This window comes from Mycobacterium sp. DHQP2018-32-09 (genome assembly GCF_058148405.1).
On sequence record NZ_JBYVYK010000032.1, the window covers coordinates 1 to 57,671 of the forward strand.

Genomic DNA, 57,671 nt, shown 5'->3' on the forward strand with positions numbered 1-57,671 from the left:
GCAGGGGCTGCCGCGGGTGTGGCCGCGGCTGCCGGGGCGGCCCCGCTCGGCGCGGCTGCGACGTCGTCGGCCTCCGGCTCCGGGTCGGTGTCGGTGGCGAACAGCACCGCCGCGTCGCGCTCGGAGTTGAGCACCTCGACGGTGCTATGCGAGTACTCCGGCAGCTTGAGCGTGTTGGTCGCCAGGCCCGCGACGGTCGGCGCCGACTTCACGCCGATCTCGACGAAGCGCTCGATGCCCAGACCGCCTGCGGCCTCCTCGATGAAGAGCAGGTCCTGCGTCTCGATCCAGCGCACCGGACTGGCGAACTGCCATGCCAGCAACTCGATCACGACCTTGCGCATCAGCTCCGACGGACGCTCGTTGCGCCAGGTGTCGTAGTCGGCCAGGATCTCGTCGAGCGGCTCGGCCGGGACCAGGTCGCGGATCTCCTGGATGAAGTCACGGTCGAGCGTGAACGGCCGTGGCACCAGGTTGGGGATGTAGCGCCCCACGATCAGCTCCGGATCCTGGTCGCGCGGCATGACGCGCTCCAGCGAGCGGCGGAAGTCGGCGACGCCGACGCGCAGCACCTCGGAGTGGAACGGCACGTCGATGCCGGGCACCAGGATGAACGACCGCTTGCCGCCGCTGATCTCGCGGCGCCGCTCGATCTCCTCCTCGAGGGCCTCCAGACCGCGCACGGTGCCGGCGATGGCGTATTGCGAGCCGCGCAGGTTGAAGTTCACGATCTGCAGGAATTCGCCGGTGCGCTCGGAGATCTCGGCGACGAAGTCGGTGACGTCGTCGTCGTCGAGGTCGATCTGCGAGGGCCGGATGGCGGCCAGCCGGTAGTTGGACCGGCCGTTCTCGTCGCGCGGCACGATGTCGTGCATCTTGGAGCCGCGGTGGAACACGACCTCCAGGAGCGCCTCGAGCTGGTACACGCCCGACACGCACGCCAGTGCCGTGTACTCGCCGACGGAGTGGCCACACGCGATGGCGCCCTCGACGAACGCCCCCTGCTCGCGCATCTCGGCAACCTGAGCCGCCGCCACCGTCGCCATGGCGACCTGGGTGAACTGCGTCAGGTACAGCACGCCCTCGGGGTGGTGGTAGTGCACGCCCGACGCGATCAGGCTGGTCGGGTTGTCGCGCACGACGTGCAGCACGGAGAAGCCCAGCGTCTCCCGCGTGAACTTGTCGGCGGTGTCCCAGATCTTGCGGGCGGCCTTGCTGCGGGCGCGGACCTCCATGCCCATGCCCTTGTGCTGGATGCCCTGACCGGGGAACGCGTAGACGGTCTTGGGCGCGGCCAGCTGCGCGGTGGCAGCCATCACCAGTTCACCGTCGACCTTGGCGCTGACCTCGATGATCTCGGCGCCGCGGTCGATGCCGACGCGGTCGACGCGGAAGTCGATCTCGTCGCCGGGCAGCACCATGCCCAGGAAGCGTGACGTCCAGCCGACCAGGCGGGCGGGCGGGGTGGCCCGGCCGTCGGTGGCCGTGACGACGTGCTGCGCCGCGGCCGAGAGCCACATGCCGTGCACGATGGGCGTCTTGAGACCCGCCAGCAGCGCGGCGGCGCGGTCGGTGTGGATCGGGTTGTGGTCACCGGAGACCACCGCGAACGCACTCATGTCGGTGGGCGCGGTGACGGTGACGTCACGGCGCCGCCGGCGCGGAGTCTCGGTGGCGTTGTCGGTGATGGCACCGCCGGCGCGCGGCGGATCGGCCAGTTCGGCGCTGCCGCTGCGGCCGCGGATCGCGAACCGCTCGTGCAACTCGGCGACCACCTGACCCGTGGGGTCGGCGATGGTCACCGCGACCGGGATGACGCGGCCGTATTCGGTGTCGGTCGCCGCGGAAGCCGTTGCGGTGACCGTCAATTCGGCCTTGTCCTTGGGCAGCGGCGCCAGCAGGTGCGCGGCGTGGTCCAGGTGGACCAGGCTCAGCAGGCCCTCGACGACGGGGAAGCCCGCCTCCGTGGTGGCCGACCCGATGACGGAGAACACGGCGGGCCAGCAGCTGCCGACCAGCGCGTCGGGCACCAGCGTCAGGCCGGGCGCCAGCGGGGCGCCGAACGTCGCGGTGACGCCGGTGTGATCGGCGACCTCTTCCGGATCCCACGCCACGGTGACCGTGGTCGAGTCATTCTCCACACGCGGAAGCGCTTCCGGCCCTTCGACGTTCGCGGCGATCGCGAGCACCGACCGCATGGCCTCCGAGGCGTCCTCGGTGGTCACCACGGGCATGCCACCGTCGACGGTCGCCGTCGGCAGCGTGAACTTGATGGTGATCCAGATGTCCGACAGCGGCACGCTCAGCGTCACCGCCGCAGCGCCTTCCCCGGGTCGCTCCGCTCCTGCCTGCCGAGCCTCCCCGGTCAGCTCCAACCTCGCACCCGTCGACGGGTGGGTCGCGCTGCGGTTCTGGTTGACCTGCCATTCGCTGGGCGCGCCGATGCGGTGCACGGGGTTGATCGCGGTGCGCCCCGCCCACAGCACGTCGGGCGAGTCGAGCACGACCGCGAGGGGGCCGGTGACGTCGGCGCGCGCCTGCCGGCGCGAGACCACTGGTACGGGCTGGCCGCCCGCGGCCACGACGTCGTCGATGGCCGCCTTCTCGAAGCGGTCCAGCAGCTCACCGACGGGCTCGTCGACGCGGGTGATGCCCGCGACGGCCTGGGTGCCCGGGATGATGCACACCTGGTCGGCGGTGTAGCGGGCGTCGTGGGCCTGCCACAGGGAGTCGCTGCGCCACCAGCGACGCACGTCCTTGTCGATGACGGGGACGAAGTTGACGGGCTTGCCGAGCGTCTTGCACAGCGTGATGAAGAACGGGACGTCGGCGGGGTGCAGCTTGACGGTCGCGGCGTCGGGATAGCGCTCGAGCAGGGCGCCGATGGCCCGCTGCGGGTCCTCCAGCAGCGCCTCGCCCTCGGCGTCGGCGCCGAACAGCGTGGGGATGGGACCCGAGTCGGCGGGGTGCAGGCGCGCCTCGGTGCGCTTGAGCATCTCCTCGAACCGGTCACGCCAGCTGACGTCGAGCCAGGGCGAGCCCGTCTTCTTGGTGTCGGCGGTGCTGGAGCCGTCGCCGATGGCCAGTTCCACGTAGCGGTTCAGCCATTCCAGGAACGTCATCTCGGCGACGTCGCCGAAGTACGGCTTGGCGGTGACGGCCATGGCGGCGATGATCTCGTCGCGGCGCGCGGCGACGGCGTCCCCGTCGCCGGCGACCTCGTCGAGCAGGCGGCCGCAGCGCGATGCCGCGTTGTCGATCTCGTGGATGTCGGCACCGAGCTGGCTGCGCCCGGAGGCCATGCCACCCTGGGCCCGTCCTGCGCCCACCCAGGTGTCGGTGCCGGTGGTCTCGACCAGCATCTGCTTGACCGCGGGCGAGGTGGTGGCCTCGAGCGTCGCCATGGCGGCGGTACCCACCAGGATGCCGTCGACCGGCATGAGCGGGAAGCCGTACTCCGTGGCCCAGCGCCCCGACAGGTACTCGGCGGCCCGCTCGGGCGTGCCGATGCCACCGCCGACGCAGATGGTCAGGTTGGGCGTGCGGCGCAGGTCGCCGTAGGTGCTGACGAGGAGGTCGTCGAGGTCTTCCCAGGAGTGGTGACCGCCGGCGCGGCCGCCCTCGATGTGCACGATGATCTCGCGGTCGGGCACCTCGGCGGCGATCTTGATGACCGACTTGATCTGATCGACCGTGCCGGGCTTGAAGCACACGTGTGTGATGCCGATGCCGTTGAGTTCCTCGATGAGGGCGACGGCCTCCTCGAGTTCGGGGATGCCCGCGGTGACGACGACGCCGTCGATGGGGGCACCGGACTGGCGGGCGCGCTGCACCAGGCGCTTGCCGCCCAGCTGCAGCTTCCACAGGTAGGGATCGAGGAACAGCGAGTTGAACTGGATGGCGCGGCCGGGTTCGAGCAGCTGGGTCAGCTCCTCGATGCGGGCGTCGAAGATCGGCTCGGTGACCTGGCCGCCACCGGCGAGCTCGGCCCAGTGACCGGCGTTGGCGGCCGCAGCGACGATCTTGGCGTCGACGGTGGTGGGCGTCATGCCGGCCAGCAGGATCGGCGAGCGCCCGGTGAGGCGGGTGAACTTGGTGGACAGCTTCACCGAACCGTCGGGCAGGGTGACGGTGGACGGGGCGTAGCTCGACCACGCGGGCGGCACCTCGGGGGCGGCGCCGACGGTGAACAGGTTGCGCTGGCCCGCGCGGGTGGCGGCGGGCACGATGCCGACGCCGAGGCCGCGGATCACGGGCGCCGTGAGACGCGTGAGGGTGTCGCTGGGGCCCAGGTCGATGATCCACTTGGCGCCGGCGTCGTGCAGGCGCTCGACCTCGGCCACCCAGTCGATGGGCTTGACGAAGATCGACTCGGTGAAGTGGTGGGCCAGCTCGGGGTCGATGCCGGTGCGGGCGGCCCAGCGGTCGACGACCTCGACGCCGTCGGCCAGGCGCGGGGTGTGGAAGCCGACCTCGACCTGGATGCCGTTGAAGACCGGCGCGAAGACGGCGCCACCGCGGGTCTTGTTCTTGCGCTCGGCCTCTTCCTTCTCGGTGATCTTGCTGCAGTACAGCTCGAAGCGGGCCAGCTGCTCGGGCGTGCCGGTGATGACCACCGAACGCCGTCCGTTGCGGATGGACAGCACGGGCGGGAGCACCGTGCGGACGTCCTTCGAGAAGTCCTCGAGGAGTTCGGCGATGCGGTCGGGCTCGGCGTTGGTGACCGACACCATCGGCGACTTGTCGCCGCGGCCCACCATGCCGCGTCGTCGGGAGACCAGCGAGCCGGCCGCCCCGATCAGCTGCAGCAGGGCCAGCAGTTCGGCGTCGCGGGCGCCGGCCGCTTTGAGCGATTCGACCGCGACGATGCCCTGCGAGTGGCCGGCCATGGCCACCGGCGGCGTGCCCTGCAGATCGAGACCCTGGCGCGACACGGCGCGGATGGCGGCCATCTGTGCCAGCAGGATGCCCGGGCCGGAGATGGCGGCCGTGGTGAGTTGCTTGGCGGTGGGCAGCGGCTCCTCGGCGGCCAGCGCGCGCACCCACTGCATGGGTTCGAAGCCGACGGGGCGCACGACGACGAGTTCGCGGGCGACGGGCTCCAGCAGCAGTGCGGCCTCGCCGACGACCTCGCTGAGTTCGGACTCGATGCCCGCCGAGCTGATCAGCTCCTCGAGGTTCTCGAGCCAGTTGCCACCCTGTCCACCGAAGGCGACGGCGTAGGGCTCACCGGCGTTGAGGAGGTCGACCAAGGCGTGGGCGCCGTGGGTGGCGGCCGACCGCGTGTCGGCGTCGCGGCCTGCGGTGATCCGGTCGTGTTCGTTGATCGTCACGTCTTGCCATCTCCTCTTGCGCTGGTGCGCGTGTCGCTGATCTGCGGCATTCGTCTCGGCTGTGGGCCTCGCTGCTCCGCGAGGTGGGCGATTCGGCGTCGAATCTGGCTGACTCCGCCGGTCTGCGAACGTCGCGGATCGGCGTTGGGGACGCGCTCCGGGCTCGCGCGCGGCGAGTCTGGCGTACGGGTCAGCCCCAGTAAGAGTGTCATAAGAGACGGACTCAGTTTCGGGCCCTAAATGGTTACTGGCGAGTTCTACGCTCGGGTAACCGGGAATTGGGTAACGCGCCGTTCAGAACCGTCGCGAAACTTCCGGGACAAATGTCCTGTTGGCGGATGGTTACGGTCGAGTAGCCCTAACGACGCAGATCACGGCAGTTCCGTTATCGAATCGTTATGTTCAATTTTCGAGTCCGTCATGAACGCCAAAGCGTCGCGACGGACGCGACAGTGCTGCCGCCGGTGTCTACCCGCTCACCCCCTACGGCCACGAAAGTTTGCTGAGCGTACTTACTGATCGGTAAGTTTCGGCGCCCTGAACGGGTCCCGGGCCGCCGGAGGTGCGGCGCGTCCACACCGTCCCCACCGTCCAGACCGTGCACACCGTCCGTCCGCACCGTCCGCACCGTCCGCACCCGCACCACCCCGTCTTGCCGCCGTCGGTCCCCAGCGGGTGCGCGGGTCGGCGGCGGGACCCGGCCGAGGAGCCCCGGCTGAGGAGACCCGGCTGAGGAGACCCAGCTGAGGAGACACTGTGACGCGATCTGCGGAAACCCGCGCCCGATTACGAAGGCGTTGCGGAATCCGCGACTTCGCTGCACTCCGGCGGATGAATTCATAGGATCAGCCATGCCTTCCGGACGGGCCGCAGCGCCACGGAATCCCGCGACCGCGCCCGTCGCCCCACCGCAGATCGAGTTGCGCGGGGTGCGCAAGGTGTTCAAGGACCGCGGCGCCGGCTCGGCCGGGTCCGAGACCGTCGCGGTCCACGGCGCCGATCTGACCGTGTACGACGGCGAGCTGTTCGCGATCCTCGGCCCCTCCGGATCGGGCAAGACGACGGTGCTGCGGATGATCGCGGGGTTCGAGGAACCCACCGCGGGCACGATCCTGCTGGGCGGCCGGGACGTGACCGGCGTGGGTGCCCGGGATCGCGACGTCAACACCGTCTTCCAGGACTACGCCCTGTTCCCGCACATGACCGTCGCCCAGAACGTCGAGTACGGCCTGAAGGTGAAGGGCGTCGGACGGTCGGAGCGGCGTGCCCGCACGTCCGAGGCACTCGACATGGTGCGGCTCGCAGACTTCGGTCCGCGCAAGCCCGCGCAGCTCTCCGGAGGGCAGCGCCAGCGCGTCGCCCTGGCCCGCGCACTGGTCGGGCGCCCCAAGGTGCTGTTGCTCGACGAGCCGCTCGGCGCGCTCGACCTCAAACTGCGCGAGCAGATGCAGGTCGAACTGAAGGCGATCCAGCGCGAGGTCGGCATCACGTTCGTGATCGTCACGCACGACCAGGACGAGGCGTTGACGCTGTGCGACCGTCTCGCGGTGTTCAACGACGGCCGCATCGAGCAGGTCGGCGGCGCCCACGACGTCTACGAGCGGCCCGTCAACCGGTTCGTCGCCGACTTCGTCGGCACGTCGAACGTGTTCGACGGCGCCGCCGCGCACACGCTGCTGGGTCGCGACGGGGCCTACGCCATCCGACCCGAACGCATCTCGGTGCTGACGGCCGGTGAGGCGCCCGCGCCCGGCACCCGCACCGCCCAGGCGACCGTCGCGGAGGTCATCTACTCCGGTGCCACCACCCGCGTCGCCGCCGTCACCGCACCCGGCATGACGATCACCGCGACGGTCCTGAGCGCGGCGTCGGCACTGCCCACCGAACTCGCACACGGCATGCCCGTGACGCTCGCCTGGCGCGACGACGCCGTGCACGACCTGTCCATCGATCCCAAGGAGAGTTCATGAAGACCCGAGCCATCCGGACGTGCTTCGCGTTGACGGCCTGCGCGGCGGTCGTGGCCGCCTGTTCGGGGTCCTCCGACGGCGGGGGCGGCGGGGGCGGCGAGAAGCCGCCCGAGGTGCCGCAGGCACAGTCGGTGGGGCAGACCGAGGGTGAGCTGAACCTCATCGCGTGGGCCGGCTACGCCGAGAACGGGTCCAACGACGCCAACGTGAACTGGGTGACGCCGTTCGAACAGCAGACGGGCTGCAAGGTCAACGTCAAGATCGGCAATACGTCCGACGAGATGGTGCAGTTGATGAGAACCGGCCAGTACGACGGGGTCTCGGCGTCGGGTGACGCCACGCTGCGGCTGATCTACGGCGGCGACGTCGCGCCGGTCAACACGTCGCTGGTGCCGAACTACGAGACCATTGCACCGTTCCTGAAGGACCGGTCGTGGAATTCGGTCGGCGGCCAGATGTACGGCATCCCCCACGGGTGGGGCGCGAACCTGCTGATGTACAACACCCAGGTCGTCACCGACGCCCCGAACTCGTGGAGTGCGGTGTTCACCGACGCGGGCAAGTACAAGGGCAAGGTGACCGCCTACGACTCCCCGATCTACATCGCCGATGCCGCCCTCTTCCTGTCGAAGACCAAGCCGGAGTTGAAGATCGAGGATCCGTATTCGCTGAACTCCGAGCAGTTGGACGCCGCCGTCGACCTGCTCAAGGCGCAGCGCGAGAACATCGGTGAGTACTGGTCGGACTACACCAAGGAGGTGCAGGCCTTCGAGTCGGGGACGTCGGTCATCGGAACCTCGTGGCAGGTCATCGCGAACACCATCGGTTCGGACAACAAGGTGCAGGTGAACACCGTGCTGCCCAAGGAGGGTTCGACGGGATGGTCGGACACCTGGATGGTGGCGGCCAAGGCGGCTCACCCCAACTGCATGTACAAGTGGATGGACTGGATCACCTCCCCCAAGGTCAACGCCCAGGTCGCCGAGTACTTCGGCGAGGCGCCGGCGCAGACCAAGGCGTGTGAGTTCACCGCGCAGAAGGACTTCTGCGACATCTTCCATGCCACCGACTCGCAGTACGCGGATCAGATTCACTACTGGACGACGCCGCAGCAGCAATGCGTCGACGGCAAGGGCGACGACTGCACGACCTACGACGAGTGGGTCGACAAGTGGCAGCAGATCAAGGGGTGACGACGGCCGCACCCGCAGCCGCGTCACGCCCGGTGCGGCTGGGCCGCAGGGTGGCCTTGGCCGTCCTGTTGGCCCCGCCGCTCGCCTGGTTGGGTGTGGCCTATCTGGGTTCGATTGCCGTCCTTCTGGTCTCGGCGTTCTGGACACGCAGTTCGTTCACCGGCGCGGTGATCCACGAGGTGACCACCGCCAACGTGGTGCGCGCGTTCACCGACGCGTTGTTCCGCGCCGTCACGCTGCGCACCATCGGCGTGGCGCTGCTGGTGACCGTGCTGTGCGCCGTGCTGGCGGTGCCGTTGGCGCTGTTCATGGCCAAGGTGGCCAGACCGCGGATGCGGTTGGTGCTCGTGGTGGCGGTGACCACCCCGCTGTGGGCCAGCTATCTGGTCAAGGCCTACGCGTGGCGCATGCTGCTGTCCCCCGAGGGACCGCTGCACTGGGCCACCGGATACTCCCCCGGTTACGGGTTGGTCGCCACCGTCGTCACGCTGACCTACCTCTGGCTGCCCTACATGATCATCCCGGTGTTCGCCGCCTTCGACCGGTTGCCCGACGCGCTGTTGGACGCCAGTGCCGACCTCGGCGCCTCGGACTGGTCGACCATGCGGATGGTGATGGCCCCCATGGTGTTTCCCGGAATCGCGGCCGGTTCGATCTTCACGTTCTCACTGTCGCTCGGCGACTACATCGCCGTGACCATCGTCGGCGGCAAGAGCCAGCTGCTGGGCAACGTGATCTACGGCCAGCTGGTGACGGCGAACAACCAACCGCTGGCGGCCGCGCTGTCGATGATCCCGCTGTTGGCCATCGTCGTCTACCTGTTCGCCATGCGCAGGACCGGCGCCTTGGAGAACGTCTGATGCTCGGTCGCCCCGCCCGGCGTGCCCTGCGCGCCTGGACCCTGTTGGTGCTGGCGTTCCTGTACGCGCCGCTCATCCTCGTCGTGATCAACGCGTTCAACGCCTCCAAGACGTTCGCGTTCCCCCCGGACGGATTCACGCTGCAGTGGTGGCGGGCGGCGATGAACAGCGAGGGCATGTGGACGTCGCTGGGCAACTCCGTTCTCGTCGGGCTGGCCGCGACGGCGCTGGCCCTGGTGCTGGGCACCATGGCCGCGTTCGCCGTGCAGCGCTTCGAGTTCTTCGGGCGCAACACCGTCAGCTTCCTCGTCGTCCTGCCGATCACGCTGCCCGGCATCGTGACCGGCATCGCGCTCAATGCCACGTTCACCTCGGCGCTGGGTCTCACGCTCGGCCTCGCCACGGTCATCGTCGGGCACGCGACGTTCTGCATCGTCATCGTGTTCAACAACACCCAGGCCCGGCTGCGGCGACTCGGGACGAACCTGGAGGACGCATCCGCCGATCTGGGGGCGTCGACGTGGCAGACGTTTCGCTACGTCACCTTCCCGATGATGCGGGGCTCGCTCGTCGCCGGCGCGATCTTGGCCTTCGCGCTGAGCTTCGACGAGGTGGTGGTGACGACGTTCACGGCCGGGGCCTCCGTGCAGACCCTGCCGATCTGGATCTTCGGAAACCTGTTCCGGCCCAACCAGGCTCCGGTGATCAACGTGGTGGCCGCCGCGTTGACGCTGGTGGCGGTGGTACCGGTGTGGTTGGCACAGCGCTTCGGCGGGGATCCCGCGGGCACCAGGGTCTAGGGTGCCGGGGCCTGGGCGTGCGCGGACTTGCTGCGGTCGGCCACCACGTCGGCGACCTCGAGCACGGCCCGCACGGCGGCCACCGGATCACGGGCCGCGGCCACGACGTCGGCGAGCGCCCGGTTGCTGAACACCACCGCGCCGTCGACGACGTCGGCCAACCCCAGTTGCCGGAGCCGCCGCACCTCCGCGCCTGCGGGATCCAGGCCGCTGGGCTCGGGTGCGCCCCGGGGGGCGACGGCGAACACCCCATCGGCCAGCCCCAGCACGACGCTCAGATCGTGGCCACCGCGTACACCGGCGATGAACTCCGCGATGTGGGCGGTGCTGAACCCGCGGCCGAGCAGCCGCGTGATGGCGTGCAGCTGTCCCAGGTGGTGGTCGCCGTAGAACGCCGAACGTCCTTCGCGGCGCGGCGGGTCGAGCAGACCGCGTTCGCGATAGGCGCGGATGTTGCGCGCGCTGACGCCGGAGAGGGCGGCCAGGTCGTCCAGCCGGTAGTCCGTCATCCCGTCACCTCCGCGTCCGGCTCGATTTCCCGACGTGCCCGTCGGCAACCATTGCTGCACACAGTGTAGACGCCGACTACTGCCCCGCGACCAGTCGCGCATCGTCGTCGCTCGACGTCGGATCGAGATTTCAGCGAACTCGCCGCGAGTGACGTCGTCGCGGTGATTCGCGCACCGGGGCCGCGGTGCGCGACGATCCATCCGTGCGTCCGTGGATCATCTGGGTGACGGGCCTGCTCGCCTACGTCATCGCCGTGCTCGATCGCACGACGCTGGGGGTGTCCGGCCTGGCTGCCGCCGACCGGTTCGCGGCGGGCCCGGCCCTGCTCTCGACCTTCGTCGTGCTGCAGGTGGTCGTGTACGCGTGCGCCCAGGTCCCCGCCGGCGTCCTGCTGGATCGGTATGGCTCGCGGGTGTTGATCGTCGCAGGCGGCACGTTGATGGCCACGGGGCAGTTGACCATGGCACTGACGTCGTCGCTGCCGTTGGCCATCGGCGCCCGCGCCATCGTGGGACTGGGCGACGCCGCGACGTTCATCTCCGTCCTGCGGTTGGTGCCGCACTGGTTCCCGCCGGCCCGCGTGCCGCTGCTGACCCAGCTGACGGGCATCTGCGGTCAGCTCGGACAGGTGCTCTCGGCATTGCCCTTCCTCGCCGTGCTGAGCGGCGCCGGCTGGGCGACGGCGTACGTGTCGGTGGCCTCGTTCGGCGTGCTGGCGACGGTGCTGGTGCTCGCGCTGGTGCGCGACACTCCCCACGGCCGGGTGGTCACGGCCGAGACCATGACCGTGCGCGCCACCCTGGCGAGCGTCAAGACGGTGTGGCTGCGGCCGGGCACCCGGCTCGGCTTCTTCACCCACATGGGCACGCAGTTCTCGGTGACGGTGTTCGCGTTGATGTGGGGTGTGCCCTACGTGACCGTGGCGCAGAGGCAGTCCGCTGCCGTCGCGGGCGGGCTCCTGACGGTCTCGGTGGCGACCGCGATCGCGGCCGGGATCTCGCTGGGGTTGCTCACCGCGCGGTTCCCGCACCGGCGGTCGTGGTTCGTGTTGGCGATCATCGCGGGTAGTGCCATCGCGTGGACCGTGGTGTTGGCACTTCCCGACCGCGCGCCACTGTGGCTGCTGACGGTGCTCGTCGTGGTGATCTCGGTGGGTGGTCCCGGCTCGATGGTCGGGTTCGACTTCGCCCGTACGTTCAATCCGAGTGCCATCCTCGGCACGGCGCAGGGCATGGTGAACATGGGCGGGTTCCTCGCGGCACTGCTGGTCATGCAGGCCATGGGCGCGATTCTCGACGCCATGGGCGGCTACTCGTTCGACTCGTTCCGGACTGCCTGGGCCGCGCAGTACGTCGTGTGGACCGTCGCCGTGATCGGCATCCTGATCACGCGCCGCAAGGCGCGGCGGCTGCTGCGCACGCAGCAGGGATTGTCCCCTGGCGACGGTGACGACCGTTCGCTGCTGGAGTCGTTCGAACCGCGCTGACGCTACCGGTCGCCCGCGCGGTACTCGGCGACGACCGGTGCGAGTTCGGCAGGGGTGGCGCCGTGCATGATGACGGCGTCGGCGCCGTGGTCGAACTCCTCACGCACCCGGGCGGCGCACCGGGCGGGCGATCCGGTGGCGGCGGGTTCCAGCCACTCGTCGGGGATCAGCGTGGCGACGTGTTCGATCTGCTCGGCGGTGGCCACGTGGTCGATGCCGCCCCCGATCGACCGCACCACCGCGTCCTCGCGGAACCGCGTCAGGACGGCCGGGTCCCAGCCGTTCGTCCGCACCAGCAGGTCGCCGTAGCCCTGCAGATAGGTGGCGAGCCGGGCCACGGTCTTCTTCAGCCGCACCTCTTCGGGCAGGTGGTCGCCCACCGTGGCCAGGCACGACCACACCCGGACCGCGGCCGGGTCCCGGCCCGCCCGCTCGGCCGCGTCCTTCACGGTGCGCACCGCGCGCTGCAGTGTCTCCGGGGTGAAGTAGGTGTGCAGGATCACGTCGTCGAACGCACGGCCGCCGAGGGCGAGCGTCTGGGGCCCGAACGCCACGAGGGCCAACCGGATCTCTTCGCGAAAGCCGGCGTCGAGGAACAACACCGGGTACTTGCCCAGCGGGCCGTCGTGGTCGAGCACCACCTCACCGCGCCAGAGCCTCCGCATGACGTGAACGAAGTCCTCCATGGCGGCGGTGGTCACCGGTGGTACGCCGAAAGCCTGGTAGATCGTGGCGATGCCGCGGCCGATGCCGAGGGTGAAGCGGCCACCGGACAGCCGGTGCATCGTGGTCGCCCACGATCCGATGATCAGAGGATGCCGGGTGTTGTGATTGGTTGCGGCCGTGGCGATCTGCATGCGGTCGGTGACGGCGCACGCGGCGCCGACGAGCGAGGCCGCCTCCTTGACGTTCCACCGCTCGGAGATGAATGCGGTGCCGAAGCCCATGTCCTCTCCGTGGCGCGCTTCGTCGACCAGGGCGGCCGGGCCGTCACCGCCCGCACCGGCCAGCAGGTAGTAACCGAGTTCGTCGAGCATCCGGGTCATTGCCACACTCCTTGCCGCGCGGGGCGCATCGGTGTCGGATCAACATACCGCCGGGCAGTAGCGTTCGGATGCAACCGCTTTGGCGTCAGGGGGTCGACGCATCACGCCGCGACGGCGCGTCGACCGATCGCCTCGAACCCCACGACGCTGACCGCGGGGGCCGCGGTCGCGACGAGCAGGCACGCCGCCATGGGCACGCCTGCCATGGCACACCCGACCGCGACGGCGAGGACGGCCGCCGTCAGCAGCGCCAACAGCAGGTGCACCACGCTGCGGGTACGGGTCATGAACCCGTACATCACGAAGACCAGGGCGACGTAGACGGCCACCGGCACCACCACCGAGAACACCGTGCCCACCGCCCCGATCTCCGAATGCCCCTCGACGTAGTAGGCCGCGGCATGCAGCCCGGCGCCGGTCGCGACGATCGCCCCATAGACCGGGATGTGAAGGTAGCCAAAGGTGAACGAACGCTCGCGATGACCATGCAACAGGTCTGCGGCAGGCACCGAGAAGTAGATCCACCACATCCCGAACGTCAGACCCGTACCCGCCGCGACCAGCATCACCGCGTCGGCCGACCACCCCTGCTCGGAGACCACCGCGGTGAGCGACGCCACCGTGCCGACCACACCCTCGCCGAGGGCGATGATCGCCAACAGCCCGTACCGCTCGGCGATGTGATGGGGATGCCACGGGGTACCGCCGCGGCGGGTCTCGGCGAACCACGGCACGGTCAACTCCGCCAGCCCCAGCACCACGAACACGACGAGGCCCGCGACCACCGACAGATGCAGGACGATGGTGGCGATCCACCCGACCTGCACCACCATGATGGCCGTCGCGTAACTCAGGGCGGCCGGCCTGCCCTCCGGGTGCTGCCTCGCCACGCGCAACCACTGCGCCACCAACGCAATCCGCATCACCACGTAACCGGCGACCAGCAGATTGTTGTCGAGGTGTGCGCCATGCTCGATCGACGCGTAGAACGGCGGGATCCCGAGCGCCAGGATCAGCACTCCCACCATCTGCAGCATGGTCAGCAGCCGATACACCCAGTCGTCGGTGTCGTACGCCGAGGCGAACCAGGTGAAGTTGATCCACGCCAGACACACCGCGAACGTCGCGAACAGGAAGGCCACGATCCCCACGCCGACGTGGCCCGCGGCCAGCATGTGCGCCAGCTCGGACGCGGCGATGCCGAACGCGATGACGAACGTCAGGTCGAACAGCAGCTCGAGCGGTGTGGCCACGCGATGCCGCTCGTGCGGATCGCGGCCGCGCATCGGGCGCAGTCGGTGGGCCCGCACGTTCGCGACGTCGGCCCCACGGCCGGGCTCCTCTGCCTGGTTCACCGTTTGGCTCACTCCGGCGCCTCCCTTCGCTGGTCCGCGCCTCGGGCGTTGCCCCAGCCGCCCGATTCACCGTGCGCAGCCGCACGCTAGCGTAAGCCGGTGCCCAGTACCTCGCCCAGGTCACCGCGCCCGCGTGCGGTGGGCGTCGTGTTGGCCGCCGGCATGGGCACCCGGGTGGGAGCCGACGGCAACAAGGCCTACTTGCCGCTGGCCGGCGCCAGCATGGTGTCGTGGTCGGTCACCGCCGTCGCGGACACCCCCGAGATCGACCGCACGGTGCTGGTCTACCGCCGCGGCGAACGCGGCGTCGCCGAACGCATGCTCGCCGCCGAGGTCGCCGGGCACGACGTCGAACTCGTCGAGGGCGGCGACACCCGTCACGGATCGGAATTCAACGTGCTGCGCCACCTGCGCGCCGACATCGAGTCCGGCGCCGTCGACGTCGTGCTCGTTCACGACGCGGCGCGGCCGCTCGCCGGGCCCGACCTGATGTCGGCCGCGCTGCACACCGCCCGCACCTTCGGCGGCGCCATCCCCGGGGTACCCGCAGGCGACGTCGTGCGCGACGACGGGGGCGGCCACCCGGCGGCGGTGTCCGGTCCCCTGGTCCGCGTGCAGACCCCGCAGGCGTTCCGCGCCGCTCCGCTGCTGGCGGCCTACCTCGCCGCCGACGCGGCGGGTTTCGACGGCACCGACACCTCGGCCTGTATCAGACGATTCACCGACGTCGCCGTCCACGTGTTCGCGGGGTCGGCGGGCAACTTCAAGGTGACCTACCCCCACGACGTCGAGATCGCCGCGCACGTGCTCGCCGCCCGGCTCACCGGCGGGTCGCGATGATCGCCTCCAGCAGGGGCACGTCCGCGGGCAACTCGGCCGTCACCGCGTCGGCGTCGCCCGCCACCATCGCCACGCGAACGCCCGCCGCCAGCACCGCCGCGAACTCGTCGCACGATTCGTCGGCTCCGGCCAGCGCCGCCCGCAGCGTCGTCGCCGCGTAGCCCCGCGGGTACTGCACGATCCGCAGCGTCTCCCGGTCCACCGTGTCGCGCACCGCACCCCCGGCGTCGGTCGACTTCACCGTGTCGGTCATCGGCAGCGCCGGTACCGCCACCTCGGCCCCCGCCACCAATCCCGCCAGCACTCGGGCCGCGGTCTCGGCAGAAGCCAGTGGGGCCCGGTGATCACCCACCAGCACCGGCGAAAACCCCTCGACGCCAAGGTGATCCAACGCAAGGGCGAGGCATTGCGCCCGAGTGGCCGGCGGCGGGCACTCCAGCACCGCGACGCCGGGCACGGCCGTACGCACGGCGGCGACGCCACGACCGGCCACCACGACGGTCCGCTCGACGCCGACGCACTCCTGCAGCGCGGACACGACGCGCGCCACCGCCGGCACCCCGGCGACCGGGCTCAGCGCCGCGTCCGCGGTGACGCCGGCGAGGGGTATGACCGCCACGGCCCGCGGCGTCTCGGGCGTCACCGGAACCGTCGCAGGTAGGCATCCCAGTCCCAGCCGGCCAAGAACCGCTGCGCCGCGGCGTACCCGTTGCCGTAGAGCGCCTCGACCTCGGCGTCGGTGATGTCGAAGTCGAGGAAGCCCACCGCCGTGGAGTCGACGCGGATGGCCCGGGCGCTCACCCACGGCTGGTTGAGATAGGCCTGATCGCGTCCCACCAAGACGGTGGTGATCACGTCTTCCAGCAGGTGCGGCGCCCCGATCACCCGCGACACCGGCGGCACCCGCAAGGCCGCGAGCGCCGGGATGACCGCGTCGTTGCCGTCGGGCAGATTCGGCAGCACCGTCACCCCGAAGGTCGGCCACCGGGGCGTCCGGCCGTCGGTGCGGTCCAGCGAGTCGATGGGAAAGTTCGACAGGATGCCACCATCCACCAATTGCGACGTCCGGCCGCCGGCCGAGGTGAGCATGACCGGACGGAAGACGAAGGGAATCGACATCGACGCCCGCACCGCGTCGGCCACGGGCTGCTCGTCCGGATCCAACCCGTACACGCGGCGATAGTCCCACGGCAGTCGCACCAGCTGACCGGTCGTCGTGTCGGCCACCGTGACCACCAACCGGTAACGCTGCTCCGGCGGCAGGTCGTCGTCGTCGAGCGCGAGATCGCCGAACGTGTGGACGCCCAGAGTCGCGAGCTGGCTGCGCACCCAGTCCCTGGCGTAGTCACCGCGGTAGATGCCCGACCCCCGGACCAGCGCCAACGCCGGACCCAGCAGCGGGACACGCTCGACGGGACCCGGATCGAGGAACTTCGAGTAGTCCAGGCCGAGTGCCAGATCCTTGACGTCGGCCCCGGTCATGTCGCCGGTGTGCGAGGCCGCCGCGACCACCGCACCGACGATCGAACCGGCCGAGGTCCCCGACACGCGGCGCGGCGCATACCCGGCGTCCATCAGCGCGACGACGGCACCGACCAATCCGACGCCCTTGACCCCACCGCCGGACAACACGAGATCGGCAGGCTGCACCGTCGCGATGCTACTCTGCGCTACCGCGGAGGCGAATGCCGCACGAGGAGCAGGAATTGGACGACAGTCGCAGGGTCGGTCAGGAGATCGGCCCCGAGGTCGGCCTCGACGTCGAGGACGGGCTGGCCATCATCACGATCGATCGGCCGCACGCCCGCAACGCGATCTCGCTGGCCACGATGGACCTCCTGGACCAGGCGCTCGATGGCGCCGCGGGCTGCCGCGCGCTGGCCATCACCGGGGCGGGTGACAAGGCCTTCGTCGCGGGCGGCGACCTGAAGGAACTCGCGGCCCTGCGCACCGAGGCCGAGGCCGCCGACATGGCGTGGCGCATGCGCACCGTGTGCGACCGCATCGCGAACTTCCCCGGCCCGGTGTTGGCCGCACTCAACGGTCACGCGCTGGGCGGAGGCGCCGAACTGGCGGTGGCGGCCGACATCCGGGTCGCCGCCGACGACGTCAAGATCGGCTTCAATCAGGTGACGCTGGAGATCATGCCCGCCTGGGGCGGCGCCGAACGCCTCGCGGCACTGGTGGGCCGAAGCACGGCGCTGCTGCTCGCCGGCACCGGCATCATCCTGGACGCCGCCGAGGCAGAACGCGCCGGCCTGGTGCAGAAGGTGGTGCCGCGCGCGTCCTTCGACGCCGAATGGCGTTCCCTGGCCACCCGATTGGCTCATCGGGCCGCCGGCGAGGTCAAGCGCGTGGTTGCGGGCGCCACCCCCGAGGAGGCCGTGGCCGCGTTCGCCAAGCTCTGGGTGTCCGACGAACACTGGGAGGCAGCCGGCCGGGTCTTGAACCGGCCGCGGTGATCGTGCGGGTTCAGCGCTTTCGCAGCACGGCAGCCAGCACGCCGAAAAGCACGCAGATGCCCACGGCCGCAGCGAAGATCCCGACCACCAGGTGCCGGCCGTACCCGGTGCGGACGTAAGCCCACCCCTGCAGCCCGCCCGCGAGCAGGGCCAGCAGCCCGAACGCCGTGGCGGCCAGCACCAGCGCGCGGCCTCTGGGCGACGCCGTCACGGCAGCAGTTCCACGATGGTCGCGTTCGCCGTTCCGCCGCCCTCACACATGGTCTGCAGGCCGAAGCGAATCCCGTTGTCGCGCATGTGATGAATCATCCGCGTCAACAGCACCGCCCCGGATGCGCCCAGCGGGTGCCCCAGCGCGATCGCGCCGCCGAGCGGGTTGAGCAATGCCTCGTCGACGCCGGTCTCGGCTTGCCACGCCAGGGGAACCGGCGCAAACGCCTCGTTGACCTCGAACACGCCGATCTCCGACAGCGACAGCCCTGCCCGGTGCAACACCTTCTCGGTGGCCGGGATCGGTGCGGTGAGCATGAGCGTGGGATCGGCACCGCACACCGCGCCCGCCCGGTACCGCACCAGCGGGGTCAGCCCCAACTGCAGCGCATGCTCCGTCGTGGTCACCAGCAGCGCTGCGGCGCCGTCGGAGATCTGCGACGAGTTCCCCGCGTGGATGATGCCGCCGTCCTCGAAGGCAGGTGGCAGGCCGGCCAACCGCGCTGCGGTGGTCCCGCGCCGGATGCCCTCGTCGGCGACGACCGGCGTCGCTGCGGCGTCCCCGTCGCAGAACACCGGCACGATCTGTTCGGTGAACGCGCCGGCGTCCTGAGCCGCCGCCGCGCGCTCGTGCGAGCGCGCCGAGTATTCGTCGAGGCGGCCCCGCGACAGGCCCCACCGCTGCGCGATCCGCTCGGCGGAGACGCCCTGGTTGAACGCGAAGCCGTGGTAGCGGGCAAGCACTTTCGGACCATACGGTTGTCCCGTCGCGCGTGCGGCGCCCAACGGTACGCGACTCATCACCTCGACGCCGCCGGCGACCACGACGTCCTGCTGGCCCGCCATCACGGCGTGGACCGCGAAGTCCAGCGCCTGCTGGCTGGACCCGCAGGCCCGGTTGACCGTGGTGCCGGGCACGTGCTCCGGCCATCCCGCCGCCAGCACCGCGAACCGCGCGATGTTGCTCGACTGGTCACCGACCTGAGACACGCACCCCCACACGACGTCGTCGACGACTTCCGGATCGATGCCCGTGCGCATCGCGAGTTCGTCGAGCACCAGCGCCGAAAGATCCACCGCATGCTGACCGGCCAAGCCTCCGTTGCGCTTTCCGACCGGTGTTCGGACCGCGCCGGCGATCACGGTCTCGCGCATCAGCCCTCGCTCTCCCCCGCCACCGCGGGATGCCCGTCACGGTACGCCGGTCCGAGCACGCCGCGGGCGCGCATGGCAACGAGATCCGAATCGGAGAAGCCCACCTCGCGCAGCACCGCGTCGGTGTGCTGTCCCAGCCCGGGCACCGGGCCCATGGGCGGGGTGTACCCGCCGATCAACGGTGGCGGCAGCAGCGCATCGATGGGCCCGAGCGGCGTGTCGACGCGGCGCCACCGGTCGCGTGCCGACAACTGCGGGTGCACCACGACCTCGGTGGGTCGGTTGAACCGCGCGTTGCCGATGCCCGTTGCGTCGGCGATGCGATGGACGTCAGCCAGATCGTGCTTCCCGCACCATGATCCGATGACCGCGTGCAGCTCCTCGCGGTGCTCGCAACGACGCTGATTGGTGGCGAACCGCGAATCGTCGGCAAGGTCGGGGCGACCGATCACGGCGCGGGCCAAGCGCTGCCACTCCCGGTCGTTGGTCGTGCCCAGGACGACGATCTGCCCATCCCGGGTGGGGAACGCACCGTAGGGCGCCACTGCGGGCGATCCGACACCCAGCGGCTCCTGGTCGGTCCCCGAGTGCTGGGCATGCGTCAGGGCGTACCCCATGACGTCGGTCATCACGTCGAACAGGCTCAGGTGCACCGCCGGCCCCGCCACGCCTGCCGCACCGTTCGACCGGGCGAACAGCAGGGAGAGTACCGAGATCGCGCCGTACAGCCCGGTGCTGACGTCGGCCACGGCGGGACCGGGCTTCGCGGGTGAGCCGGGATGCCCGGTGACGGCGCACGATCCCGTCTCGGCCTGTATCAGCAGGTCGTAGGCACGGCGATGGGACAGCGGTCCCCCGGGACCGTAGCCGTCGATCTCGAGCGGGATGACGTGCGGGTGGCGGGCGGCCAGGTCACCGGCGGCGAGGCCAAGCCGCGCCGCCCCGCCCGGCGCGAGGTTGGACACGAAGACGTCGGCGCGGTCGAGCAACCGGTGCAGCACGTCGCGTCCTTCGGGTGACTTGACGTCGAGTGCCACCGACTCCTTGCCGCGGTTGCACCATACGAAGTGCGCGGCCAATCCGCCGGGACCGTGCACCACGTCGTCATAGTGCCGCGCGAAGTCGCCACCGTCCGGGTTCTCCACCTTGATCACCCGCGCGCCCAGATCGGCGAGAATGCGGGTGCACAGCGGTGCGGCGACGGCCTGCTCCATGGTGACGACCGTGACGCCGGTCAGCGGCGCCGGATTGGATTGCGTCATGGTGCCCACCTGACCACACCGACGTCACCGCATGGCGCCGGACCCGCCGGTGCGTCCGTCCACGAGGCGCTCCGGCGCTACGCAGGCCCGGCGGCCGACACCACGGCCGCGACGTCGACCTCCAGCCGCCGCCCGCCCGCCTCGTCCCACGCCACCCGGGCGGTGCCGTTGACGTGCACGCTCAGCCCCGATTCGACGTCGACGGCCAGCAGCGCCGCCTCGGCGTCGACGGCGAGATTGCCGAAGCTGTTGAACATGTCGTTACCGTCGAAGTCGGCAAACCACAGCTGGTCCGGCGACGTCACGTGCACGAACCCGGGCGGTCCGCCGCGGTGCGACGCATCACTGCCCCGCGTGGGGTGGGTGGTCCCGAGGAAGATCGTGTCGGCACCCGCGAACGACGCCGCCTCGCGTGGGCCGAGCGAGGACGACGTCCGCACGTCCACCGGCGCCGTCAGCGCCGCCACCCGCGGCCGACGGCGGTGAATGTACTTGGGGCAGTTGCCATACGCTTGATCGGCTCGGATCTCCAGTCCAGCATCGTCGGACATGGTCAGGGCGCCGTTGACGCGCAACCGCCGTCGCGCCGCGAAGTCGATGGCGATGAGTCCGACGGCCTGCCCGGCGGGCAGGCCGTGCAACGGGTCACCGCAGCGCGGCTGGGCGTCGACGCGCAGCCGTACGTCATCGAGCGCGCGCAGGAATCCGGCCTCCGCCACCACCGGTGACGTCCACAGTCGGCCGGCGCGGTCACGTCCGGTGAGAACCGCGAAGGTCTGGGACGCAAGGAACCTCGCTGCGCCGCCCGACAGATCCGCAGGCAGCAGCATGGGTTCCAGCCGCTTGGCCGCGTGCTCCACCCCGGCGAGCCGCTGCACCGCGAGTTCTCCCTCGTGAAATCCCCACGTGGTCATGCCCGACCCTTCCGCCCGCTGCGCCCCGCCGCTACAACCCCCACCGCCACGGGCACATTCCCCTGGACGCCGACTGCTGGTGGCCCATCTGCTCGGGTGACTAGGGCGTGGCGCCGTCGGCCGGCTTGACCTTCGGCGCATCACGCCAGTGCGGGACGCCGTCGGATTCGTCGGCCACCGGGAACCCGCCGCCATGGGTCATGGCCCAGTGGGCGTGGTTGAGCTGGTGCATCGAGAAGCAGGCGTTCAGCGCATTGTGGAATCCCATGTTGTCCTGCGTCTGGTTGACCGACTCCTTGACGAGCAGCGCGGCCATGGTCGGTACGCGGGCGATGCGGCGCGCGAATTCCAGCGTCCGATCGGCCAGTTCGTCGGCCGGGAAGACCTTCGAGACCATGCCCAGCGCGTGCGCCTCCTGCACCGTCATGGAGTCACCGGTGAGCATGAGTTCCTTGGTCTTGCGGGGACCGAATTCCCATGGGTGGGCGAAGTACTCGACGCCACACATGCCCAGCCGGGTGCCGACGACGTCGGCGAAGTGGGTGTCGTCGGCGGCGACGATCAGGTCGCACGCCCACATCAGCATGAGCGCCGCGGCGTACACGTCACCATGCACCTGTGCGACGGTGATCTTCCGCAGGTCACGCCACCGCCTGGTGTTCTCGAAGAAGTAGTGCCACTCCTGCAGCATCAACTTCTCCGCACCCTTGCGGGTCGCTCCGTTCTCGCGGAACGTCGGATGCTGCTCGGGCCCCGGCTTGAACTCCGACATCATCACCGTCGACCCCAGGTCGTGACCCGACGAGAACATGGGCCCGTGTCCGCCGAGGATGACCACGCGGACGGCATCGTCGGCCTCGGCGCGCAGGAACGCGTCGTTCAGTTCGACCAGCAGGCCCCGCTGCTGGGCGTTGCGCTGCTCGGGACGGTTGAGCATGATCCGCGCGATCGTGCCCTCGTCGAGGGTTTCGTAGGTGACGAAGCGGTAGTCGGCCATGGCTGGCACTGTATTTTCTTTCGCCACCCGATTTCCGCGCCGCCCGATCTTCCCGCCGCCCGATCTTCCCGCCGCCCGGAATCCTCCCGTCCCGCGAACCGACCGGCAACGCCGAGCGGCGACGGCGACGCTGACCAGGGTGTCAGAATGTCGCCATGGAGGTGTTCGCGCGCAACAACGTCACCGTGCTGGGCGACGAGGGGCCCACCCTCGTGCTCTCGCACGGTTTCGGCTGCGACCAGAACATGTGGCGCCCCCTCGTCGAACGCCTCCGCACCCGGTACCGCCTGGTGCTCTTCGACCACGTCGGCTGCGGCGGGGCGGACCCCTTGGCGTGGGATGCCGCCAAGTACTCCTCGCTGCAGGGATTCGCCGACGACGTCGTGGACCTGATGGACGCACTCGAGGCCGACGTCCTCGACGCCCCCGGCGTGACGTTCGTCGGCCACTCGGTGTCAGCCATGATCGGCGTGCTGGCCGCCAACGCCAAGCCGGCGTCGTTCGACGCGTTGGTGCTGGTCACGCCGTCGCCGCGGTACGTCGACGACGGCGACTACCGCGGCGGCTTCTCCGCAGCCGACATCGACGAACTCCTCGAATCGCTGCACAGCAACTACCTCGGCTGGTCTCAGACGATGGCCCCCGCCGTCGCCGGCATCGACCGGCCCGACCTGCAGCGGGACTGGGTGGCCACCTTCTGTCGCAACGACCCGGCGCACTCCGAGGTGTTCGCCCGCGCCACGTTCCTGGCGGACAACCGGGCCGACCTGCCCCGCGTCACGGTTCCCACGCTGATCATCGAGAGTGCACAGGACGCGATCGCACCCCGGGAGGTCGGCGCGTACGTGCACGCCCACGTGCCGGGCAGCCGTCTGGTCACCCTCGACTCCGTCGGCCACAGTCCCCACACGAGCCATCCCGACGCCACCGCCGCGGCGATCCTGGACTTCCTCGACACCCGATGACTCCCGACGACGCTCCCGCGACGGCCCCGATGGACACCGAGGACTTCTGGGAGCATGCGCCGTGTGGACACGTGGTGGCATCGCCGGAGGGCCGGATCGTGCGCGCCAACGCGACCCTCGCCGCGTGGCTGGGTCATCCCCGCGAGGCCCTGCGGGGCCGGTTGCTCACCGATCTGATGACCGTCGGCAGCACCATCCACTACGAGACCCACTTCGGACCGCTGCTGCGGCTCAGCGGCGAACTCAGCGGCGTCACCCTGGACTTCGTCACCGCCGATGGCCGCAGGCTGCCGATCTTCGTGACCGCCAACGTCAAGCGGGCACCCGACGGCACGGTCGAGTCGATGCGCGTCACCGCCCAGGACGCCAGCGACCGGCGCGCCTACGAACGGGAGTTGCTCCGCGAACGGCGGCGCGCCGAACGGGAACAGGCCCAGACCCGTGCGCTCGCCGACACCCTGCGCATGGCACTGCTGCCGCCGTCGTTGTCGCAACCCGAGGGTCTGCAGGCCGCCGAGCACTACCACCCGGCGTCGCCGCACGAGATCGGCGGCGACTTCTACGACCTGTTCCCGCTGTCGCGCAGCACCTGGGGATTCTTCCTCGGCGACGTCGCGGGCAAGGGCGTGGACGCCGCCGTGCTGACCGCACTGACGCGCTATGCGCTGCGGACCGCGGCGACGCTCGACGACGATCCCGTGGAGGTCCTCCACGCGCTCGACGCCGTGCTCGACAACGCCCCGGGGCGCAACAGCACGCGCTTCTGCACCGTGCTGTACGGACGAATCGCAGCCAGGGACAACGCCTTTCAGGTCGAGATGAGCAGCGGCGGACATCCACCGCCCCTGGTGCTGCGTGCCGACGGCAGCGCCGTCTACGCCGACACCATCGGCGGTCAGGCCGTGGGCATGATCCGCAACCCGCGCTTCGTCTCCACCCGGTTCACCCTGCACCCCGGGGACACCCTGCTGCTCTATTCCGACGGCCTGACCGAGGCCCGCACCGGCCCGCGCGAACGTTTCGACGACACCGGGGCGCTGCTCGACTTCGCCCGGGCCCACTCCCCCTCCACGGCCGAGGAGATCGTCGGCGCCATCCGCGATCTCATCACCCGCCTGGGATCCGGCGTCCAGGACGACGCGGCCGTGCTCGCGCTGAGCGTCCCGCGGGATTGACCGGCCGACGCCGGGCCGGCACCCGCAGCGACGGTTCGCCGCGCCCCGCGAGCCACCACGCCGGCGCCGACGCCGATGGTTACCCTCGAAGAGCCATGACCCGACGATGCGCCCTGTCGCTCCTCCTGCTGCTGACCCTTGTGACCGGCTCGGTGGCCTGCTCCTCCGACGACACCGCGGAACGCGCGGTCGGCGGCTTCGCCGACGCGCTGAGCCACCGGGACGTCGCCGCGGCCGCCGCCATGACCACCGATCCCGACGCCGCCACCGCGGCACTGGTCTCGATGTTCAACGGCATGGGCAAGGACGCCACGCTGGGCGTCACCGCGTCGGACCCGGACGACGATGGCAAGACGACGCTGACCTACCGCTGGGACCTCGGCCCCGACAAGACCCTGCGCTACGACTCCCGCGTGACCACGACGCAACGCGACGGGCGGTGGTGCGTGCAATGGGCGCTCACCGACCTGCACCCCAAGCTGACGCCGGGCGCCACCTTCCAGTTCAGCGATGACAAGAACTATCTGACGCCGGTCACCGACCGCGACGGGCAACCGCTGATGACGTGGCAGACCGTCGGCGTCGTGACGCTCGCGCGCGACCACGCGGACTCGGCCGCCGCGCTGGCACCGCTCGTGGCGCGGTTCGCCCCGACCATCACCGCCGCTTCCATCGCCCAACAGTTCACGCAGACCGACGACGACGCGGTGACGGTCATCCGGCTGCGTCAGGACGACCTCGCGACCGTCGCCGACGGTCTCGCCGGGATTCCCGGCGTGACCGTGACGCAGCAGGGCGACCTGCTGACCGCCAACCGGGATCTCATCTCGCCAGCCACTGCGGGCCTGCAGGCCGAGTGGCAGAAACGCATCGACGCCGCCGCGGGATGGTCGGTCGACCTGGTCGACGGGTCCGGCAAGCCCACGGCCGAGCTGGCCTCGATCCCACCCCGCGACACCCCGCCCATCCGCACCACGCTCGACAACCGCCTGCAGGCCCTGGCGCAACGGGCGGTCACCGCCGAAGCCCGGCCGGCCGTCGTCGTCGCGATCTCGCCGAGCACCGGTGGCATCCTGGCCGCGGCACAGAACGCGGCCGCGAACGCCCAGGGCCCCATCGCGTTCTCGGGCATCTTCCCGCCGGGCTCGGTGTTCAAGACCATCACCACCGCCGCCGCGCTGAGCGCGGGCATCACCACGCCCGAGAGCCCCGTCGCCTGCCCCGGTCGCGTGACCGTGGAGAACCGCACCATCCCCAACGACGACGACTTCGACCTCGGCACCGTCCCGCTGTCGACGGCGTTCGCGCGCTCGTGCAACACCACCATGGCCGTGCTCGCCGACCGCCTGCCCGCCGACGCGCTGCCAGACATGGCCAAGACGTTCGGCATCGGCGTCGACTACGTCATCCCCGGGCTGACCACCGTCACCGGCAAGGTGCCCGACGCCGACACCGGAGCGCAGAAGGTCGAGAACGGCATCGGGCAGGGCACCGTCACCGTGAGCCCGTTCGGGCTCGCCGTCGCCGAGGCCAGCCTGGGGCACGGGGCCACCGTCACACCGACCCTCATCGTCGGCGAGAAGACCACCGCCGACACCACGTCGACGCCCATCGCCCCCGGGATCGCCGACAGCCTGCGCGCGATGATGGCCCAGACCGTCGCGGACGGTACCGCCACCGGACTGCGGGACGTCGCGGGCCTGGGCGGCAAGACCGGCACCGCCGAGTTCGGCGACAACACGCACTCCCACGGCTGGTTCGCCGGCATCGTCGGCGACATCGCGTTCGCCACGCTGGTCGTGGGCGGCGACTCGTCGGCCCCCGCCATCACGGTCACCGGCGACTTCCTGCGACCCGCGCTCGCCGGCTGACCGGCGTTTCAGCCGGAGCATCGACCGTTGGGCGGGGAAGCTAGGGCCATGCGCGTCGACGGCCGGGACGTCACCGTCACCGGTGACCTGCTGCAACCCCTGCAGCGGCGCACCAACGACATCCTCCGGCTGCTGTGCGCCTCCGCCTTCCTGGCGGTGATCGTCACCAGCTCGCTGGTCACCCGCCGCGACTGGGTGTCGCTGGAGAAGTCGATCTCCGACATCGTCGGCGTGCTCACCCCGACGCAGTCCAACCTGGTGTACCTGATCTACGGCATCGCGATCCTGGCGCTGCCGTTCGTGATCTTCATCGGGCTGGTGCTGGCGCGGCAGTACAAGCTGTTGGGCGCCTACGCCGCCGCGGGTCTGCTCGCCATCCTGGCGCTGTCCATCACCGCCAACGGGATCGCCGCGCCGCGCTGGCACTTCGACCTCGGCGAACGCCTCAACACCACGCTGTCGCAGTTCCTCGACGATCCGCGCTGGATCGCGATGCTGGCGGCCGTGCTCACCGTGTCCGGCCCCTGGGTGCGCGCCCGCTGGCGACGCTGGTGGTGGGCCCTGCTGCTGGCGTTCGTGCCCATCCACCTCGTCGTGAGCGCCGTGGTGCCGGCCCGCTCCCTGCTGGGACTGTCGGTCGGCTGGTTCGTGGGCGCCCTGGTGGTCCTCGTCGTCGGAACCCCCGCCCTCGAGGTCCCCCTCGCCGGTGCCGTCCGGGCGCTCGGTCGCCGCGGATGCACCGTCTGCGCCTTGCGCGTCGTGCGACCCGCGGGCCCGGGACCGCTGGTGCTGTCGGCCGACTGCGTCGACGGCACCGCACCCGCGGTCGTCGAGATGTACGGACCCAATCAACGCAGCGGCGGCGCCATGCGCCAACTCTGGCGGCACCTGACGTTGCGCAACGACGAGACCGCCCCGCTGCAGACGTCGATGCGCCGCGCCGTCGAGCACCGCGCGCTGATGGCCATCGCCATCGACGACCTCGGGCTGTCCAACACCACGACGCTGGCCGTCGCTGCCCTCGATCGCGGGTGGACGCTGTACGCCCACTCCGAGGCGCGCGGCACCCCGTTGACCGCCGAACACCCCGTGAGTTCTGCCTGGGATGCGCTCGCTCGACTGCACTCCCACCAGATCTCGCACGGCGACCTGCGGGCCAAGGAGATCACGGTGACCGAGGACGGCGCGCTGTTCGGCGGTTTCGGCGCCGCCGAGTACGGGGCGTCGGACACGCAGTTGCAATCCGACGTCGCGCAACTGCTCGTCACCACCACGGCACTGTCCGGCCCGACGGACGCGGTGTCGGCGGCGATCGCCGCCTTCGACGTCGACACGGTGCTCGTGGCGTCCCGCAGGCTCACCATCGCCGCCGTCCCGCCGCGGCTGCGGCGCTCGATCCCCGACGTCAAGCACGTGATGGCGAACGCGCGCGACGAGGTCAAGCGGCAGACCGGCGCCGACCGCATCACGGCCGAGACCATCACGCGGTTCACCCGCAACCAGCTCATCCAGATGGTGCTGCTGGTGGCGTTGGTCTACGTCGCCTACCCGTTCATCTCGACGGTGCCCGCGTTCTTCTCCGAGTTGGGCAGCGCCAACTGGTGGTGGGCGCTGCTGGGACTCGCCGTGTCGGCGCTCACCTACGTGGGAGCCGCGGCCGCCTTGTGGGCGTGCGCGTCGGAGAAGGTGAACTTCCGCAACCTCGTCATCATGCAGGTGGCCAACACGTTCGCCGCCACCACGACGCCCGCCGGCGTCGGCGGGCTGGCCTTGAGCACGCGCTTCCTGCAGAAGTCCGGCCTCGGCGTGCTGCGCGCGACGGCGGCCGTGGCGCTGCAGCAGTCTGTCCAGGTCATCACCCACGTGTGCCTGCTGGTGTTCTTCACCGCGGTCGCGGGCGCGTCGGCGAACCTCGAGCACTTCGTGCCGTCGGCGACGGTGCTCTACCTCATCGGCGGCGCCGCCCTCGGCGTGGTGGGCACGTTCCTGTTCATCCCCAAGGCGCGCCGCTGGCTGGGGACCGCGGTGCGCCCCCGCCTCGGCGAGGTGGCCCACGACCTCGCCGAGCTGGCACGCGAACCCAAGCGGCTTGCCCTCATCGTGTTGGGTTGCGGTGCAACGACTCTCGGCGCCGCCCTGGCACTGTGGGCCAGCGTGGAGGCATTCGGCGGTGACACCTCGTTCGTCACCGTCACCGTGGTGACGATGATCGGCGGCACCCTGGCCTCGGCGGCACCCACACCCGGCGGTGTCGGCGCCGTCGAGGCCGCGCTCATCGGTGGCCTCGCGGCGTTCGGGGTGCCGGCCGCCATCGCCGTGCCCGCCGTGCTGCTGTACCGCGTGCTGACCTGCTGGCTGCCCGTCTTCGTCGGCTGGCCCGTGATGAAGTGGCTGACCAAGCACGACATGATCTGACCCCGCAACCCACCGCGAGTGGTGTTGGATGACGTCCGTGAGGTACGTCAGCCGGCGGCGCATCGTCACCGCTCCCGTGGAGCGGATCTGGGGCGTGCTCGCCGACTACGGAGCATTGCACCAGTGGGCCGACGACGTGACCCACTGCGAGATCATCCGCCACGGCGCCGACGGGATGATCGGCACCGTGCGCCGCGTGCAGCTGGGCGGCGAGGCGGTGCTCGAGACCATCACCGAGGCCACGCAGCCGAAGGCGCTCGCGTACGACGTGACCGGGCTGCCGCGCGCCATGGGCCACGTGGCCAACCGCTGGACGCTGACCACGGTGGACGCCCACCGCACCGACGTGACGCTGACCACCGCCGTGGACGCCGGCCGCGGGCTCGTCGGCGAGGCCGGCCAACGCGTCGTCGCGCACGTGCTCGCCCGACGATCCGTCGGCCTGCTGGCCGGCCTGGCCCGACGAATGGAGTGCCCGACATGACCTCAGCACCGAGGCCGGACGTCGTGATCATCATGACCGACGAGGAACGGGCCGTGCCGCCCTACGAATCCGCCGCCGTCCTGGCGTGGCGCCGGGCCGCGCTACCCGGTAGGCGGTGGTTCGACGAGCACGGCGTGCGGTTCGCCAGGCACTACACCGGATCGCTGGCCTGCGTGCCGAGCCGCCCGACGATCTTCACCGGGCACTACCCCGACCTGCACGGCGTCACTCAAACCGACGGCATCGGAAAGCGTTTCGACGACTCCCGGCTGCGGTGGCTGCGCCGCGGCGAGGTGCCGACGCTGGGCAACTGGTTCCGTGCCGCGGGCTACGACACGCACTACGACGGCAAGTGGCACGTGTCGCACGCCGATCTCACCGATCCGGCGACCGGTGCCCCCCTGGCCACCAACGACGCCGACGGGCGCGTGGACCCCGACGCCGTGCGACGCTACCTCGAGGCCGATCCGCTGGGCGACTACGGTTTCTCCGGCTGGGTGGGGCCCGAACCCCACGGGGCGGGCCTGGCCGACAGCGGGTTCCGCCGCGACCGCCTGGTGGCCGATCGCGTCACCGCGTGGCTGCGGGACCGCTACGCCGCCCGAGCGGCGGGTGACGAGGCGGCGCTGCGCCCGTTCCTGTTGGTGGCGAGCTTCGTCAACCCCCACGACATCGTGCTGTTCCCGGCGTGGGTGCGACGCAACCCGCTCCCGCCGTCGGCGGTGGAACCGCCGGCCGTACCGCCCGCGCCGACCGCCGACGAGGACCTGACCGGCAAGCCGGCGGCGCAGATCGCCTTCCGCGAGGCCTATTACTCGGGTTACGGACCCGGTCCGCTGATCGCGCGCACCTACCGGCGCAACGCCCAGCGCTACCGAGACCTGTACTACCGACTGCACGCCGAGGTGGACGACCCCATCGACCGCGTCCGCCGCGCCGTCACCGAGGGCGGCTCGGCCGAGGCGGTGCTGGTGCGCACGTCCGACCACGGCGACCTGCTGGGCGCCCACGGTGGACTGCACCAAAAGTGGTTCAACCTCTACGACGAGGCCACGCGAGTGCCGTTCGTCATCGCCCGGACGGGCGCGGCGGCCACCCAGGCCCGCCTGGTGACGGCGCCGACGTCGCACGTCGACCTGGTGCCGACGCTGCTGGGCGCTGCGGGCATCGACGTCGACGCCGTCGCCGACACGCTGGCCGAGACGTTCACCGAGGTCCACCCTCTGCCGGGGCGCAACCTGATGCCGGTGGTCGACGGCGGCGCCGCCGACGAGCACCGCGCGGTGTACCTGATGACCCGCGACAACGTCCTGGAAGGCGACTCCGGCGCGTCGGCAGGCGCCCGCCAGCTGGGGGTGGACGCCAATCCTCCTGCGCCGCTGCGCATCCGGGTGCCCGCCTACGTGGCGTCGAACTTCGAGGGACTGGTGCTGCGCGTCGAGGAGACCGACGCTCGCGGCGGCGCGGGCCACCTGTGGAAGCTGGTGCGGACGTTCGACGACCCCGCGACGTGGACCGAGCCCGGCATCCGCCACCTCGAGGCCACCGGGATGGCGGGCGAGGCCTACCGCACCGACCCGCTCGACGACCAGTGGGAGCTCTACGATCTCACCGACGACGCCGTCGAGGCGCACAACCGCTGGCCCGATCCGGACCTGCACGAGCTGCGGGCACACCTGCGGGCCCAGCTCAAGCAGGCCCGCACGCACGCGGTCCCGGAGCGCCACCGACCATGGCCCTACGCCGATCGGACCCCGCCCGAGGGTGGCGGGCTGGCGCGCACGGTGTTGCAGCGGCTACGCCGCTGATGCCCGCGATTACGGGTTCGGCCGTCCTGCGAAATATCATCGCCAGGACATGACCGAAACCGCTTCGCCCACCGCCGCGGGGACCGGGCCGTCGGCCGACCGCATCGCCGCGGAGTCCCGCCGACGCCGGACCTTCGCCGTGATCAGCCATCCCGACGCCGGCAAGTCCACGCTGACCGAGGCGCTGGTGCTGCACGCCCGCATCATCACCGAGGCAGGCGCCATCCACGGCAAGGCGGGCCGCCGCTCCACGGTCTCGGACTGGATGGACATGGAGAAGGCCAGGGGCATCTCCATCACGTCGACCGCACTGCAGTTCCCGTATGCCACCGACGGGCAGGACTGCGTGATCAACCTGCTGGACACCCCCGGCCACGCCGACTTCTCCGAGGACACCTACCGGGTGCTGACGGCCGTCGACTGCGCCGTCATGCTCATCGACGCCGCGAAAGGCCTCGAGCCACAGACCCTCAAGCTCTTCCAGGTGTGCCGGCACCGGCGCATCCCAATCATCACGGTGATCAACAAGTGGGACCGTCCCGGCCGCGATCCGCTATCGCTGATCGACGAGATCAACGAGCGCATCGGGCTGCGGCCGACGCCGCTGACGTGGCCCGTGGGCATCGCCGGCGACTTCAAGGGCGTGCTGGACCGCCGCACCGGCAACTACATCCGCTTCACGCGCACCGCGGGTGGCGCGAAGGCGGCCCCCGAGGAGCACTTCGAGCCCGCAGCGGCGCTGGCGTCGGCCGGGGTGGACTGGGAACGGGCCGTGGAGGAATCCGAGCTGCTGGAGGCCGACGGCGCCGACTACGACCGCGAATCGTTCCTGGCCTGCGAGTCCTCGCCGCTGCTGTTCACCTCCGCGGCGCTGAACTTCGGCGTGAACCAGCTGCTCGACGTGCTGGTCGAGCTGGCTCCGCCGCCCGAGGGACAACTCGACGTCGATGGCCACCGCCGACCGCCAGAGGCGCCGTTCTCGGCGTTCGTGTTCAAGGTGCAGGCAGGCATGGACTCGGCACACCGCGACCGCATCGCCTACGCGCGGGTGTGCTCGGGCACCTTCGAGCGTGGTGAGGTGCTGACGCACGCCGCGACCGGCAAGCCGTTCGTCACGAAGTACGCGCAGTCGGTGTTCGGCCGCGAACGCACCACCTTGGACACGGCGTGGCCCGGCGACGTGATCGGGCTGGCCAACGCGAACGTGCTGCGCCCCGGTGACACGCTGTACCGCGACGTGCCGGTTCGGTACCCGCCCATCCCGAGCTTCTCCCCCGAGCACTTCGCGGTGGCGCGTGGCAAGGATCCCAGCAAGCACAAGCAGTTCCGCCGCGGCATCGAGCAACTGGAGCAGGAGGGCGTGATCCAGGTGCTGCGCTCGGACAAGCGCGGTGACCAGGCTCCCGTGCTGGCCGCCGTCGGCCCCATGCAGTTCGAGGTGGCGTCGCATCGGATGGCCTCCGAGCTGTCGGCGCCCATCGAACTGGAGTCGCTGCCCTACCAGGTGGCCCGCGTCGTGGACCCCGAGGACGCGGACTTCGTGAATCGCCAGCACAGCATCGAGGTGCTGACCCGCACCGACGGCGTCCTGCTCGCGCTGTTCTCCACACCGTGGCGCTGCGAGAGCTTCCAGCGCGACAACCCGGAGATCAGGCTGGGATCGCTGGTCGCCGCAGCCGACTGAGGGCGCGCCGACCGAGGGTGATGAGTGCGGGCGGTGGGACTCGAACCCACACGTTCTCACGAACACGGGCACCTAAAGCCCGCATGTCTGCCAGTTTCATCACGCCCGCGACGCCGTCGATGGTAGCCGCCGAGCGCGCGCCGGCGCGCACCGACCGGCGGACGTGATGCGGGTCCCGACGAGCCGCGCGGTACCGTTGACCGGTGTCCACTACACGGCGTAGGAGGCCGGCGCTCATCGCGCTGACGGCCGTCGCCGCCGTGGGCTGCCTGGCGCTGGCGTGGTGGCAGTGGTCGCGCTACGAGTCGAATTCCGGCACGTTCCTCAACCTTGGTTACGCCCTGCAGTGGCCGATGTTCGCGGCCTTCTGCGTCTACGCCTACTACAAGTTCGTGCGTTACGAGGAGGCTCCGCCCCCGGCTCCCGGGAGCAACCGTCCCACCGAGATCCCGGCGGGGCTGCTGCCCGAGCGCCCGCGACCGGCGTCCGTCGACGGCGACGGCGACGACCCGACGCTCGCCGAGTACAACGCCTACCTCGCCGAGCTGGCCGCGGCCGACCGGGCGACCTCCCCCGACTCCGGCAGGCCCGACCCGGGCACCCCATCCCCAGAAACCGACGACAGGACCGCTTGATGACCTCTCCCGATCCCGAGGCCCCCGCCGAGCGCCCCGAGGCCGGCGATCCGGCCCCGGTGGCACCGCAGTCCGAGGCCGTCCGCAAGGCGCTGACGGGGTACCGCGTGTTCGCCTGGGCGACCGGTCTGTGGCTCATCGCGCTGTGCTACGAGATGGTGCTCAAGTACGGCTTCGACGACGACTCGTTGAGCTGGATCGCGATCGTCCACGGCTGGGTGTACTTCGTCTACCTGCTGTTCGCGGCCAACCTGGCGGTGAAGGTGCGCTGGCCCATCGTGAAGACCGTCGGCGTGCTGCTGGCGGGCACCATCCCGCTCGCCGGCATCATCGTCGAGCACTTCGAGACGAAGAAGATCAAGAGCGCCTTCGGCATCTAACCCGTCGTCGAGCGTTCGCGCTCCGCCTCGGCCCTACTCAAGGCCAGACGATCGGCGTAGTCCGCGAGCGCCTCCACGTCGGCGGCGGCCCAGCCCACGGTCGCCCGGCGGGCGGGGCCGCGGCCGCGGCTGAGGTGCTCGCATCCGCGGGGCGTCACGTAGAACACCGGTGCCCGACCGTGCTCGATCTCACCGGTGCCGGAGACCAGACCGTGCCGCAGCAGGTCGCCGACGTGTCGGCCGGCGGCAGGCAGGTCGACCTCGGCGGCGTCGGCGAGGTCGGCCAACGTCGACGATCCCGCGACGTCGAGGTGTTCCAAGACCGCATGGGAGTCTGCGGACAGCACCACCCGACCCTCGTCCGCGGCGCCGGAGTGCCTGCCCAACAGCGACAGCGACCATTCCAGGCGCGGCACCGGCGCATCCCACGGCTGCACCGGTACGGGCTCGGGCCGCCGCTCGACCGGGATCACCCACGCCAGCACGGCCGCCAGCGCCGCGACGACCGCGGTCGCCAGCAACGCCGTGCGGAACCCCGCCATGGAGGGCACCGTCGTGCCGGCGTGCGACACCGTCATGCCCGCCAGGATCGCGCCGACGACCGCACTCGAGACGGCGGTCCCCAATGAACGGGCCAGCGCATTGATGCCGTTGGCGGCGGCCGTCTCCGACACCGGCACCGCGGCGTTGACGAGCGCCGGCATGGACGCGTAGGCGAAGCCGACGCCCACCGAGACGACGACGTTGAGAACCATCACCTGCCACGGGGCCCCCAGCAGGCCGAGGCCCCCCAGGTAGGCGCCGGAGATGATCAGCGCGCCGACGACGAGCGTGAACCGCGGCCCCCGCCGGGCCGCGACGCGCGCGGCCAACGGCGACGTCACCATCATGGCCAGGCCGCCGGGAGCCATCCACAACCCCGTGTGCAACAGGGACTGGCCGAGCCCGTACCCGGTGTCGGGCGACATCTCGAGGATCTGAGGCGCGACCAGCGAGCAGCCGAACATGCCGAAGGCGACGGCGACCGATGCCAGGTTGGTCAACAGCACCGGGCGACGCAGCGTCGTGCGCAGGTCGACGGTCGGCGACGACACGCGCAGCTCCCACCACGCGAAGACGACGAACGCCACCGCCGACGTGCCGAAGAGCGACACCGTCGTCGCGCTGGTCCAGCCCCAGCCCTGCCCCTTGGAGATCGGCAGCAGCAGGGTCACCAGGCCGGCGGCCAGGAGCAGCGCACCCAGCGGGTCGAGTCGGTCGGAGGTGCGAGGTGGCACGTGCGGGACCACGACGACGAACAGTGCCAGCACGGCGATGCCGAGCGCGGTGGCGAACCAGAACAGGACGTGCCAGTCGGCGTGCTGGGCGATGACGGCCGACAGCGGTAACCCGAGCGCCCCGCCAACACCCAACGAAGCGCTCATCAGCCCCATCGCGGGTCCGACGCGCTCGGGCGGCACGCACGCACGCAGCACGCTGATGCCGAGCGGGATGATCGGGATGCCGAATCCCTGCAGGGCGCGGCCGACGACCAGGGGCAGCAGGGAACTGGTCAGCGCCGCGATGAGCGAGCCGGTGATGAGCATCGCGGCGGAGGCGACGAGCATGGGCTTGGCGCCGTAGACGTCACCCAGCCTGCCGAACACGGATGTGGCCACCGCTGCGGTGAGCAGCGTCGCCGTGATGGCCCAGGAGGAGTCGGAGGCGTTGGCGTGCAACAACTTCGGCAGTTCCGGGACGAGCGGGATGATCAGCGTCTGCATCAGCGAGACGCTGATGCCCGCCGCGCAGAGCACCGCGATCAACAGCGCGGAGCGGGCCGCACGGGACGGCCCCAGCGCACTCTCCGACGCCGACCACGCCTGTTCGGTCGAGTGACGTCCCACGTCGCGCACACTACATGGTTAGTCGACCTACACGAAATGTCGTGAGGCGACGACGCCGGCCGTCAGCGCAGTTCGGCCAACGCGGGCACCAGACGCGCCAACGCCCGGCCGCGGTGGGACGCCGCGTCCTTCTCGTCCGCCGTGAGTTCGGCGGCCGATCGCTGCGAGCCCTCCGGGACGAACACCGGGTCGTACCCGAAACCGCCGGACCCGCGGGGCTCGAACGCGACGCTGCCGGGCCACTCGCCCCGCGCCACCATGCAGTCCTGCTCCCCCGGCCCGTACACCAGCGCACACACCGACACGAACGCCGCACCCCTGCGCGCGGCGGGCACGTCCTGCAGCTGGGCGAGCAGCAGCGCCGTGTTCGCGCGATCCTTCTCCGCGGTGGTGCCGACGGTTCCCGACCACCGGGCCGACAGCACTCCCGGCATGCCGTTGAGCGCATCGACGGCGATGCCGGAGTCGTCGGCCACGGCCGGGATGCCGGTGGCCCGGAACGCGTCGCGCGCCTTCGCCAGGGCGTTCTCCTCGAACGTCGCGCCGGTCTCGGGCGCCTCGTCGAAGGCGGGCACGTCCTCGAGCGACACCAGGTCCAACCCGGTGACACCGGCCGCGTCCAGCACACGGCGCAACTCGGCGAGCTTCTTGGCGTTGCGGGACGCCACCAGTACCCGGGGCACCGGCGTCAGCTCCCGAACGCCTTCTTGGCGGGACCCGACGGTTCGGGCAGCACACCCGGGTACGGCAGTTCCAACGCGGCGTTCTGGATGGCGAACAGCTGCTCGCAGGCTCCCATCGCGGCGTCGAGCATCTTGTCCAACGTGCTGCGCGGGAACGTGGCCCCTTCGCCCGTGCCCTGGATCTCCACCAGCGTGCCGGTGTCCGTGGCGACGACGTTCATGTCGACCTCGGCACGCGAATCCTCCACGTAGGGCAAGTCCACGCGCACCCGGCCGTCGACCACGCCCACCGAGACCGCGGCGATGGCGCACGACAGCGGGCGCGGATCGGACAGCTTGCCCGCCGCACCCAGATAGGTGACGGCATCGGCCAACGCCACGTAGGCACCGGTGATGGCCGCCGTGCGCGTGCCGCCGTCGGCTTGCAGCACGTCGCAGTCGATGGCGATGGTGTTCTCACCGAGCGCGCCCAGGTCGATGCAGGCCCGCAGGGAGCGGCCGACGAGCCGGCTGATCTCCTGGGTGCGGCCGCCCACGCGACCCTTCACGGATTCGCGATCGGAGCGGTCGTGCGTGGCCGCGGGCAACATGGCGTACTCCGCCGTGAGCCAGCCCTGCCCGGAACCCTTGCGCCAGCGGGGCACGCCCTCGGTCACGCTGGCCGTGCACATCACGCGCGTCTGGCCGAACGCCACCAGCACCGACCCCGCGGGATGCGACGTGAATCCACGGGTGATGGTCACGGGGCGCAGTTCGTCGTCGAGTCGACCGTCTTCTCGTCTGGACACGCGCCAACCCTAACCGGCGCCACCGACTCGACGGCGCGTGCCGTCGCGGAAACTCGCCCTCAGGACCGCGTGACGTCGAACGTCTCGTCGCACACCACGGCGTGCACCGGGCCGTCGAACTCGGCCTTGGCCTCGCCGATGACGTCCTCGCGCGACGTCCACGGCGGGATGTGGGTCAACAGCAACTCGCGCACGCCCGCCTTGGCCGCCGCACGGCCCGCCTCGGTGCCGGACAGGTGCAGATCGGGCGGGCGTTCCGACGAATGCGTCCAGGACGCCTCGCACAGGAACACGTCGGCGCCGCGGGCCAGTTCGATGAGTGCGTCGCAATAGCCGGTGTCGCCGCTGTAGACGAACGTGGCGCCGGAGGGGTCCGTGAACCGCATGCCGAACGACTCGGTCGGATGGCACAGCAACCTCGGTAGCACGTCGAGCGAACCGATCCGAACCGTCTCGCCGTCCACCCATTCGCGGACGTCGAAGATGTCGGTGAAGTCGTCGATCTCCCGCGCTTCCGGCGACGACGCCGCACCCAGGCGGGCCCAGGTGGCGGCAGGCCCGTACATCAGCGCGCGGCCGGTCGGCGGGTTCGGGTGGTAGCGCCGCCACACGAACAGGCCGGGCAGGTCCAGGCAGTGGTCGGCGTGCAGGTGCGACAACAGCACACCCACCGCGGCCGGATCGGCATGACGCTGCAGCGCACCCAGCACTCCCCCGCCGAAGTCGAGGACGAGGGGTGGGGTGTCGGGGGCGGTGATGAGATACCCGGAGGCAGGCGAATCGGGCCCCGTCACACTCCCGGAGCACCCCAGAACGGTGATTCGCACGCTCACTAGCTTGCCATGCCCCAGCACCGTGTGACGAAAACATCACCGCTTTTGGCGACGCGTCTCATCATCGGTCGCAGGCGTGACCGCCAGCCCCCGTCGCGACGCCACGAGGCAGCGCCCGATCCCAGGCGAACGTGTGGCATGCACCTCATCTGGATCGATCGACGCCGGTCAGACACCGATGCGTGGCGTCTGTTGGCGCTTGCGTCGGTCTCTGGTCTCGCGCTCCGGCCCCGACAGCAGGTAGGCGGCGACGACGCCGGCGGCCGCACCGCACAGGTGGCCCTGCCACGACACCCCGAACGTGCCGGGCAGCACCCCCAGCAGCACGCCGCCGTAGACGAAGAGCACGACGACCCCGACGACGATCTGCCAGGCCTTGCGGGTGAAGAAGCCGAACACGATCAGGAACGTCAGCCAGCCGAAGATCAGGCCGGACGCCCCGATGTGGTTGGTCTCCACGCCGGCGGGCGCACCCACGTTGCCGATGAGCCACGTGCCGAACCCGCCGAGGATCCAGATCATGGCGGTGGCGTAGACGAAGCGCGCCATGCCTGCCAGCGTCATCAAGAAACCCAGGACCAGTGCCGGACCGGTGTTCGCGACGAGGTGCTCCCAGTTCGCGTGCAACAGCGGCGAGAACACGATGCCCCACAGCCCGTCGGTCTCCAGGGGGCGAATGCCGTTGGCGTCCAGGCGATGCCCCGTGACACTGTCCCACGCTTCGATCACGTAGAGCAGGGCGACGAAGGTCACCACCGTGGCGCCGCCCACCAACCACGCGGGCCGCTTGATCGGGGCGGCCGCGCCGGACGGTCGGGCAGGCGTGGTCACGGCAGGTGCACCCCGCTCGCCGTGCCCGTGTTCGTCGTGCCCGTGTTCGTCATGCCCACAGCTGCCCTTCCAGCGCATCCTCGGCATCGTCAAGGCTACCGGCGTATGCGCCGGTCGACAGGTACTTCCATCCGGCGTCGCACACCGTGAACACGATGTCGGCCCGCTCGCCGGCCTTGATGGCCTTGGCGCCCATGCCCAGCGCGGCGTGCAGGATGGCGCCGGTGGAGATCCCGGCGAAGATGCCCTCGGTCTGCACGATCTCGCGCGTGCGGCGAATCGCGTCGAACGAGCCCACCGAGAAGCGCGTCGTGAGCACGTCGGCGTCGTACAGCTCGGGCACGAACCCCTCGTCGATGTTGCGCAGCGCGTAGACGCCCTCGCCGTACCGCGGTTCGGCCGCCACGATCTGCACGCCGGGCACGTGTTCGCGCAGGAACCGCCCGACGCCCATCAGCGTGCCGGTGGTCCCCAACCCCGCGACGAAATGGGTGATCTCGGGCAGGTCGGCCAGGATCTCCGGGCCCGTGCCCTCATAGTGCGCGGCGGCGTTGGCCGGGTTGCCGTACTGGTAGAGCATCACCCAGTCGGGATGCTCGGCGGCCAGCCGCTTGGCGGTGGCCACCGCGGTGTTGGAGCCGCCCTCGGCCGGGCTGTCGATGATCTCGGCGCCGTACAGTTCGAGCAGCTGGCGCCGCTCGATCGAGGTGTTCTCCGGCATGACGCAGATCAGCCGATAGCCCTTGAGCCGCGCGGCCATGGCCAACGAGATGCCCGTGTTGCCGCTCGTGGGCTCCAGGATGGTGCAGCCGGGAACGATCAGCCCGTCGCGCTCGGCCTGCTCGATCATGCGCAGTGCCGGGCGATCCTTGATGGAGCCGGTCGGATTGCGATCCTCGAGCTTCGCCCACAGCCGCACGTGCGGGCCACCCCCATGGGCGGGATCGGAATCCTCCCAGCGCGGTGACAGCCGCTGCAGACCCACCAGTGGCGTGTTGCCGAGCGCGTCGAGCAGCGTGTCGTATCTCATGCCCCACCGGCGACGGCGGGCAGGATCGTCACCGAGTCGCCGTCGGCGACCTCGGTGTCCAGGCCGCCGGAGAAGCGCACGTCCTCGTCGTTGACGTAGACGTTGACGAAGCGGTGCAGCTTGTCCCCGTCGACCAGGCGCTCGGTGATGCCCGAGTAGTTGGCCTCGAGATCGGCGATGACGGCCCTGAGGCTGTCGCCCGACGCGCTGACGCGCTTCTCGCCGCCGGTGTGCGAGCGCAGGATGGTGGGGATGGAGACGGTGACGGACATGGGCTTGCCTCTCTAGTACTGCTCGACGATGGTGACGGGTTCCTCGGTGACCACGCCGTCGACGATGCGATAGCTGCGGATCTCGTGCCGTTCGGGGTCGCTGGTGCCGATGAGCACGTAGTGGGCGTCGGGCTCGAAGGCCAACGATATGTCGGTGCGACTCGGATACGGCTCGGTCGCGGTGTGGGAGTGGTAGATGACGACCGGGACCTCGTCGGCCGCCGACATCTCCTTGTGGACGCGCAGCTGCTCCATCGAGTCGAAGCGGTAGAACGTCGGTGATCGCTCGGCGTTCGTCATGCGGACGAAGCGCTCGGGACGGTCGGAGTCCTCCGGGCCCGCGAGCATCCCGCAGGCCTCGTCCGGGTGGTCTTCACGGGCATGCGCCACCATGGCGTCGACCAGGTCGGCGCGGATCGTCAGCACTGCGGTGGAGTCCTTTCAGCCAGGAAGTCGGCCTCGCGTTCAGTCACGGAACGCTCCGGGCAACATGCCACGATAGGTCGGTATTCCTGCGACCGATTCCGCGGCGAGCACGCCGACCATGACCGCCCGCGCCAGGCAGTCCGCGGCCGCGGCGCCGACTGCGGTGGTCAGCTTGGTCTCCGGCGACATCGCCGCGGGCGTGTCGGGGGCGTACGTCGCGGGCTCGACCTCGACGGCGCCGGTCGCCAGCGCGAACACGGTGTCGCCGTCCATCGGGGTGTGCACGGGCCGGATCGTGCGCGCGAAGCCGTCGTGCGCGGCGACCGCGACCCGCCGGCAGGCGGCGGGGCTCAGCGCGGCGTCGGTCGCGACGACGGCGATCGTGGTGTTCAACGGCGAGGCCTCGGCGTGCCGCGCGGCGAACGCCGCCAACTCCTCCTCGGGCGGGGGCACCATGCCGAACTCGGCGGCGTACTCGGCCATCCACGGCAGGCCGGTGCGCACGTCGGCGACGTTGCCCGCCGAGTTCACCGCGACCAGCGCGCCGACGGTGACGCCGATGTCGTCGAGGTGGATCGACGCCGTGCCGAGCCCGCCCTTGAGTACCCCGGCGCGCGCGCCCACGCCCGCGCCGACGGTGCCGACGGCGACGTCGGTGCCCGCGGCCTGGGCGGCGCGCAGCCCGAACTCCGCGGTGGGCCGGCACTGCCACCCGCCCACGGGCAGGTCGAAGATCACCGCAGCGGGCACGATCGGCACCACGCCGCCCTCGAGCGCGACGCCGCGCCCCTGCCCTTCGAGATGACCCATGACGCCGTCGGCGGCCGCCAACCCGTAGGCGCTGCCACCGGTCAGCACCACGGCGTCGACGTAGCGCACGCTGTTGGCGGGGTCCAGCAGGTCGGTCTCGCGCGTCCCCGGTGCGCCACCGCGGACGTCGCCCGCGCCGACGGTGCCCGGCGGTGTCAGTACCACCGTGGTGCCGCACGCCCAGCCGGACCCCAGCGTGGCGTCCGCGTCCAGACGGTGGTGCGAGCCGACCAGGATGCCCGCGACGTCGGTGATGGCGCCCGCGGACGAGATCACTTGCCGCCCATCAGTGCGAGCACGAGGTACTCCTGCAGGACGGTGAGCCACTGGTACACGTCCAGGTGCCCGGCCATGGGGTGTTCGGCGGGCAGGCGTTCCGGACCGCCAGGGCCGATCTCGAGCATGGTTCCCAGCGCGAGCCGGACGTCGTTGACGCACGACGCCCAGCAGTGCGCGTCGGCCTCGTCGAGTTCGAACTTGCCCCCGGCCGCCGGCAGGGTGGCCAACAGTCGATGGGCCGCTTGCCGTTTCGCGTCGATGATCGCGGGTTCGTGCAGGCTGCGCAGCGCCGAGTTGAGGCTCTCGGCGGTGCCGGAGCCGGCAGGGTGATCGCGCGGCGGGCGGTAGAAGTCGGGTAGCAGGCGCCGCATGGTGTCGTCGTCGGGCGGCGCGGAGTTGCCGGTGCGCATTCCGGTCAACTCTTCGAGTTCGTCTCGCGGCGAATCGTTTTCACGGTCCTCGAGCATCTCGACGAGCGAGGTCACCAGGTTCTTGAGCAGAGCCGACTCGTGGGCGGCCAGGGCCGATCGATACCGGGCGCCACCAGGGGTGTCGACGCGCTTCCACTTGCGCACGTGTCGAGGCCTCAGCGATCCTGCTGCATGGACGCCCACAGGCCGGCGGCGTGCAGTTTCGACACGTCGGCCTCCATCGACTCTCGACTGCCCGCCGACACCACCGCCTTGCCCTCGTTGTGCACCTGCAGCATGAGTTTGGTGGCGTGCGGTTCGCTGTAGCCGAACAGCTTCTGGAACACGTAGGTCACGTAGGACATCAGGTTCACCGGGTCGTCCCAGACCACCGTCACCCACGGACTGTCGGGAGCGACGTCGTCCTTCGAGTCGGCACTGCGCTCCTCACGGGTACCCGGACGTGTCCGCGCAGGAGTAGCCATGTCGTTAGGATAGCGAGCCGCCGACGCCCGGGTGAGAGCGCCCGCGACCTGGTCTAGACGGCCGTCTGGGCCAGCGCCTTCTTCTGCACCTTGCCCATGGCGTTGCGCGGCAGGGCCGAGATGAACCGGACGTCGCGCGGCCGCTTGTGCCACGACAGGTCGGCGGCGACGTGGGCCATCAGCTCCTGCGCCAGATCCTCGCTGGCACAGTGCCGTTCGTCGACGACGACGTAGGCGACGATGCGCTGTCCCAGGTCGTCGTCGGCGACGCCCACCACCGCGGTCTCGGCCACCTCCGGCCGCGCCGACAACGATGCCTCGATCTCGCCCGCGCCGATCCGGTACCCACCCGACTTGATGAGATCGACCGATTCGCGGCCCACGATGCGGTGCAGACCGTCGGGGTCGATCGTTGCCAGATCTCCGGTCACGAACCACCCGTCGTCGGTCCAGCACGACGCGGTGACCTCCGGCAGCCCGAGATAACCGTCGAAGAGCATCGGCCCCCGCACGTGCAGCCGGCCCACGGTCTCGCCGTCGTGGGCGACCGGGCTGCCGTCGTCGGCGCACAACCGGGTCTCGGCGCCGGCGACGGGGATGCCCACCGAGCCCGGGTGCCGCGGCTGCGCGCTGCGCGTGCTCAGCGTGATCATGGTCTCGGTCATGCCGTACCGCTCCACCGGGGCGTGGCCGGTGAGGTCGACGAGCCGCTCGAACACCGGCACGGGCAGCGGCGCGCTGCCGGACACCAGCAGCCGCGCGGGCGCGAGTGCCGCCGCGGCGTCGGGTTCCCTGGCGATCCTGGTCCACACGGTCGGCACGCCGAAGTACATCGTCCCGGTCGCGGCGGCGTAGCGCTGCGGGGTGGGCGTGCCGGTGTGCACCAGGCGGGACCCGACGTGCAGCGAGCCGAGCACGCCGAGGACGAGGCCGTGGGTGTGGAACAGCGGCAACCCGTGCACCACCGTGTCCGCCGCGGTCCACTCCCACGCCTCGGCGAGGGCATCGAGGCCCGCCGCGATCGCCCGCCTGCTCAGCAGCACGCCCTTGGGCGCCCCGGTGGTGCCCGAGGTGTAGAGGATCATCGCCGGGTCGTGCACCGCCAGGGCGGTGCCGAGCAGGTCGCGACCGGCGTGGACGCTGGGGTCGGCGCTGGGGTCGAGGGGCTGCGGTGCCAACACCGGTAGCGCGACGTCGGCCCGCGGCACGCCCACCCACACCGTGGCACCCGAATCGCGGACGACGTGGGCCACCTCGGTGGGACCGGCATCCGGCGGCACCGGCACCACGGCCACGCCGGCCAACAGGCTGCCGGTGACGGCGATGACGGTCGCCACGCTCGGTTCGGCGTGCACGGCGACCACCTGGTGGCCACCGAGCCCACGCAGGTCACCGGCGAATCCGGCCGCGGCGGCACGTAAGGCGCTACGCGACATGGGGATCCCGTCGATCACCAGCGCCCGGGGGTCGTCGGCCGCACGTTCGTCGAGCAGCGCGTGCAGCAGCGTGCGGGTCATCCGACCACCATGCCCGGGAGGATGAGCACCAGCGTCAACGCGATCGGGCCGACGACCACCATCGACAGCCCCCACCGCGTCAGCAGCCGGGTCATGCGGGGCCGGGCGGCCGGGTCGACCGTGGTGGCGACGTAGGTGGCACCCACGGTGGAGAAGGGCGAGACGTCGACGATCGACGCGCAGACGCCGATGGCGCAGATGAGGGCCCAGCCGGGGATGCCGCCGTCGGCGATCAGGGGCAGCGCCAGCGGAACCAATGCGGCCAGCATGCCGGTGGTCGAGGCGAACGCGGAGATGAGGCCGGCGGCCGCGCAGAGCAGCACCGCGGCCACCAGCGGCGAACCCAGGTGCACGGCGCTCTCGCCCAGCAGGTCCACGACGCCCATCGTCGTCAGCACGCCGACGTAGGTGATGATGCCCCCGACGAGAAGCACCGAGCCCCAGTCGATTCGGCTCATGGCGGCCTTTCCGGCCGCCGGGTCCAGCAGCGCGGCGACCGCGCCGAGGCCGAATCCGAGGACGCCGATGTCTGGCGTCAACCCCATCAGCGACAGCACCACGACGGCGCCGATCAGGACGGCCATCATCGCGATGGTGACGACCTGGAGTCCGGTCGGCCGGCCCGGCGCGGCCAGGTCGTCGGGGCCGTCGGGTGAGCCGTCGAGGTCCAGCGTCGAACCGCCGTACTCGCCGAGTGCGGCGGCGCGAGCCTCCCCCTCGGCGACCATTGCCCCTGTCAGTGCCGGCTCGCGCCGCACCGCGCGCTTCCTGCGCCCGAACAGGACGTAGGCCACGGCCAACAGCACCACGTTCAACACGAATGCGACGCCGAAGAGCAGCAGCGGGCTCAACGCGATGCCCGCCTCGTTGGCGGTGCCCCACGTGATGATGCCGAACAGGCTGGTCGGAGCGAAGGCGCCGGCACTGAGCCCCGCGCCCATCGCCAGGGCCATCAGCATGGGGTCGATACCGCGCTTGTGGGCGATGCTCATCCCGATGGGGGCCATCACCAAGCCGCCCAGCGGCGCCCCCATCGCGGAAATGCCTGCCGTCAGGGCGAAGAACACGGCGGGGAACAGCGCGTCGCGGCGGCCCACCCTGGCGAGCGAGGCCTTGATCAGCCAGTCGATGGTGCCGTTCGAATGCGCGATGCCGAAGAAGTAGGTGACCCCGACCAGCAGCACCAGGATGCTCAGCGGGAAGTAGCCGATGACGTCGTCGAGGCCGTCCCCGGCGAGCCACAGCCCCACGATGCAGGCCATCGGGAACATCACGATGCCGATGTTGACGTTGCGCCACGCCGACAGCGCGAACACCGCCACGAAGATCCCGAGCGCCACCAGTTGCGCCGTCACGCGTTCCTCCTCTACCTTCGGTCCACTAGGTGGACCACTGGTCTATCTGACGAACCGATGCCGTGTAACCTAACTCACACCGGAAGCCGGAGGCAACCGTGGCCACATCGAGCGTCGTGTCGGCGTTCCGCGTCCTCGAGACCGTCGCCGACCTGCAGCCCGTCGGCCTGTCCGACCTGGCGCGGGCCGTCGCGCTGCCCAAGAGTTCGGTGCAGCGCATCCTGCTGACACTGCAGGAAGTGGGTTGGTTGCGGCCCACCGACACCGCCCCCACCCGGTGGCGGCTGACCTACCGCGCCGTGGCGGTCGTGGGCCGCGCCGGCGGCGGGGAGGGCCTGCGCGACGTCGCGCTACCCGTGCTCAGCGACCTGCAACTGGCCACCACCGAGACCGTCCACCTCGCCGCCCCCGACGGTGACGCCCTGGTGCTGGTCGAACGCCTCGACACCCCACACCGGCTCCGGGCATTCCTCGCACTCGGCGAACGCATCGCCCTCCACGCGTCGGCCACCGGGCTCGCCTACCTGTCGGCCTGTGACCCGGCGTACGTGGCCGACTACCTGGCCGGGCCACTGCCGGCACAGACGCCGGACACCGTCACGGACCCCACCCGAATCATGGCCTTGCTGAACGAGATTCGCGAACGTGGCCACTCCGTCAACGTGGGTGGGCTGTCCAGCGGCATCAGTTCCCTCGGGGCACCGATCGTCGGACCGCAGGGCGCCGTCGCCGCCGTGTCGGTGTCGGGTCCGAGCAGCCGGATCACCCCGGACCGTTTCGACGAGCTGGGCATGCAGGTGCGGACCGCCGCGGAGCGGATCAGCCGGGCGCTGCGCGGCGACCCGGCGGCAGTCCCGACACCCGCCCCGACACCCACCAAACCCGACGCCACTCCGCCGACGCAGTCCACTAGGTTGGGCATGTGATTCAGTCGAATCCGGCTCCGTCGACCTCGCCCACGACGGCGCTGTTCACCGACAAGTACGAGCTGACGATGCTGGCCGCCGCACTGCGCAACGGCACGGCCCACCGACAGACGTCGTTCGAGGTGTTCGCCCGCCGCCTCCCCGAGGGCAGACGCTACGGCGTGGTGGCGGGGACCGCTCGCGTCCTCGAGGCGCTGCCCCGATTCCGATTCGACGACGCCGCGCTGGCCCCGCTGCGGGACTTCCTCGACGAGGACACCCTGACATTCCTGTCCGCCTACCGCTTCACCGGAGACGTCGACGGCTACGCCGAAGGCGAACTCTACTTCCCCGGTTCGCCGATACTGTCGGTGCACGGCACCTTCGCCGAATGCGTGATCCTCGAGACCCTGGTGCTGTCGATCCTCAACCACGACACCGCGATCGCCTCCGCCGCGGCGCGCATGGTGAGCGCCGCGGCGGGGCGACCGCTCATCGAGATGGGGTCGCGACGCACGCACGAGCAGGCGGCCGTGGCCGCCGCCCGCGCCGCCTATCTGGCGGGCTTCACCGGCACGTCCAACCTTGCCGCCCAGAGCACCTGGGGTGTCCCCGCGCTGGGCACCAGCGCCCACGCCTTCACGCTGCTGCACTCCAGCGCCGCGGGTCCGGACGAGCGCGCGGCCTTCGCCGCACAGGTGGCGGCCCTGGGCGTGGACACCACGCTGCTCGTCGACACCTACGACATCACCACGGGCGTCGCCAACGCGATCGCGGTCGCGGGCCCGAAACTCGGTGCGGTACGCATCGACTCGGGCGAGCTGGGCGTGCTCGCCCGCCAGGTCCGCCACCAACTCGACGGCCTCGGCGCCACCTCGACGAAGATCGTGGTGTCCGGCGACCTCGACGAATTCGCCATCGCGGCGTTGCGTGCGGAGCCGGTCGATTCCTACGGCGTAGGCACGTCGCTGGTCACCGGGTCCGGGGCACCCACCGCGGGCATGGTCTACAAGCTCGTCGAGGTCGACGGCGTACCCGTGGCCAAGCGCAGCAGTCACAAGGAGTCGCACGGCGGCCGCAAGCGGACGCTGCGCGTGGCCAAACCCTCCGGCACCGTGGTCGAGGAGATCGTCGCGCCGCTGCGCTCCCCCGCTCCGGCACCCGAGGACGGGCTCGTCGCCCGGGAGGTCGCCATCCCCCTGGTACGCGGCGGTGCCGTCGTCGCCGACACGTCACTCGAGGACGCCCGCGCCCGCGTGGCCGCCGGACTGCGGAGCCTGCCGTGGGACGGCCTCAAGCTGTCGCGGGGCGAGCCCGCGATTCCCACGCGCATGGTCGCCGTCCCCGACCAGAACGGCTGACCCCCATGGCCAAGAAGGCCAAGACCACCGGCCAGGTCACCGGCTTGCTGAGCGCCGCCGTCACCGCGCTCGGAGGCGCCGAGCGCAGCGGCCAGGTCCAGATGGCCGAAGCCGTCGAACGCGCCTTCAGCACCGGCGAACACCTCGCCGTGCAGGCCGGCACCGGGACCGGCAAGTCGCTGGCCTACCTGGTGCCGGCCATCGCGCACGCCGTGGCGACCAACCGCCCCGTGGTGGTGTCGACGGCCACCATCGCCCTGCAGCGCCAACTGGTCGACCGGGACCTGCCCCGGCTGACCGCCGCCCTGGCACCGCACCTGCCCCGCACGCCCGAGTTCGCGCTCCTCAAGGGACGCGGCAACTACCTGTGCCTGAACAAGATTCACGGAGGCGCCGCCGACGAGGCCCCCGATCGGCCCCAGGAGGAACTCTTCGACGCCGTGGCCGCCACGGCCCTCGGACGCGACGTCAAACGGCTCACCGAGTGGGCCTCCGACACCGAGACCGGGGACCGCGACGAACTCACCCCTGGTGTTCCCGACCGGTCGTGGAGCCAAGTCAGCGTGTCGGCGCGCGAGTGCATCGGCGCCACCCGCTGCCAGTACGGCGCCGATTGCTTCGCCGAGAAGGCCAGGGCCACTGCGGGTTCGGCCGACGTCGTCGTCACCAACCACGCGCTGCTCGCCATCGACGCCATCTCCGACGTCAACGTCCTGCCCGAGCACGAACTGCTGGTGGTCGACGAAGCGCACGAACTCGTCGACCGCGTCACCAGCGTCGCCACCGCCGAACTGTCCGCCACCGTGCTGGGCGTCGCGCACCGCCGATCCGCGCGGTTGACCGAACCCGAAGTGGCGCAACGTCTGGAAGCCGCGATCGCCACCTTCACGTCGGTGTTGCACGACGCCACGCCCGGCCGCATGGACTCCCTCGACGAGGAACTGGCCACGTCGCTGACCGTGTTGCGCGACGCCGCCGACAAGGTACGCATCTCGATCGACACCGCTCCCGCCGACCCGAAGGCGGCCGCCGCGCGCAACGAGGCCGTCACCGCGCTGAACGACGTGCGTGACACCGCCACTCGGATCCTGGAATCCTTCGGCCCCGCCATCCCCGACCGCACGGACGTGGTGTGGCTCGACCGCGAGGAAGTGCGCGGCGGTGGGGCGGCAGGCAAGAGCGTGCGCGTCGTCCTGCGGGTGGCACCACTGTCGGTGGCGGGACTGCTGCGCGGTCGCATCTTCGACCATTCCACGGTGGTGCTGACCTCGGCGACCCTGACCATCGGTGGCGCGTTCGACGCCATGGCCCGGTCGTGGGGCATGAAGTTCGGCGACGACGATCCCGGCCTCACATGGCGCAGCCTCGACGTCGGATCGCCCTTCGCGCACACCAAGGCGGGGATCCTCTACGTCGCCGCGCACCTCCCGCCGCCGGGCCGCGACGGCGTCGGCTCGGCCGAACAGCACGCCGAGATCGAGGCCTTGATCGACGCGGCAGGCGGGCGCACGCTCGGGCTGTTCTCGTCGATGCGGGCCGCCAAGGCGACCGCGGAGGTGATGCGGGAGCGCCTCGACACCCCCGTGCTGTGCCAGGGCGAGGACACCACTGCAGCGCTGATCCGGCAGTTCGCCGAGGACGAGGAGACCTCGCTGTTCGGCACGCTGTCGCTGTGGCAGGGCGTCGACGTTCCCGGGCCGTCACTGTCACTGGTGCTGATCGACCGGATCCCGTTCCCCCGACCCGACGATCCCCTCACCACGGCGCGGCAGCGCGCCATCGCCGCTCACGGCGGCAACGGCTTCATGGCCGTGGCCGCCAGCCACGCCGCGCTCCTGCTCGCCCAGGGCGCCGGCCGGCTGCTGCGCAGCGTCGACGACCGCGGCGTCGTCGCCGTCCTCGACTCGCGGATGGCCACCGCACGCTATGCCAACTACCTACGAGCCTCGCTGCCCCCGTTCTGGGCCACCACCGACGGCGCCCGCGTGCGCGCGGCACTGCAGCGGCTGCGCACCTGAACCGCCGATCACGGCGCCGGGACCGGCACCGTTGCCTATCCTGTCGGTACGTGCGCGCCGCCGGTGGCCGCGGGTCGAAAGGGCAACGGCCATGAAGCGAGTCGGGCGGTGGCGGGTCGGCGTCGGCACGGGGCTGGCCATCGCCGCGGCCGGGGCCGTCGTCGCCGGATGCGGCACCACCGTGACGGGCCACGCCGTATCGGTGTTCGCCGATCCGTTCAAGGTGGCGGGCATGCCCGCCGGCGACGGCCCCAGCGGGCTGCGCGACGACGCCGCGGCGCCCACCCGGGACGTGATCGGCACCGACGGTGGGCAGGTCGACCAGTTGGGCCGTCAGGCCGTCAGCGACCTCGAGCAGTTCTGGCAGGGCGCTTACGGCGAGGCCTTCGGCGGCGAATTCAGGCCGGTGGCCGAGGTGCACTCCTGGGACAGCGGCGCCTACGACGGCGTGTTCTGCGGCTCGGACACCGCGGGCCTGGTCAACGCCGGCTACTGCTTCGACGACCGCACCATCGGCTGGGACCGGGGCGAGCTGCTGCCGTCGCTGCGCAATGCCAACGGCGACATGGCCGTTGCCATGGTGCTGGCCCACGAGTACGGCCACGCCATCCAGCACCAGGCCGACCTCGTCACGCCCGACACGCCCACGCTCGTCGGCGAGCAGCAGGCCGACTGCCTGGCGGGCGCCTACATGCGCTGGGTCGCCGAGGACCAGTCGCCGCGCTTCACGCTCAGCACCGGCGACGGGGTGAACAACCTGCTGGCCGCCATGATCGCGTTCCGTGACCCCCTGCTCAACGTCAGCGATCCCGAAGCGGGGACCGACGAACACGGCTCGGCGTTCGAGCGGGTGTCGGCCTTCCAGTTCGGCTTCACCGACGGGCCGTCGTCCTGCAAGGGCATCGACGAGCGGGAGATCGAACAGCGCCGCGGCGACATCCCCGTCCTGCTCGCCGACGACGAGACCGGCGAACTGCCCGTGACCGAGGACTCCGTGCGGTCGATCGTCGACGCCATGGGCATTCTGTTCACCCCGGCCGCGCCGCCGCAGCTGTCGTTCGAACCCCGCGACTGCGCCAACGCCCGGATGCGTTCCCCCGCCTCGTACTGCCCGGCGTCCAACACCATCGTCGTCGACCTGCCCGAACTGGCCGCACTGGGCACGCCGGCGGACACCGACGGCGGTGGTCTGGCCAGCGGTGACAACACGGCGTACTCGATCCTGGTGTCGCGCTACATGCAGGCCATCCAGAAGGAGCACGGCTCGGTGACCCTCGACGACGCCGAGGCCGCCCTGCGCACGGCGTGCCTGACCGGCGTGGCGACCGCGAAGATGTCCCAGAGCGTGACCACTCCGGACGGCAACACCATCGCGCTCACCGCCGGCGACGTCGACGAGGCGGTGTCGGGCATCCTGCTCAACGGCCTGGTGGCCAGCGACGTCAACGGCGACACCGTGCCGTCGGGCTTCTCGCGCATCGACGCCTTCCGTGTCGGCGTGCTCGGCGACACCGACCGCTGCTTCGCCCGCTTCTCCTGAGGCGATTCGTGCGGCTACACCGGCAGGCGCAGCACGTAACCGGACTCGAGCGCGACCCAGAGCGCCCCGTCGGCGGCCACCGAAAGGCCGTGCGGCTCGCTGCCTGAGGGCAGGTCGATGGTGACCACGTCGCCGTCGGCGCTGATCCTGGCGATCTGATCGGCGCCCCACAGGCTCACCCACACCCCGCCGACCGGGTCGGCGACGACGGCGTGCGGCTTGCCCGGCAGGTCGAGTTCCTGGATCGCGTCGTCCATCGGGATGCGTCCCACCTTGTCGGCGCCGATCGCGGTGAACCAGATGGTGTCGTCGTGGGTGGCGCAGATGCCGACGGGACCGGCCGCCCGGGTGGGCACCTCCCGCGTGGTGAGCGTACCCGCCGCGTCGATCCTGCCGATCGCGTTGGCCCGGTTCATCGTGAACCACGTGGCACCGTCGGGGCCCGCCGTGATCATCGACGGCATGCCCCCGACGGGCCACTGGTCCACCAGGCCACCCTCGAGGTCACCCACGATGCGCCCCACGGTGCCCGCACCGGTCGTCGTGAACCACACGTTGCCGTCCGCGCCGACGGCGATGCCGAAGGGCGCACTGCCGCTGGGCAATTCGATCATCGACTGGGCACCGTCGACCGTGATGCGCCCGATCGCGTCGTCGCCGGCGCGGGTGAACCAGAGCGCGCCGTCGGACGCCGCCGTGATCTGCGACGGCTTGCTGCCGTCCCCCACCGGGAACGTCCGTGCGGTGCCGGTCGCGGTGACGCGCGCGACGGCGCCGCCATGGACCAGCGTCACCCAGGCCGCACCGTCCGGGCCCGCCGCGACGGCGTACGGCCCACCGTCGAGGGCCACCTCGAGGATGCGGCTACTCACCGGCTCGATCGCCCCATCACGCCAGCGTGACCAGCCCGAGTTCGTCGTCGGCCGCCAGCAGCGGATGATGCGGCAGCACGCGCACCGTGTACCCGACCGGGCCCGCGATCGGCAGCGGGGTCGTGGTGGTGAACACCTCGAGCCCGCCGTCGACGCTGCCGGTGTGCGTCATGGGGTAGGTCTCGGGCGCCACCAGGTCGTCGCCCGCGTCGACGCGTCCCACCACGGCCTGCACCGTGACTTCGTCCGGCGTCAACCCGGCCAGCCGGACCGTGGCCGTCAGGGTCAGCTCGGAGCCCAGCAGTGGGGTGTCGGGCAGGCCATAGCTGTCCACCTCGGCGATTTCGATCTTCGGCCACGCCTCCTCCGCACGTCGCCGAAAGTCGGCCAGGCCCCGCGCGGCGCCGAAGGGCACCCCGTCGACGTCCTCGATGGTGCGGTGCAGCGACCGCGCCGCGGGCACGTAGTACTGCTCGGTGTAGTCCCGCACCATCCTCGATGCCAGCACCTTGGGCCCGAGCACCTGCAGCGTGTGCCGCACCATCTCGACCCACCGCGTCGGCACGCCGTGCTCGTCGCGCTCGTAGAACTTCGGCGTCACCGCGTTGGCCAACAGGTCGTACAGCGCGGCGGCCTCGAGGTCGTCGCGACGCGATTCGTCGAGCCCGTCGGCCGTCGGGATCTCCCAGCCGTTCTCGCCGTCGTACCACTCGTCCCACCACCCGTCGCGGATCGAGAGGTTCAGACCGCCGTTGAGCGCGCTCTTCATGCCCGACGTACCGCATGCCTCCAACGGGCGCAGCGGGTTGTTCAGCCAGACGTCGCAGCCCCAGTACAGCAGCCTTGCCATCGACATGTCGTAGTCGGGCAGGAACGCGATCCGGTGGCGCACCTCGGGGCGGTCGGCGAACCGGACCACCTGCTGGATGAGCGCCTTGCCGCCGTCGTCGGCGGGGTGCGACTTGCCCGCGACGATCAGCTGGACGGGACGCTGCTCGTCGAGCAGCAAGGCCTCGAGCCGCTCGGGGTCGCGCAACATCAGCGTCAGCCGCTTGTAGGTGGGCACGCGTCGCGCGAACCCGATGGTCAGCACACCGGGATCGAAAGCCTTGGCGATCCAACCCAATTCGGCTTCGGCGGCACCGCGTTCCAACCAGGACCTGCGCAGCCGGTCCCGGACGTCGGCGATCAGCAGCTCCCGCAGCTGCGAGCGGATCCACCACAGGTGTCCCGGATCGACCTGCTGCAGCCGCTGCCAGGTGTCGGGTTCACTCAGGGAGCCCAGGTCGTCACTGCCCAGCAGTTCGCGGCCGAGCTGCACCCACTGCGGTGCCGCCCACGTGGGCGCGTGCACGCCGTTGGTGATGGAGCCGATGGGCACCTCGTCGGCGTCGAAACCTTGCCACAGCTCGTTGAACATGCCGCGGCTCACGTGACCGTGCAGCAGCGAGACGCCGTTGGCCCGCTGGGCCAACCGGAGTCCCATGTGCGCCATGTTGAACTTGGTGGGGTCGTCCTCAGCGCCGAATGCGAGGATCCGGTCCACCGAAACACCCGGCAGCAGAGCGTCGTTCGAACCGGTGCCACCGAAGTAGCGTTCGACGAGTTCCCGTGGGAACCGGTCGATGCCCGCGGGCACCGGCGTGTGCGTGGTGAACACCGTCGAGGAGCGCACCACTGCCAGCGCCGTGTCGAAGTCCAAGCCGCCGTCGGTGACCAGCTCGCGAATGCGCTCGGTACCGAGGAAGCCGGCATGCCCCTCGTTCATGTGGAAGACCTGCGGTTCGGGCAGCCCCTCCACCGCGGTGAAGGCGCGGATGGCGCGGATGCCGCCGATGCCGGCCAGGATCTCCTGCTTGATGCGGTGTTCCTGGTCGCCGCCGTAGAGCCGGTCGGTGACGCTGCGCAGTTCGTGATCGTTCTCGGGGATGTCGGAATCCAAGAGCAGCAGCGGGATTCGCCCGACCTGTGCGATCCACACCCGGGCGTGGAGTTCCCCGTCGGGGATGGCCAGCCGCACCAGGACGGTCTGCCCGTCGGCGTCGGTCAGCAGCCGCAACGGCAGTCCCTGCGGGTCGAGTGACGGGTAGTTCTCGTGCTGCCACCCGTCGGCCGTCAGCGACTGCCGGAAGTAGCCGGAGCGGTAGTAGAGCCCCACGGCGATCAGGGGCAGACCGAGGTCGGACGCCGACTTGAGATGGTCGCCCGCCAGGATGCCCAAACCGCCCGAGTAGTTGGGCAGCACCTCGGCCACGCCGAACTCCATCGAGAAGTACGCGATGCCGGTGGGCCACGAGGCGCCCCCGGACGCGTTGCCCTGCATCTCCTGGTACCACCGCGGACTGTTCAGGTAGTCGTCGAGGTCGGCGGCGAGGTTGTCGAGCCGCAGCAGGAAGTCACCGTCGGTGGCGAGGTGGTCGAGCCGCTTGGGGCTGACCGCTCCGAGGAGCGCCACCGGGTCGGCCCCCACCTGACGCCAGAGGTCGGGGTCGATGCTGGCGAACAGGTCTTGGGTCGGCTTGTCCCAGGACCAGCGGAGGTTGACCGACAACCGTTCGAGCGCTGCGAGACGCTCGGGCAGGTGGGCGCGGACGGTGAACCGGCGAAGGGCTTTCACGCGGATTCACCTTACTAAGGTTTCGCGCCGTGCGAGCCCGCCACGACGGGATCACATCATCTCCGGAGGTCCCGCGATGTTGTGTCGGACACTACGGTGGGTATAGAGCGCGACAGAGACTTTTCAGGCTGTTCAGGAACGAAACGTCACCGCGCGGCCGTACCGGTCGCGCCTGCGTAAGGAGTTTTGGTGGTCGCCGGTCGAATCGGAATCGATGACGTCGCGCCCGTGGTCTCGAATGGGCGGTTCCCCGCCAAGGCCGTGGTGGGCGAGGTGGTGCCGGTCAGCGCCGCCGTCTGGCGGGAAGGCCACGACGCGGTTGCCGCGACCCTGGTGGTGCGCTACCACGGCACTTCGTACCCGGCGCTGGCCGACGCTCCCCCGGGCTTGCAGTCGCCGGAGGCGGAACCCGTGCCCATCGAGAACATCGTCACCCCGTCGCCCAAGGTCAAGCCACAGCACCTCCCGATGACGCTCGGGCGCGAACCGGACGTGTTCCACGGCAGCTTCACCCCCGACACGGTCGGGCTGTACACCTACCGGGTCGACGGCTGGGGAGATCCGCTGAGCACGTGGCGCAAGGCCGTCACCGCCAAGCTCGACGCCGGCCAGAGCGAGGCCGAGCTGGACAACGACCTCCTCGTCGGCGCGCAACTGCTGGAACGCGCTGCCACGGGCGTCCCGCGCCAGGACCGCTATCCGCTGATCGAGGCCGCGGCCCGACTGCGCGAGCCCGGGGACCCGTTCGTCCGCGCGGGCGAAGCGCTCGGCACCGCGGTGGCCGAGTTGCTGCGGCAGTATCCACTGCGCGAACTCATCACGCGCGGTGAGCAATACGGCGTCTGGGTGGACCGTCCGCTGGCCCGGTTCAGCGCCTGGTATGAGCTGTTCCCCAGGTCCACGGGCGGCTGGGACGCCGACGGGCACCCCGTCCACGGCACCTTCGCCACCGCCGCGCAGGCCCTCCCCCGCGTGGCACGGATGGGTTTCGACATCGTCTACTTGCCGCCCATCCATCCCATCGGCAAGGTGCACCGCAAGGGCAGGAACAACAGCGTGACGGCCGAACCCGGCGACGTGGGATCGCCGTGGGCCATCGGCAGCAAGAAGGGTGGCCACGACGCGGTGCATCCCAAGCTCGGGACCATCGACGACTTCGACGCGTTCGTCGCCGCAGCCCGCGACAACGGCCTCGAGGTGGCCCTCGACCTCGCCTTGCAGTGCGCGCCCGACCATCCGTGGGCCAAGGACCACCCGGAGTGGTTCACGGTGCTGCCCGACGGCACCATCGCCTACGCCGAGAATCCGCCCAAGAAGTACCAGGACATCTATCCGCTCAACTTCGACAACGACCCGGCCGGGCTCTACGCCGAGGTGCTGCGCGTGGTGAAGTACTGGGTGTCGCACGGCGTCAAGGTCTTTCGTGTCGACAACCCTCATACGAAGCCGCCGAACTTCTGGGCCTGGCTGATCGGGGAGGTGAAGCGCACCGACCCGGACGTGCTGTTCCTGGCCGAGGCGTTCACGCGGCCCGCGCGCCTCTTCGGCCTGGCCAAGCTGGGCTTCACGCAGTCCTACACGTACTACACGTGGCGCACCGCGAAGTGGGAGCTGACCGAGTTCGGCGAGTCGATCGCCGAGCACGCCGACTACTCGCGACAGAGCCTGTGGACCAACACGCCCGACATCCTCCACGAGAGCCTGCAGCACGGCGGTCCGGGGATGTTCGCCATCCGGGCGGTGATGGCCGCGACCATGAGCCCTACGTGGGGCGTCTACTCGGGGTACGAACTGTTCGAGGGCACCGCCGTGCGCGAGGGCAGCGAGGAGTACCTGAACTCCGAGAAGTACGAGCTGCGGCCCCGCGACTTCGAGGGGGCATTGGCCAAGGGCGAGTCGTTGGAGCCATTCCTGGCCCGGCTCAACGAGATCCGTCGCCTCCACCCGGCACTGGCCCAGCTGCGCACCATCACGTTCCACACCATCGACAACGACGCGCTGCTGGCCTACAGCAAGTTCGACCCGGTCACCGGGGACTGCGTCCTGGTGGTGGTGACGCTGAACGCGTTCGCACCCGAGGAGGCGACGTTGTGGCTGGACATGGCCGCATTGGGTATGCACGACTGGGACCGGTTCTGGGTCCGTGACGAGATCACGGGCGACGAGTACCAGTGGGGCCAGTCCAACTACGTGCGCATCGATCCCGCCCGGGCGGTGGCGCACGTCCTGAACATGCCGTCGATCTCCGACGAGAAGCGGCTCAACCTGTTGCGGAGGGAGTGACTTCATGACCCGCACGAACCCATTCACCAGCCAGTACCTACGACCCAACGGCAGCGATCTGGGCCGGCTGCTCGCCGGCGAACACCACGACCCACACTCGATCCTGGGTGCGCACGAGTACGTCGACCACACCGTGATCCGCGTGCTGCGACCCAACGCCACCGAGGTCACGGCGCTGATCGGCGGGGAACGCTACCCGTTCCAGCACGTCGAGGACGCGCTGTTCGCGGCCGCCGTGCCCATCACCGACCTGGTCGACTACCGCGTCGAGGTGACCTACCCCGACGGCCACACCCATACCAGCGCAGACGCCTACCGGTTCCTGCCGACGCTCGGTGACATCGACATGCACCTGTTCGCCGAGGGGCGACACGAGCGGCTCTGGGAGGTGCTGGGGGCCCACCCGCGGCAGTACACCACCGCCGACGGCCAGGTCGACGGCGTCTCGTTCGCGGTGTGGGCGCCAAACGCTAAGGGCGTCACGCTGATCGGCGAGTTCAACCACTGGGGCGGCAACGAGGCGCCACTGCGCAGCCTCGGCTCGTCGGGCGTGTGGGAGGTGTTCTGGCCGGGCTTTCCCACCGACGGGCTGTACAAGTTCCGCGTTCACGGTGCCGATGGCTCGGTGGTCGACCGCGCCGACCCGATGGCGTTCGCCAC

48 protein-coding genes and 1 tRNA gene (1 of these 49 running past the window's edge) are annotated in these 57,671 nt (G+C 70.6%); 22 read left to right on the plus strand and 27 right to left on the minus strand.

The window, feature by feature from the left end; genetic code table 11:
- A partial coding sequence (locus tag AC30CM_RS16370; RefSeq protein WP_490117954.1) for a fatty acid synthase subunit beta domain-containing protein occupies positions 1 to 5,333 on the minus strand: 5,333 nt, incomplete at its 3' end.
- An 851-nt stretch (positions 5,334 to 6,184) separates the two neighbouring features.
- Here AC30CM_RS16370 and AC30CM_RS16375 point away from each other — a divergent pair.
- Genes AC30CM_RS16375 through AC30CM_RS16390 form a run of 4 tightly spaced genes read left to right on the plus strand, consistent with a single transcriptional unit; the run spans position 6,185 to position 10,156 of the window.
- Positions 6,185 to 7,303, plus strand: coding sequence for an ABC transporter ATP-binding protein (locus AC30CM_RS16375; protein ID WP_490117955.1), 1,119 nt, complete (start codon positions 6,185 to 6,187; stop codon positions 7,301 to 7,303).
- The gene (locus tag AC30CM_RS16380) at positions 7,300 to 8,496 is read left to right on the plus strand and encodes an ABC transporter substrate-binding protein (RefSeq protein WP_490117956.1); all 1,197 of its coding nucleotides are present in this window, start codon (positions 7,300 to 7,302) and stop codon (positions 8,494 to 8,496) included. Before AC30CM_RS16375 ends, AC30CM_RS16380 begins: the two co-directional genes overlap by 4 nt.
- Positions 8,475 to 9,356 carry an ABC transporter permease gene (locus AC30CM_RS16385; protein WP_490117957.1) on the plus strand — a complete coding sequence of 294 codons (882 nt, stop codon included), beginning with the start codon at positions 8,475 to 8,477 and terminating at the stop codon, positions 9,354 to 9,356. The genes AC30CM_RS16380 and AC30CM_RS16385 overlap by 22 nt, the downstream gene beginning before the upstream one ends.
- Positions 9,356 to 10,156, plus strand: a complete 801-nt coding sequence (locus tag AC30CM_RS16390) for an ABC transporter permease (RefSeq protein WP_490117958.1) — start codon at positions 9,356 to 9,358, stop codon at positions 10,154 to 10,156. The genes AC30CM_RS16385 and AC30CM_RS16390 overlap by 1 nt, the downstream gene beginning before the upstream one ends.
- On the opposite strand, the gene AC30CM_RS16395 is transcribed toward AC30CM_RS16390, so the two are convergent.
- A complete protein-coding gene (locus tag AC30CM_RS16395) occupies positions 10,153 to 10,665 on the minus strand; it encodes a MerR family transcriptional regulator (RefSeq protein ID WP_490117959.1) in 513 nt (170 codons plus the stop codon). The two genes, AC30CM_RS16390 and AC30CM_RS16395, sit on opposite strands and share 4 nt — an antisense overlap.
- 203 nt (positions 10,666 to 10,868) lie before the next feature.
- On the opposite strand from AC30CM_RS16395, the gene AC30CM_RS16400 reads away from it, so the two are divergent.
- On the plus strand, positions 10,869 to 12,152 hold the full coding sequence (locus AC30CM_RS16400) for an MFS transporter (protein WP_490117960.1): 1,284 nt from the start codon (positions 10,869 to 10,871) through the stop codon (positions 12,150 to 12,152).
- Between the two features lie 2 nt (positions 12,153 to 12,154).
- Here AC30CM_RS16400 and AC30CM_RS16405 read toward each other — a convergent pair whose 3' ends face one another.
- Both AC30CM_RS16405 and AC30CM_RS16410 read right to left on the minus strand, forming a co-directional pair.
- Positions 12,155 to 13,198 (minus strand): TIGR03857 family LLM class F420-dependent oxidoreductase, encoded by a 1,044-nt coding sequence (locus tag AC30CM_RS16405; protein ID WP_490117961.1) that lies wholly within the window; start codon positions 13,196 to 13,198, stop codon positions 12,155 to 12,157.
- A 101-nt stretch (positions 13,199 to 13,299) separates the two neighbouring features.
- The gene (locus tag AC30CM_RS16410) at positions 13,300 to 14,484 is read right to left on the minus strand and encodes a low temperature requirement protein A (RefSeq protein ID WP_490118011.1); all 1,185 of its coding nucleotides are present in this window, start codon (positions 14,482 to 14,484) and stop codon (positions 13,300 to 13,302) included.
- Between the two features lie 168 nt (positions 14,485 to 14,652).
- Between AC30CM_RS16410 and AC30CM_RS16415 the strand changes: the two genes are divergently transcribed.
- Positions 14,653 to 15,393, plus strand: coding sequence for an IspD/TarI family cytidylyltransferase (locus AC30CM_RS16415; RefSeq protein ID WP_490117962.1), 741 nt, complete (start codon positions 14,653 to 14,655; stop codon positions 15,391 to 15,393).
- Here the strand turns inward: AC30CM_RS16415 and AC30CM_RS16420 are convergent.
- Both AC30CM_RS16420 and AC30CM_RS16425 read right to left on the minus strand, forming a co-directional pair.
- Positions 15,374 to 16,012, minus strand: a complete 639-nt coding sequence (locus tag AC30CM_RS16420; protein WP_490117963.1) for an IspD/TarI family cytidylyltransferase — start codon at positions 16,010 to 16,012, stop codon at positions 15,374 to 15,376. The two genes, AC30CM_RS16415 and AC30CM_RS16420, sit on opposite strands and share 20 nt — an antisense overlap.
- Before the next feature lie 20 nt (positions 16,013 to 16,032).
- Entirely contained in the window at positions 16,033 to 17,052 is a 1,020-nt protein-coding gene (locus AC30CM_RS16425; RefSeq protein ID WP_490118012.1) for a patatin-like phospholipase family protein, read from the minus strand.
- A 77-nt stretch (positions 17,053 to 17,129) separates the two neighbouring features.
- Here AC30CM_RS16425 and AC30CM_RS16430 point away from each other — a divergent pair, with 77 nt between their 5' ends.
- The gene (locus tag AC30CM_RS16430; protein WP_490118013.1) at positions 17,130 to 17,855 is read left to right on the plus strand and encodes an enoyl-CoA hydratase/isomerase family protein; all 726 of its coding nucleotides are present in this window, start codon (positions 17,130 to 17,132) and stop codon (positions 17,853 to 17,855) included.
- A 10-nt stretch (positions 17,856 to 17,865) separates the two neighbouring features.
- On the opposite strand, the gene AC30CM_RS16435 is transcribed toward AC30CM_RS16430, so the two are convergent.
- The 5 genes from AC30CM_RS16435 to AC30CM_RS16455 form a co-directional block, all read right to left on the minus strand.
- Complete coding sequence (locus AC30CM_RS16435) at positions 17,866 to 18,066, minus strand: hypothetical protein (RefSeq protein ID WP_490117964.1); 201 nt, start codon at positions 18,064 to 18,066, stop codon at positions 17,866 to 17,868.
- The gene (locus tag AC30CM_RS16440; protein WP_490117965.1) at positions 18,063 to 19,220 is read right to left on the minus strand and encodes a thiolase family protein; all 1,158 of its coding nucleotides are present in this window, start codon (positions 19,218 to 19,220) and stop codon (positions 18,063 to 18,065) included. The genes AC30CM_RS16435 and AC30CM_RS16440 overlap by 4 nt, the downstream gene beginning before the upstream one ends.
- A complete protein-coding gene (locus AC30CM_RS16445; RefSeq protein ID WP_490117966.1) occupies positions 19,220 to 20,482 on the minus strand; it encodes a CaiB/BaiF CoA transferase family protein in 1,263 nt (420 codons plus the stop codon). Before AC30CM_RS16445 ends, AC30CM_RS16440 begins: the two co-directional genes overlap by 1 nt.
- Before the next feature lie 77 nt (positions 20,483 to 20,559).
- Positions 20,560 to 21,396: a pyridoxamine 5'-phosphate oxidase family protein gene (locus AC30CM_RS16450; protein ID WP_490117967.1), complete on the minus strand. Its 837-nt coding sequence runs from the start codon at positions 21,394 to 21,396 to the stop codon at positions 20,560 to 20,562.
- Between the two features lie 100 nt (positions 21,397 to 21,496).
- Positions 21,497 to 22,393 carry an enoyl-CoA hydratase gene (locus tag AC30CM_RS16455; RefSeq protein ID WP_490117968.1) on the minus strand — a complete coding sequence of 299 codons (897 nt, stop codon included), beginning with the start codon at positions 22,391 to 22,393 and terminating at the stop codon, positions 21,497 to 21,499.
- Positions 22,394 to 22,548: 155 nt separating this feature from the next.
- Here AC30CM_RS16455 and AC30CM_RS16460 point away from each other — a divergent pair, with 155 nt between their 5' ends.
- The 7 genes from AC30CM_RS16460 (at position 22,549) to AC30CM_RS16490 (ending at position 32,795) form a co-directional block, all read left to right on the plus strand.
- Entirely contained in the window at positions 22,549 to 23,358 is an 810-nt protein-coding gene (locus tag AC30CM_RS16460; protein ID WP_490117969.1) for an alpha/beta fold hydrolase, read from the plus strand.
- A complete protein-coding gene (locus tag AC30CM_RS16465; RefSeq protein WP_490117970.1) occupies positions 23,355 to 24,533 on the plus strand; it encodes a PP2C family protein-serine/threonine phosphatase in 1,179 nt (392 codons plus the stop codon). Before AC30CM_RS16460 ends, AC30CM_RS16465 begins: the two co-directional genes overlap by 4 nt.
- Before the next feature lie 95 nt (positions 24,534 to 24,628).
- The gene (locus tag AC30CM_RS16470) at positions 24,629 to 26,404 is read left to right on the plus strand and encodes a penicillin-binding transpeptidase domain-containing protein (RefSeq protein WP_490117971.1); all 1,776 of its coding nucleotides are present in this window, start codon (positions 24,629 to 24,631) and stop codon (positions 26,402 to 26,404) included.
- 48 nt (positions 26,405 to 26,452) lie between these two features.
- Positions 26,453 to 28,819, plus strand: coding sequence for a lysylphosphatidylglycerol synthase domain-containing protein (locus AC30CM_RS16475; RefSeq protein WP_490117972.1), 2,367 nt, complete (start codon positions 26,453 to 26,455; stop codon positions 28,817 to 28,819).
- A gap of 37 nt (positions 28,820 to 28,856) precedes the next feature.
- Positions 28,857 to 29,303 (plus strand): SRPBCC family protein, encoded by a 447-nt coding sequence (locus AC30CM_RS16480; protein ID WP_490117973.1) that lies wholly within the window; start codon positions 28,857 to 28,859, stop codon positions 29,301 to 29,303.
- A complete protein-coding gene (locus AC30CM_RS16485; protein WP_490117974.1) occupies positions 29,300 to 31,111 on the plus strand; it encodes a sulfatase-like hydrolase/transferase in 1,812 nt (603 codons plus the stop codon). Before AC30CM_RS16480 ends, AC30CM_RS16485 begins: the two co-directional genes overlap by 4 nt.
- A 49-nt stretch (positions 31,112 to 31,160) precedes the next feature.
- Positions 31,161 to 32,795, plus strand: coding sequence for a peptide chain release factor 3 (locus AC30CM_RS16490; protein ID WP_490117975.1), 1,635 nt, complete (start codon positions 31,161 to 31,163; stop codon positions 32,793 to 32,795).
- Between the two features lie 25 nt (positions 32,796 to 32,820).
- On the opposite strand, the gene AC30CM_RS16495 is transcribed toward AC30CM_RS16490, so the two are convergent.
- Positions 32,821 to 32,904 (minus strand) — tRNA-Leu (locus tag AC30CM_RS16495).
- A 94-nt stretch (positions 32,905 to 32,998) separates the two neighbouring features.
- Between AC30CM_RS16495 and AC30CM_RS16500 the strand changes: the two genes are divergently transcribed.
- Together AC30CM_RS16500 and AC30CM_RS16505 are read left to right on the plus strand one after the other, a co-directional pair.
- On the plus strand, positions 32,999 to 33,430 hold the full coding sequence (locus tag AC30CM_RS16500) for a hypothetical protein (protein ID WP_490117976.1): 432 nt from the start codon (positions 32,999 to 33,001) through the stop codon (positions 33,428 to 33,430).
- Positions 33,430 to 33,810, plus strand: a complete 381-nt coding sequence (locus AC30CM_RS16505) for a DUF3817 domain-containing protein (protein ID WP_490117977.1) — start codon at positions 33,430 to 33,432, stop codon at positions 33,808 to 33,810. Before AC30CM_RS16500 ends, AC30CM_RS16505 begins: the two co-directional genes overlap by 1 nt.
- Here AC30CM_RS16505 and AC30CM_RS16510 read toward each other — a convergent pair.
- The 13 genes from AC30CM_RS16510 to AC30CM_RS16570 form a co-directional block, all read right to left on the minus strand.
- On the minus strand, positions 33,807 to 35,696 hold the full coding sequence (locus AC30CM_RS16510; RefSeq protein WP_490117978.1) for an MFS transporter: 1,890 nt from the start codon (positions 35,694 to 35,696) through the stop codon (positions 33,807 to 33,809). The genes AC30CM_RS16505 and AC30CM_RS16510 overlap by 4 nt on opposite strands.
- A gap of 62 nt (positions 35,697 to 35,758) precedes the next feature.
- Positions 35,759 to 36,379: an RdgB/HAM1 family non-canonical purine NTP pyrophosphatase gene (rdgB, locus tag AC30CM_RS16515; RefSeq protein WP_490117979.1), complete on the minus strand. Its 621-nt coding sequence runs from the start codon at positions 36,377 to 36,379 to the stop codon at positions 35,759 to 35,761.
- Positions 36,380 to 36,384: 5 nt separating this feature from the next.
- The gene (gene rph / locus AC30CM_RS16520; RefSeq protein WP_490117980.1) at positions 36,385 to 37,167 is read right to left on the minus strand and encodes a ribonuclease PH; all 783 of its coding nucleotides are present in this window, start codon (positions 37,165 to 37,167) and stop codon (positions 36,385 to 36,387) included.
- Between the two features lie 59 nt (positions 37,168 to 37,226).
- Positions 37,227 to 38,000, minus strand: coding sequence for a cyclic nucleotide-degrading phosphodiesterase (locus tag AC30CM_RS16525; protein WP_490117981.1), 774 nt, complete (start codon positions 37,998 to 38,000; stop codon positions 37,227 to 37,229).
- 168 nt (positions 38,001 to 38,168) lie between these two features.
- The gene (locus AC30CM_RS16530; protein WP_490117982.1) at positions 38,169 to 38,909 is read right to left on the minus strand and encodes a rhomboid family intramembrane serine protease; all 741 of its coding nucleotides are present in this window, start codon (positions 38,907 to 38,909) and stop codon (positions 38,169 to 38,171) included.
- Positions 38,881 to 39,861 carry a PLP-dependent cysteine synthase family protein gene (locus AC30CM_RS16535; RefSeq protein WP_490117983.1) on the minus strand — a complete coding sequence of 327 codons (981 nt, stop codon included), beginning with the start codon at positions 39,859 to 39,861 and terminating at the stop codon, positions 38,881 to 38,883. Before AC30CM_RS16535 ends, AC30CM_RS16530 begins: the two co-directional genes overlap by 29 nt.
- Complete coding sequence (locus AC30CM_RS16540; protein ID WP_490117984.1) at positions 39,858 to 40,133, minus strand: MoaD/ThiS family protein; 276 nt, start codon at positions 40,131 to 40,133, stop codon at positions 39,858 to 39,860. Before AC30CM_RS16540 ends, AC30CM_RS16535 begins: the two co-directional genes overlap by 4 nt.
- Positions 40,134 to 40,145: 12 nt before the next feature.
- Complete coding sequence (locus AC30CM_RS16545) at positions 40,146 to 40,559, minus strand: M67 family metallopeptidase (protein WP_490117985.1); 414 nt, start codon at positions 40,557 to 40,559, stop codon at positions 40,146 to 40,148.
- A 39-nt stretch (positions 40,560 to 40,598) separates the two neighbouring features.
- Complete coding sequence (locus AC30CM_RS16550; RefSeq protein ID WP_490118014.1) at positions 40,599 to 41,642, minus strand: P1 family peptidase; 1,044 nt, start codon at positions 41,640 to 41,642, stop codon at positions 40,599 to 40,601.
- A complete protein-coding gene (gene aosR, locus AC30CM_RS16555) occupies positions 41,642 to 42,223 on the minus strand; it encodes an oxidative stress transcriptional regulator AosR (protein WP_490117986.1) in 582 nt (193 codons plus the stop codon). Before aosR ends, AC30CM_RS16550 begins: the two co-directional genes overlap by 1 nt.
- Positions 42,224 to 42,234: 11 nt before the next feature.
- A complete protein-coding gene (gene clpS, locus AC30CM_RS16560) occupies positions 42,235 to 42,543 on the minus strand; it encodes an ATP-dependent Clp protease adapter ClpS (protein WP_490117987.1) in 309 nt (102 codons plus the stop codon).
- 53 nt (positions 42,544 to 42,596) lie between these two features.
- The gene (locus tag AC30CM_RS16565) at positions 42,597 to 44,060 is read right to left on the minus strand and encodes an AMP-binding protein (protein ID WP_490117988.1); all 1,464 of its coding nucleotides are present in this window, start codon (positions 44,058 to 44,060) and stop codon (positions 42,597 to 42,599) included.
- Positions 44,057 to 45,415 carry an SLC13 family permease gene (locus tag AC30CM_RS16570; protein ID WP_490117989.1) on the minus strand — a complete coding sequence of 453 codons (1,359 nt, stop codon included), beginning with the start codon at positions 45,413 to 45,415 and terminating at the stop codon, positions 44,057 to 44,059. The genes AC30CM_RS16565 and AC30CM_RS16570 overlap by 4 nt, the downstream gene beginning before the upstream one ends.
- Before the next feature lie 98 nt (positions 45,416 to 45,513).
- Between AC30CM_RS16570 and AC30CM_RS16575 the strand changes: the two genes are divergently transcribed.
- The 4 genes from AC30CM_RS16575 (at position 45,514) to AC30CM_RS16590 (ending at position 51,239) form a co-directional block, all read left to right on the plus strand.
- Positions 45,514 to 46,341: an IclR family transcriptional regulator gene (locus AC30CM_RS16575; protein WP_490117990.1), complete on the plus strand. Its 828-nt coding sequence runs from the start codon at positions 45,514 to 45,516 to the stop codon at positions 46,339 to 46,341.
- On the plus strand, positions 46,338 to 47,681 hold the full coding sequence (locus tag AC30CM_RS16580) for a nicotinate phosphoribosyltransferase (RefSeq protein WP_490117991.1): 1,344 nt from the start codon (positions 46,338 to 46,340) through the stop codon (positions 47,679 to 47,681). The genes AC30CM_RS16575 and AC30CM_RS16580 overlap by 4 nt, the downstream gene beginning before the upstream one ends.
- Positions 47,682 to 47,686: 5 nt before the next feature.
- Positions 47,687 to 49,699, plus strand: a complete 2,013-nt coding sequence (locus AC30CM_RS16585; RefSeq protein WP_490117992.1) for an ATP-dependent DNA helicase — start codon at positions 47,687 to 47,689, stop codon at positions 49,697 to 49,699.
- Between the two features lie 91 nt (positions 49,700 to 49,790).
- Complete coding sequence (locus AC30CM_RS16590) at positions 49,791 to 51,239, plus strand: neutral zinc metallopeptidase (RefSeq protein WP_490117993.1); 1,449 nt, start codon at positions 49,791 to 49,793, stop codon at positions 51,237 to 51,239.
- 14 nt (positions 51,240 to 51,253) lie between these two features.
- Here AC30CM_RS16590 and AC30CM_RS16595 read toward each other — a convergent pair whose 3' ends face one another.
- Together AC30CM_RS16595 and AC30CM_RS16600 are read right to left on the minus strand one after the other, a co-directional pair.
- Positions 51,254 to 52,111: a Vgb family protein gene (locus AC30CM_RS16595; RefSeq protein ID WP_490117994.1), complete on the minus strand. Its 858-nt coding sequence runs from the start codon at positions 52,109 to 52,111 to the stop codon at positions 51,254 to 51,256.
- Between the two features lie 16 nt (positions 52,112 to 52,127).
- Complete coding sequence (locus AC30CM_RS16600; protein WP_490117995.1) at positions 52,128 to 54,728, minus strand: glycosyltransferase family 1 protein; 2,601 nt, start codon at positions 54,726 to 54,728, stop codon at positions 52,128 to 52,130.
- Between the two features lie 189 nt (positions 54,729 to 54,917).
- Here AC30CM_RS16600 and AC30CM_RS16605 point away from each other — a divergent pair, with 189 nt between their 5' ends.
- On the plus strand, positions 54,918 to 57,011 hold the full coding sequence (locus AC30CM_RS16605) for an alpha-1,4-glucan--maltose-1-phosphate maltosyltransferase (RefSeq protein ID WP_490117996.1): 2,094 nt from the start codon (positions 54,918 to 54,920) through the stop codon (positions 57,009 to 57,011).
- A 4-nt stretch (positions 57,012 to 57,015) separates the two neighbouring features.
- Positions 57,016 to 57,671, plus strand: partial view of a 1,4-alpha-glucan branching protein GlgB gene (gene glgB / locus AC30CM_RS16610; protein WP_490117997.1) — the start only. 1,558 nt of this gene lie beyond the right edge of the window; the window shows 656 of its 2,214 coding nt (coding positions 1–656); it begins with the start codon at positions 57,016 to 57,018; its stop codon lies off the right edge, out of view.

Excerpts from the sequence above, each read along its gene's own strand:
- AC30CM_RS16375 (WP_490117955.1), top strand. The coding sequence starts at position 6,185 with ATGCCTTCCGGACGGGCCGCAGCGCCACGGAATCCCGCGACCGCGCCC.
- AC30CM_RS16380 (WP_490117956.1), top strand. The coding sequence starts at position 7,300 with ATGAAGACCCGAGCCATCCGGACGTGCTTCGCGTTGACGGCCTGCGCG.
- AC30CM_RS16390 (WP_490117958.1), top strand. The coding sequence starts at position 9,356 with ATGCTCGGTCGCCCCGCCCGGCGTGCCCTGCGCGCCTGGACCCTGTTG.
- AC30CM_RS16395 (WP_490117959.1), bottom strand. The coding sequence starts at position 10,665 with ATGACGGACTACCGGCTGGACGACCTGGCCGCCCTCTCCGGCGTCAGC.
- AC30CM_RS16405 (WP_490117961.1), bottom strand. The coding sequence starts at position 13,198 with ATGACCCGGATGCTCGACGAACTCGGTTACTACCTGCTGGCCGGTGCG.
- AC30CM_RS16410 (WP_490118011.1), bottom strand. The coding sequence starts at position 14,484 with ATGCGCGGCCGCGATCCGCACGAGCGGCATCGCGTGGCCACACCGCTC.
- AC30CM_RS16440 (WP_490117965.1), bottom strand. The coding sequence starts at position 19,220 with ATGCGCGAGACCGTGATCGCCGGCGCGGTCCGAACACCGGTCGGAAAG.
- AC30CM_RS16445 (WP_490117966.1), bottom strand. The coding sequence starts at position 20,482 with ATGACGCAATCCAATCCGGCGCCGCTGACCGGCGTCACGGTCGTCACC.
- AC30CM_RS16450 (WP_490117967.1), bottom strand. The coding sequence starts at position 21,396 with ATGACCACGTGGGGATTTCACGAGGGAGAACTCGCGGTGCAGCGGCTC.
- AC30CM_RS16455 (WP_490117968.1), bottom strand. The coding sequence starts at position 22,393 with ATGGCCGACTACCGCTTCGTCACCTACGAAACCCTCGACGAGGGCACG.
- AC30CM_RS16460 (WP_490117969.1), top strand. The coding sequence starts at position 22,549 with ATGGAGGTGTTCGCGCGCAACAACGTCACCGTGCTGGGCGACGAGGGG.
- AC30CM_RS16465 (WP_490117970.1), top strand. The coding sequence starts at position 23,355 with ATGACTCCCGACGACGCTCCCGCGACGGCCCCGATGGACACCGAGGAC.
- AC30CM_RS16470 (WP_490117971.1), top strand. The coding sequence starts at position 24,629 with ATGACCCGACGATGCGCCCTGTCGCTCCTCCTGCTGCTGACCCTTGTG.
- AC30CM_RS16475 (WP_490117972.1), top strand. The coding sequence starts at position 26,453 with ATGCGCGTCGACGGCCGGGACGTCACCGTCACCGGTGACCTGCTGCAA.
- AC30CM_RS16485 (WP_490117974.1), top strand. The coding sequence starts at position 29,300 with ATGACCTCAGCACCGAGGCCGGACGTCGTGATCATCATGACCGACGAG.
- AC30CM_RS16490 (WP_490117975.1), top strand. The coding sequence starts at position 31,161 with ATGACCGAAACCGCTTCGCCCACCGCCGCGGGGACCGGGCCGTCGGCC.
- AC30CM_RS16505 (WP_490117977.1), top strand. The coding sequence starts at position 33,430 with ATGACCTCTCCCGATCCCGAGGCCCCCGCCGAGCGCCCCGAGGCCGGC.
- AC30CM_RS16530 (WP_490117982.1), bottom strand. The coding sequence starts at position 38,909 with ATGCGCTGGAAGGGCAGCTGTGGGCATGACGAACACGGGCACGACGAA.
- AC30CM_RS16535 (WP_490117983.1), bottom strand. The coding sequence starts at position 39,861 with ATGAGATACGACACGCTGCTCGACGCGCTCGGCAACACGCCACTGGTG.
- AC30CM_RS16540 (WP_490117984.1), bottom strand. The coding sequence starts at position 40,133 with ATGTCCGTCACCGTCTCCATCCCCACCATCCTGCGCTCGCACACCGGC.
- clpS (WP_490117987.1), bottom strand. The coding sequence starts at position 42,543 with ATGGCTACTCCTGCGCGGACACGTCCGGGTACCCGTGAGGAGCGCAGT.
- AC30CM_RS16565 (WP_490117988.1), bottom strand. The coding sequence starts at position 44,060 with ATGACCCGCACGCTGCTGCACGCGCTGCTCGACGAACGTGCGGCCGAC.
- AC30CM_RS16585 (WP_490117992.1), top strand. The coding sequence starts at position 47,687 with ATGGCCAAGAAGGCCAAGACCACCGGCCAGGTCACCGGCTTGCTGAGC.
- AC30CM_RS16590 (WP_490117993.1), top strand. The coding sequence starts at position 49,791 with ATGAAGCGAGTCGGGCGGTGGCGGGTCGGCGTCGGCACGGGGCTGGCC.